This is a genomic window from Streptomyces sp. CB03238, assembly GCF_002099185.1.
Classification (GTDB): Bacteria; Actinomycetota; Actinomycetes; order Streptomycetales; family Streptomycetaceae; genus Streptomyces.
Window position 1 is genome coordinate 1 of record NZ_NBCN01000003.1, and the last position, 57,671, is coordinate 57,671.

41 protein-coding genes, 3 pseudogenes and 1 riboswitch (1 of these 45 running past the window's edge) are annotated in these 57,671 nt (G+C 72.8%); of the genes and pseudogenes, 35 read left to right on the forward strand and 9 right to left on the reverse strand.

The window, feature by feature from the left end:
- Positions 1 to 1,439, reverse strand: a pseudogene (locus BKD26_RS40105) (GGDEF domain-containing protein); the annotation flags it as partial.
- Positions 1,440 to 1,647: 208 nt separating this feature from the next.
- Between BKD26_RS40105 and BKD26_RS05115 the strand changes: the two are divergent.
- The 5 genes from BKD26_RS05115 (at position 1,648) to BKD26_RS05135 (ending at position 6,167) form a co-directional block, all read left to right on the forward strand.
- Positions 1,648 to 2,358: a TetR/AcrR family transcriptional regulator gene (locus BKD26_RS05115; protein WP_084896255.1), complete on the forward strand. Its 711-nt coding sequence runs from the start codon at positions 1,648 to 1,650 to the stop codon at positions 2,356 to 2,358.
- A 28-nt stretch (positions 2,359 to 2,386) separates the two neighbouring features.
- On the forward strand, positions 2,387 to 3,712 hold the full coding sequence (locus BKD26_RS05120) for an MFS transporter (RefSeq protein ID WP_084896257.1): 1,326 nt from the start codon (positions 2,387 to 2,389) through the stop codon (positions 3,710 to 3,712).
- Positions 3,713 to 3,724: 12 nt separating this feature from the next.
- Positions 3,725 to 4,897: an anhydro-N-acetylmuramic acid kinase gene (locus BKD26_RS05125; RefSeq protein ID WP_084896259.1), complete on the forward strand. Its 1,173-nt coding sequence runs from the start codon at positions 3,725 to 3,727 to the stop codon at positions 4,895 to 4,897.
- 84 nt (positions 4,898 to 4,981) lie between these two features.
- Positions 4,982 to 5,242, forward strand: coding sequence for a WhiB family transcriptional regulator (locus BKD26_RS05130; RefSeq protein ID WP_084896261.1), 261 nt, complete (start codon positions 4,982 to 4,984; stop codon positions 5,240 to 5,242).
- Between the two features lie 163 nt (positions 5,243 to 5,405).
- A complete protein-coding gene (locus BKD26_RS05135) occupies positions 5,406 to 6,167 on the forward strand; it encodes a class E sortase (protein WP_084896263.1) in 762 nt (253 codons plus the stop codon).
- On the opposite strand, the pseudogene BKD26_RS05140 reads toward BKD26_RS05135, so the two are convergent.
- Positions 6,141 to 6,386: pseudogene (locus BKD26_RS05140) on the reverse strand (cytochrome P450); the annotation flags it as partial. The gene BKD26_RS05135 and the pseudogene BKD26_RS05140 overlap by 27 nt on opposite strands.
- Positions 6,387 to 6,733: pseudogene (locus tag BKD26_RS41075) on the reverse strand (hypothetical protein); the annotation flags it as partial. It lies immediately after the preceding pseudogene.
- 231 nt (positions 6,734 to 6,964) lie between these two features.
- Here BKD26_RS41075 and hpnR point away from each other — a divergent pair.
- Both hpnR and BKD26_RS05150 read left to right on the forward strand, forming a co-directional pair.
- Positions 6,965 to 8,476: a hopanoid C-3 methylase HpnR gene (hpnR, locus tag BKD26_RS05145; protein ID WP_084896265.1), complete on the forward strand. Its 1,512-nt coding sequence runs from the start codon at positions 6,965 to 6,967 to the stop codon at positions 8,474 to 8,476.
- A 103-nt stretch (positions 8,477 to 8,579) separates the two neighbouring features.
- Positions 8,580 to 10,817, forward strand: a complete 2,238-nt coding sequence (locus tag BKD26_RS05150; protein ID WP_084896267.1) for an MMPL family transporter — start codon at positions 8,580 to 8,582, stop codon at positions 10,815 to 10,817.
- Here the strand turns inward: BKD26_RS05150 and BKD26_RS05155 are convergent.
- Positions 10,790 to 11,515, reverse strand: coding sequence for a class I SAM-dependent methyltransferase (locus tag BKD26_RS05155; protein WP_084896269.1), 726 nt, complete (start codon positions 11,513 to 11,515; stop codon positions 10,790 to 10,792). The two genes, BKD26_RS05150 and BKD26_RS05155, sit on opposite strands and share 28 nt — an antisense overlap.
- Before the next feature lie 10 nt (positions 11,516 to 11,525).
- Entirely contained in the window at positions 11,526 to 12,782 is a 1,257-nt protein-coding gene (locus BKD26_RS05160; protein ID WP_084896981.1) for a BtaA family protein, read from the reverse strand.
- A gap of 190 nt (positions 12,783 to 12,972) precedes the next feature.
- Here BKD26_RS05160 and BKD26_RS39685 point away from each other — a divergent pair, with 190 nt between their 5' ends.
- A complete protein-coding gene (locus BKD26_RS39685; RefSeq protein ID WP_143662610.1) occupies positions 12,973 to 13,152 on the forward strand; it encodes a hypothetical protein in 180 nt (59 codons plus the stop codon).
- Between the two features lie 544 nt (positions 13,153 to 13,696).
- On the opposite strand, the gene BKD26_RS05170 is transcribed toward BKD26_RS39685, so the two are convergent.
- On the reverse strand, positions 13,697 to 14,809 hold the full coding sequence (locus BKD26_RS05170; RefSeq protein ID WP_084896274.1) for a S1 family peptidase: 1,113 nt from the start codon (positions 14,807 to 14,809) through the stop codon (positions 13,697 to 13,699).
- A 167-nt stretch (positions 14,810 to 14,976) separates the two neighbouring features.
- Here BKD26_RS05170 and BKD26_RS05175 point away from each other — a divergent pair, with 167 nt between their 5' ends.
- The 5 genes from BKD26_RS05175 (at position 14,977) to BKD26_RS05195 (ending at position 21,738) form a co-directional block, all read left to right on the forward strand.
- Positions 14,977 to 15,408, forward strand: coding sequence for a hypothetical protein (locus tag BKD26_RS05175; protein ID WP_084896276.1), 432 nt, complete (start codon positions 14,977 to 14,979; stop codon positions 15,406 to 15,408).
- A gap of 2 nt (positions 15,409 to 15,410) precedes the next feature.
- On the forward strand, positions 15,411 to 16,106 hold the full coding sequence (locus BKD26_RS05180; protein WP_084896278.1) for a caspase family protein: 696 nt from the start codon (positions 15,411 to 15,413) through the stop codon (positions 16,104 to 16,106).
- Positions 16,107 to 16,125: 19 nt separating this feature from the next.
- Positions 16,126 to 18,573: a WD40 repeat domain-containing protein gene (locus BKD26_RS05185; RefSeq protein WP_347104408.1), complete on the forward strand. Its 2,448-nt coding sequence runs from the start codon at positions 16,126 to 16,128 to the stop codon at positions 18,571 to 18,573.
- On the forward strand, positions 18,521 to 18,886 hold the full coding sequence (locus BKD26_RS05190) for a hypothetical protein (protein ID WP_084896282.1): 366 nt from the start codon (positions 18,521 to 18,523) through the stop codon (positions 18,884 to 18,886). Before BKD26_RS05185 ends, BKD26_RS05190 begins: the two co-directional genes overlap by 53 nt.
- A gap of 176 nt (positions 18,887 to 19,062) precedes the next feature.
- Positions 19,063 to 21,738 carry a SpoIIE family protein phosphatase/ATP-binding protein gene (locus BKD26_RS05195; protein WP_241518544.1) on the forward strand — a complete coding sequence of 892 codons (2,676 nt, stop codon included), beginning with the start codon at positions 19,063 to 19,065 and terminating at the stop codon, positions 21,736 to 21,738.
- A 4-nt stretch (positions 21,739 to 21,742) separates the two neighbouring features.
- Here the strand turns inward: BKD26_RS05195 and BKD26_RS05200 are convergent, their stop codons facing one another.
- On the reverse strand, positions 21,743 to 22,681 hold the full coding sequence (locus BKD26_RS05200; protein ID WP_084896286.1) for an NAD(P)/FAD-dependent oxidoreductase: 939 nt from the start codon (positions 22,679 to 22,681) through the stop codon (positions 21,743 to 21,745).
- A 112-nt stretch (positions 22,682 to 22,793) separates the two neighbouring features.
- Between BKD26_RS05200 and BKD26_RS05205 the strand changes: the two genes are divergently transcribed.
- Positions 22,794 to 23,417, forward strand: coding sequence for an XRE family transcriptional regulator (locus BKD26_RS05205; protein WP_084896288.1), 624 nt, complete (start codon positions 22,794 to 22,796; stop codon positions 23,415 to 23,417).
- On the opposite strand, the gene BKD26_RS05210 is transcribed toward BKD26_RS05205, so the two are convergent.
- A complete protein-coding gene (locus BKD26_RS05210) occupies positions 23,338 to 24,642 on the reverse strand; it encodes a Tm-1-like ATP-binding domain-containing protein (protein WP_084896290.1) in 1,305 nt (434 codons plus the stop codon). The genes BKD26_RS05205 and BKD26_RS05210 overlap by 80 nt on opposite strands.
- A gap of 356 nt (positions 24,643 to 24,998) precedes the next feature.
- Here BKD26_RS05210 and BKD26_RS05215 point away from each other — a divergent pair, with 356 nt between their 5' ends.
- Positions 24,999 to 25,670 carry a transcriptional regulator gene (locus BKD26_RS05215; RefSeq protein ID WP_241518545.1) on the forward strand — a complete coding sequence of 224 codons (672 nt, stop codon included), beginning with the start codon at positions 24,999 to 25,001 and terminating at the stop codon, positions 25,668 to 25,670.
- A 93-nt stretch (positions 25,671 to 25,763) separates the two neighbouring features.
- On the opposite strand, the gene BKD26_RS05220 is transcribed toward BKD26_RS05215, so the two are convergent.
- Positions 25,764 to 27,194: a nucleobase:cation symporter-2 family protein gene (locus BKD26_RS05220; RefSeq protein ID WP_084896294.1), complete on the reverse strand. Its 1,431-nt coding sequence runs from the start codon at positions 27,192 to 27,194 to the stop codon at positions 25,764 to 25,766.
- A 600-nt stretch (positions 27,195 to 27,794) separates the two neighbouring features.
- A riboswitch (cyclic di-AMP (ydaO/yuaA leader) is annotated at positions 27,795 to 27,960 on the forward strand.
- Between the two features lie 4 nt (positions 27,961 to 27,964).
- Between BKD26_RS05220 and BKD26_RS05225 the strand changes: the two genes are divergently transcribed.
- The 20 genes from BKD26_RS05225 to BKD26_RS05320 form a co-directional block, all read left to right on the forward strand.
- Entirely contained in the window at positions 27,965 to 28,717 is a 753-nt protein-coding gene (locus tag BKD26_RS05225) for a LysM peptidoglycan-binding domain-containing protein (protein ID WP_084896296.1), read from the forward strand.
- A gap of 488 nt (positions 28,718 to 29,205) precedes the next feature.
- Positions 29,206 to 31,062, forward strand: a complete 1,857-nt coding sequence (locus tag BKD26_RS05230; RefSeq protein ID WP_084896298.1) for a phage tail sheath C-terminal domain-containing protein — start codon at positions 29,206 to 29,208, stop codon at positions 31,060 to 31,062.
- A gap of 39 nt (positions 31,063 to 31,101) precedes the next feature.
- The gene (locus BKD26_RS05235) at positions 31,102 to 31,626 is read left to right on the forward strand and encodes a phage tail protein (protein WP_073755879.1); all 525 of its coding nucleotides are present in this window, start codon (positions 31,102 to 31,104) and stop codon (positions 31,624 to 31,626) included.
- A 29-nt stretch (positions 31,627 to 31,655) separates the two neighbouring features.
- A complete protein-coding gene (locus tag BKD26_RS05240; RefSeq protein WP_084896300.1) occupies positions 31,656 to 32,528 on the forward strand; it encodes a hypothetical protein in 873 nt (290 codons plus the stop codon).
- On the forward strand, positions 32,521 to 33,261 hold the full coding sequence (locus tag BKD26_RS05245) for a hypothetical protein (RefSeq protein ID WP_084896302.1): 741 nt from the start codon (positions 32,521 to 32,523) through the stop codon (positions 33,259 to 33,261). The genes BKD26_RS05240 and BKD26_RS05245 overlap by 8 nt, the downstream gene beginning before the upstream one ends.
- Before the next feature lie 4 nt (positions 33,262 to 33,265).
- On the forward strand, positions 33,266 to 34,081 hold the full coding sequence (locus tag BKD26_RS05250; RefSeq protein ID WP_084896304.1) for a DUF4255 domain-containing protein: 816 nt from the start codon (positions 33,266 to 33,268) through the stop codon (positions 34,079 to 34,081).
- 33 nt (positions 34,082 to 34,114) lie between these two features.
- On the forward strand, positions 34,115 to 36,304 hold the full coding sequence (locus BKD26_RS05255; protein ID WP_084896982.1) for an AAA family ATPase: 2,190 nt from the start codon (positions 34,115 to 34,117) through the stop codon (positions 36,302 to 36,304).
- Positions 36,295 to 36,579: a hypothetical protein gene (locus tag BKD26_RS05260; RefSeq protein WP_084896306.1), complete on the forward strand. Its 285-nt coding sequence runs from the start codon at positions 36,295 to 36,297 to the stop codon at positions 36,577 to 36,579. The genes BKD26_RS05255 and BKD26_RS05260 overlap by 10 nt, the downstream gene beginning before the upstream one ends.
- Entirely contained in the window at positions 36,576 to 42,962 is a 6,387-nt protein-coding gene (locus BKD26_RS41940) for a DUF4157 domain-containing protein (protein ID WP_084896308.1), read from the forward strand. The genes BKD26_RS05260 and BKD26_RS41940 overlap by 4 nt, the downstream gene beginning before the upstream one ends.
- On the forward strand, positions 42,940 to 44,163 hold the full coding sequence (locus BKD26_RS05270; RefSeq protein WP_084896310.1) for a hypothetical protein: 1,224 nt from the start codon (positions 42,940 to 42,942) through the stop codon (positions 44,161 to 44,163). The genes BKD26_RS41940 and BKD26_RS05270 overlap by 23 nt, the downstream gene beginning before the upstream one ends.
- A 19-nt stretch (positions 44,164 to 44,182) precedes the next feature.
- Positions 44,183 to 44,848 (forward strand): hypothetical protein, encoded by a 666-nt coding sequence (locus BKD26_RS05275; protein WP_084896311.1) that lies wholly within the window; start codon positions 44,183 to 44,185, stop codon positions 44,846 to 44,848.
- 3 nt (positions 44,849 to 44,851) lie between these two features.
- Positions 44,852 to 45,199, forward strand: a complete 348-nt coding sequence (locus BKD26_RS05280) for a hypothetical protein (RefSeq protein ID WP_084896313.1) — start codon at positions 44,852 to 44,854, stop codon at positions 45,197 to 45,199.
- Positions 45,192 to 46,334, forward strand: coding sequence for a hypothetical protein (locus BKD26_RS05285; RefSeq protein ID WP_084896315.1), 1,143 nt, complete (start codon positions 45,192 to 45,194; stop codon positions 46,332 to 46,334). The genes BKD26_RS05280 and BKD26_RS05285 overlap by 8 nt, the downstream gene beginning before the upstream one ends.
- 18 nt (positions 46,335 to 46,352) lie before the next feature.
- A complete protein-coding gene (locus BKD26_RS05290; protein ID WP_084896317.1) occupies positions 46,353 to 46,880 on the forward strand; it encodes a phage baseplate assembly protein V in 528 nt (175 codons plus the stop codon).
- 19 nt (positions 46,881 to 46,899) lie between these two features.
- Positions 46,900 to 47,244, forward strand: coding sequence for a hypothetical protein (locus BKD26_RS05295; RefSeq protein WP_347104279.1), 345 nt, complete (start codon positions 46,900 to 46,902; stop codon positions 47,242 to 47,244).
- Positions 47,241 to 47,636 (forward strand): GPW/gp25 family protein, encoded by a 396-nt coding sequence (locus BKD26_RS05300; RefSeq protein WP_084896321.1) that lies wholly within the window; start codon positions 47,241 to 47,243, stop codon positions 47,634 to 47,636. Before BKD26_RS05295 ends, BKD26_RS05300 begins: the two co-directional genes overlap by 4 nt.
- The gene (locus tag BKD26_RS41095) at positions 47,633 to 50,992 is read left to right on the forward strand and encodes a putative baseplate assembly protein (RefSeq protein ID WP_241518546.1); all 3,360 of its coding nucleotides are present in this window, start codon (positions 47,633 to 47,635) and stop codon (positions 50,990 to 50,992) included. Before BKD26_RS05300 ends, BKD26_RS41095 begins: the two co-directional genes overlap by 4 nt.
- On the forward strand, positions 50,989 to 54,723 hold the full coding sequence (locus BKD26_RS05310) for a putative baseplate assembly protein (RefSeq protein ID WP_084896323.1): 3,735 nt from the start codon (positions 50,989 to 50,991) through the stop codon (positions 54,721 to 54,723). Before BKD26_RS41095 ends, BKD26_RS05310 begins: the two co-directional genes overlap by 4 nt.
- Positions 54,720 to 56,885 (forward strand): hypothetical protein, encoded by a 2,166-nt coding sequence (locus BKD26_RS05315; protein WP_084896325.1) that lies wholly within the window; start codon positions 54,720 to 54,722, stop codon positions 56,883 to 56,885. Before BKD26_RS05310 ends, BKD26_RS05315 begins: the two co-directional genes overlap by 4 nt.
- Positions 56,886 to 56,957: 72 nt before the next feature.
- Positions 56,958 to 57,671: the start of a DUF6519 domain-containing protein gene (locus tag BKD26_RS05320; RefSeq protein ID WP_084896327.1), read on the forward strand. The gene runs 816 nt beyond the window's last position; the window shows 714 of its 1,530 coding nt (coding positions 1-714); the start codon lies at positions 56,958 to 56,960; the stop codon falls past the right edge of the window.

Sequence of the window (57,671 nt, forward strand, 5' to 3'; positions counted from 1 at the left end):
GGGGGGCCGGGGCCGCGGCCGGCGCGGGGGGCTTCTCCGGCGCGGCCCGGGGCTCCGGCGGGGGCCGGCCGGTCCGCCGGGGCCGGGGCGCCCGCGCCGAGGGGGGCGCCCGCCGGGCGCGGGGCGCCGGGGGCCGGGGCGCGCCCGCCCGGGGGGCCCGCGCCCACGAGTGGGGCAGCCGGGCGCGGGGCACCGGGCCCCAGTGTCGTGTCGGGCGGCGGCGTGACCGCCGGGGGCGGGGGTTCCGCGTCGGGGGACGTGCCGGTGGGGGGCGGGGCGGGCGTGCAGACGGTGCCGAGCGCGTCGGCGGGGAGGTCCAGGTGCCGGGTCCAGGCCCGGCCGGACGAGGTGACCGGCCGCAGCCGCCGGTCGGCGTCCACCGCGAGCAGCACCGCCTCGTGCTGGACGCCCGGGCCGAACAGGGTGGTGGCGGCCTCCTCGACGCAGCGCGCGACGTCCCGGGGCGTGACCGCGCCGACGAGCGACGCGGCGGCCACGCGGAGGCTCCGTTCGCGGGTGACGGCCCTGCGGTGTTGGGAGACCAGCTCCCACAGCCGGGCCATCACCAGCAGGAACATGACGGCGGAGAACACGGCGATGACGGCGGCGTCCCGCACCGTGCCGAGCAGGGCCTCGGAGAGCAGGATGGCGGGCGCGATGAGCGACGCGCCGGCGAGGACGGCGAGGCGGCGCTTGGCGAGGCCGGGCCCGGGCTGGGGCGCCCGTTCGGTGAGCCGCACCATGGACGGGTGCAGGGCGGCCAGGCCCCAGGCGGTGAAGAACACCACCCAGCCCAGGTCCATGTAGGTGCCGACCTGCCAGGTGCCCTGGAGTTGCAGCAGCCCGTACAGGACGTCCGAGGTGAGGATGCCGAACGTGCCGATGGCGAGCAGCTGGAGGGACCGCTCGCGCGTGCCGCCGAGGGTGAGCAGCCGGACCAGCATGGCCAGGATCAGTACGTCGCCGAGCGGGTAGGCGAGCGCGGCCGCCTGCTGGATCCAGGTCTCGCCGCCGGCCATGGTGAGCGGGTTGATCAGGTGCGCCCAGGACAGCAGGGCCAGCCCGGAGGTGAGGATGAGCGCGTCGAGCAGGCTGGCGAGGTCGCGGGATTCGGTGCGGTAGCGGATGAACCCGAAGAGCCCGGCGGCGAACAGCGGATAGGTGGAGAGGTAGAAGACGTCCGCGAGCGACGGGAACGGGTTGGTCTGGCCGAAGGCCGCTTCGAGGATGTTGTAGGTGGTGTCCCCGGCCGTAAAGGTGAGGTTCGCGGCGGCGAGCATCAGCCATGGCCAGCGTCTCGCGGGCCGGTGGAGGCGGATGCCGACGAGCATCGCCACGACGCCGGCCAGCCCGATGACGGCCCACATGCTCGTGTGCCGTTCCGGAACCGTCAGGTACACGACGGTGAAGGGGATTACGAAAAGGACGTACGCCACCATCAGGCGGTGTGCGGAGACCGGTGGCTTCCTCCGGCCGGTGACCGGGCCGGGCCCTCGGTCCGGCACCCGTCTGCCGTTCGGCCGGAGCCAGTGTTCCAGACGTGTGTTCGGCTCCACGGGGACCTGCCGGTGGGTCTAGATTCGTCCGAACGGGTATATTTACGACGTATATGTACACCCTGCTCCGATACGTGACGAGGGTCAAGGGATGCCCGAGCAGGCAGCTTCCGGGCGGCGACATCGTCGGCGTGGCCGGCTGAGCCGGGACCTGGTGCTGGCCACGGCGCTCGCGCTGGTCGACCGGGAGGGCCTGTCGGCGTTGAGCATGCGGCGGCTGGCGGCGGAGCTGGGCGTGGAGGCGATGGCCCTGTACCGGTACGCGGCGGGGAAGGACGCGCTGCTGGACGGGCTGGTCGAGGCGGTGTTCACCGAGCTCCTGGACACCTTGGACGAGGCCGCGGGGGAGACCGGCTGGCGCGGCGAGCTCCACCGCACGGTCCGCGGGATCCACCGCGTCTCGCTGCGCCACCCGCACGTGGTCCCGCTGCTCGCAACCCGGATGCTCGCCGTGCCGCTGTCCCGCCGCCCCCAGGCGGTGCTGCGCGCGCAGGAACGCCTCCTGGCGCTGCTGGCCCGCGCCGGGCTCGACGACCACCGTACGCAGCTGGCCTACCGGGCCGTGATCGCCTGGGCCCTCGGCTACGTCTTCGTGGAGCTGACCGCCGTGGTGGACGACCCCGATGAGCCGGAACCGGCCATCCGGCTGGGCCTGCACCGTATGCCCGTGCACGAGCTGCCCCATCTGCGCGCCACCGTGCCCGCCCTCGCGGAGCGCGCGGGTGAGGAAGTCCTCGCCGTGGGCCTCGACGCACTGCTGGACCGTTTCCTCACCGGGCCGGGAAGGGAACCGATGACGTAGTCGGTCGACACCGCCGGAAGGGCACCGTATGACGACCTCCGTGCACGGTCCCGCAGAGGAGGCCGCGGGCCCCTCGGGAGCGTCCACCGGGCCGCCCCGCTCGCGCAGAGCGCTGGTGGCGGGCTCGGTGGGCAACTTCATCGAGTGGTACGAGTTCGGCGTCTACGGCTTCTTCGCCACGATCATCGCCGCCAACTTCTTCACCCCCGAGGGCGGCAGCGACGCCGAGGCGCTCATCAGGACCTACGCGTCGTTCGCGCTGGCCTTCTTCTTCCGGCCGGTGGGCGCGGCGCTCTTCGGCCGCGTCGGCGACCGGATCGGGCGGCGCCCGACGCTGATCCTGGTGGTGCTGCTGATGACGGCCGCCACCACGCTGATCGGTCTGCTGCCGACGTACGCCACGATCGGCGCCTCCGCGCCCTGGCTGCTGACGCTGCTGCGGATCGTCCAGGGACTGTCGGCCGGCGGGGAGTTCGGCGGCGCCGTGTCGCTGATGACGGAGTTCGCCCCGCCGGGCAGGCGTGGCCTGTACGGGGCGTGGCAGTCGTTCACCGTGGCGCTGGGCCTGCTCGGCGGCGCCGGGGTGGCGGCCGTCCTCGCCACCGTGCTGTCCGAGGCGGAGCTCGGGTCGTGGGGCTGGCGGCTGCCGTTCCTGCTGACGCTGCCCATGGGGCTGGCCGCCCTGTGGCTGCGGCTCAGGCTGGAGGAGACGCCGTCGTTCCGGCGGCGGCACGGTGAAGCGGCCGCTGCTCCGGTACGGGAGACGGTCAGGGCCATCGTGCGGGGCGTGGGCCGGCTGATGGGCTGGTCGGCGGCCGGGTACACCTTCCTGGTCGTCATGCCGTCGTACCTCCAGAGCGTCCTGGACGCGACGTTCCAGCAGGCGCTGGTCGCCACCGTGCTGGCCAACGCGGGCTTCGCGGCGGCGATCCTGCCGGCGGGCGCGCTGAGCGACCGGGTGGGGCGGCGCGCGGTGATGGTGTCCGGTGCGGTGGTGGCCGCGCTGTCGGCGTTCCCGCTGCTGAACCTGTTGCAGGATCCCGCCGCCCCGACGGCCGCCAAGGGCCTCGCCGTGTGCGCGGCGGGTGCCGTCGTCGGGCTGATGGCGGGGCCGGGGCCCGCGATGCTCGCCGAGATGTTCCCCACCCGCGTCCGGTACACGGGCCTGGGGCTCGCGTACGCCCTGTCCAACGCGGTGTTCTCGGGCTGCGCGGGCCTCGTCATCACCGAGATGATCAAACGGACGGGCAGTATCGACATCCCCGCGTACTACGTGGCCGCCACGTGCGCGGTCAGCACCCTCGCCCTGGCCGCACTGCGGGGCGACGACCACCGCCGCGCGCTGCGCGACTGAGCCAGGAGGGTCATGCGGGTCATCGGGCTGATGTCGGGTACGTCGTACGACGCCGTCGACGCCGCGGCCGCCGAGCTGTCGCTGGACGCCGGCACTCTCGTACTGACGCCCCTGGGCATGGTGAGCGCCCCCTATCCCGGCGAGCTGCGTGCCGCCCTGGCCGCGGCCCTGCCCCCGGCGACCACCAGCATGAAGGAGGTGTGCCGGCTCGACACGCGTATCGGCCAGGTGTTCGCGTCGCTCGCCGTGTGGGTCGACGCGGAGCTGTGCGACGGGCGCGCCGACCTGATCGCCTCCCATGGGCAGACCGTCTACCACTGGTCCGAGGACGGCACCGTGTACGGCACCCTCCAGCTCGGTGAGCCGGCCTGGATCGCCGAGGCGACGGGCCGCCCGGTCGTGTCGGACCTCCGCGCCCGCGACGTCGCCGCCGGCGGCCAGGGCGCACCGCTCGTCAGCATCGTCGACGTCCTGTGGCTGCGCGGGCGCCCCGGCGTGCCCGTCGCCCTGAACCTCGGCGGCATCGCCAATATCACCGTGGCCGCCGGGACCGGGCCGCCGGCCGCGTTCGACACGGGGCCCGGCAACGCCCTGATCGACGCGGCCGTGCACCACGTCACCGGCGGCAGGCTCGGGTACGACGAGGACGGCGCCCTGGCCGCCCGGGGCCGGGTCGACGAGGCGCTGCTGCGGCGGCTGCTGGACGATCCGTACTACGCGCAGCCGCCTCCCAAGACGACGGGCAAGGAGCTGTTCCACCTCCCCTACCTGCGTGCCGCCCTGGCCGGGCACGACGCGCTGCCCGCCGAGGACGTCGTCGCCACGCTCACCCTGCTCACCGCCCGGACCGTGGCCGATGCCGTCCGCTCCGTACGGGCGAGCGAGGTCGTCGCCTCGGGCGGCGGCACCCGCAACCCGGTGCTGATGGCCATGCTGCGTACGGAACTGGGCGGCATCCCGCTGCGCGGCTCGGACGAGCTGGGGCTGCCGTCGGCCGCGAAGGAGGCGTACGCCTTCGCGGTGCTCGGGTTCCTGACGGTCCATGGGCTGGCCGGGACGGTTACGGCGTGCACCGGCGCGCGGCACCCGAGCGTGCTGGGCTCGCTCACGCCGGGCCGGCACGGGCTGCGGCTGCCGGAGCCGGCGGCCACCGCCCCCGTACGGCTTCGGGTGTACGGCAGTTGACATCATCCGGCGTCGATCTGTTTCAGCCCCTCTTCTCGCGGCGACCCGGAAGGGACGAACCAATCGACGGACTGGGAGAGTTCCATGAGTGACTGGCGCCAGCAGGCGGTGTGCCGCGACGAGGACCCCGACCTCTTCTTCCCCATCGGCAACACCGGCCCGGCCCTCCTCCAGGCGGAGGACGCGAAGACCGTCTGCCGCCGCTGCCCCGTGCGGGAGCCGTGCCTGGAGTGGGCGCTGGAGTCCGGCCAGGAGGCAGGCGTCTGGGGCGCCACGACCGAGGACGAGCGGCACGCCCTGAAGCGCCGCCGCGCCGCCCGCCGGGTTTCGCGGGGCACCGGCTGAGGTGCGGCCCAGGGGTGTCGTGACCGTGCGTTTCGACAACGCGACGGAGCGTTCGTGGGTCTGTTCAGGGAACACCTGACCGGTTTACGGTGGTGTGGCCGTATAGCGGCCGCCCATGTCCAGAGAGGTGGCCGACACCTCCCGGCTACCGATCCGGAATCTCATGCTCAAAGCCCGAACCGTTTCCGCCGCGCTCACGAGCGCGCTCGTCGTCGTGCTCGTCGGCTGTGCCGCCGGCGGCAGCGGCGCCGCCGAGCGCCTCACGGCACCCCCGGCCGCCCCTGCCCCGGGTACGCCCACCGCAGCGGCGGTCGCCGACCCAGCGCCCGCGGCGCCTGCGACACCCGTGGCACCCGCCGCCCCGGTCGCGCCCTCCCCCGAGCCGTCGCCGAGCGAGACGGCACGCACCCGGGCCGCCGTGGTGGCCATCCCGGCCATCGGTGTCGAGGATCTGCGGGTCGTGCCGTACGAGGGGACGACCGACGACTGGCCGGGCACGAGGATCCAGAACCGTGGCGCGGCCGCCAGCCCGTACGGGCCGGACGGCGGTGTGGGCCCCGGCGAGATCGGCAACTACCTCGTCACGGCCCATCGCCTCTCCGCCGGCGGCCCACTGCGCGACCTCCCGGCCCTCGACGAGGGCGACTCGGTCCTCGTCACGTCGGGCGGCACGGTGCACGAGTACCGGATCACCGAGACGCGCAAGACGTCCTTCCGCTCCGAGCGCTCCCTGGCCGAGCAGCGCGCCGCGGTCCCGGGCAAGCCGGGCGAGCGGCCCACCAAGGCGATGATCACCGTCTCCACGTGCGCGACGCCCGAGGACGACGCGGCCGGGAACTTCTGGCGGGACGCCAAGGGCAACCCGGAGCACCGTATCGACAAGGTGGGTGTGCTCGTCTCATCGAAGAAGGCGCAAGGGCAGTGACTTCAGGCCGCTGATGAAGCGGGAGACCAGCCGTCTCGGCGGCCCGGCCCGCTCGTACGGCGACAGCACGCGCAGCACCTCCTCGTGCAGGACCCGCAGCTGGAGCCGGGCGAAGTGCGCGCCGAGGCAGACGTGCGGGCCGTCACCGAACGACACGTGCGGGCCGTCACCGAACGACACGTGCGGGTTCGGCGAGCGGGCCAGGTCCAGGCGGTGCGGGTGGAAGTCCTCGTGCGCCCAGGAGTCGAGCCAGGCGCGGAAGGCCCTCGGATCGCTGCGTTCGAGGGAGCGGCGCACCATGCGGTCGAGCCAGGCGTCCCGGAGGGTCCCCCCTGCTCGAGCGCAGCCGAGCAGGTCTGCGGCGGCCTCGGTGGTGGTGTACGCGCCGGGGGCGTCCTTGGCCTCCCCGTATCCGCGCAGGTCCACGAGGGCGTAGCTGAACGCCGTGCGGTCGAGGTCGGGGAGGACGGGCCGTAGGCGGCCCGGTCGGCGAGCCGGCCGTGGACGGCGAGGACCCGGTGAGGGCCGTCGCCGATCCGCTGGTGGGGCGGGAGCAAAGGGGCCACGGTCGCTCCGATCGACAGCGGGAGTCAGCAGGCAGCAGGAGGGGACGGCCGGACGGCTTGCCTCGGCCCCTGCCCGGCGCCCCCACAAGACCGCCCTCCGGGGTGACGGGGCGCGCCGCCGGTTTCCTCGCACGAAGGTGCGGTCCCGGCGTGGCTCCAGCAAGAAATCTGGGCAAAGGGGCAGAAATGGTTCACGTAGCTGCCCTGTGCCGCCGTCGGCTGGAGACTGAGATGCGCGTGATGCTGGTTCACCCGAGTGCCCTGATGTACTCGGAGATCTTCCTGCGACTCGAGCCGCTGGGTCTGGAACGGGTGGCCGCGGCGGCGCGCGACGCCGGTCACGAGGTACGCGTGGTGGACCTCCAGGTCCTCACCCGCGACCTGCTCGACCGCGAGCTGGAGTCGTTCGCGCCCCAGGCGCTGGGCATCTCGCTGAACTACCTGGCCAACATCCCCGAGGCGATCGAGATCGCCCACCACGCCAAGGCCGCCTCCCCGGGGTGCTTCGTCTTCCTCGGCGGCCACAGCGTGTCGTTCATCGCCGAGCACGTGCTGGAGCAGGCCGAGGGCGCGGTCGACGCGATCGTACGCGGCGAGGGCGAGCCGGCCGTCGAGCCGCTGCTGGCGGCGGCGCGCGACGGCGGGCTGAAGGACGTCCCGGGTGTGGTGTGCGCGGAGGGCCGCGGACCGGCCCCGAAACTGCTGGACAGCCTGGACAGTCCCCGGCCCGCCCGCGACCTGATGCGCAAGCGCAACCGCTACTTCATCGGGGAGCTGGACCCCTGCGCCTCGATCGAGTTCACCCGGGGCTGCCCCTGGGACTGCTCCTTCTGCTCCGCGTGGACCTTCTACGGGCGCAGCTACCGCAAGGCGTCCCCCGAGGCGGCGGCGGAGGAGATGGCGTCGATCCGGGAGCCGAACGTCTTCATCGTCGACGACGTGGCGTTCATCCGGCCGGAGCACGGCGACGGTATCGCCGCCGAACTGGAGCGCCGGCGCATCCGCAAGCAGTACTACCTGGAGACCCGCAGCGACGTCCTGCTGCGCAACGAGGAGGTCTTCGCCCGCTGGACCCGGCTCGGCCTGCGCTACATGTTCCTCGGCATGGAGGCGCTCGACGCCGAGGGGCTGGACCTCTACCGCAAGCGGGTGAGCCCGGACGACAACTTCAAGGCCCTGGAGACGGCCCGCCGACTGGGCATCATGGTGGCCATCAACCTGATCGTCGACCCCGCCTGGGACGCGGAACGCTTCCGCCTCGTACGGGAGTTCGCCCTGTCCGTACCGGAGATCGTGCACCTGACGGTGATGACGCCGTACCCGGGCACGGAGATCTGGCACACCGAGGCCCGTCAGCTGACGACCCGTGACTACCGGCTCTTCGACATCCAGCACGCCGTCGTGCCCACCACGCTCCCCCTGGAGGAGTTCTACCGGGAGCTGGTGCGCACCCAGGCCGTGCTCAACCGCAAGCACCTCGGGCTGCGCAACGCCATCGGCGCCATGAGCGTGCTGGGCCGCAACCTCGCCCGGGGCCAGACGAACTTCGCGCGCATGCTGTGGAAGTTCGGCAGCGTCTACAACGTGCAGCGCCAGCTGGCGGACCACCGCAAGCATGTGCGGTACGAGCTGCCGCTGCCCAAGCACCGTGCCACGCCGCCCGGCCGGCAGGATCTGTTCATCCATACGAGGGCCGCCTCCCATGCCCGCCCGCAGGCCGACCCGGAGCCCGACGGCGTCTGACCCCGTGCCTTCCTCCGTCCGAGTACACCCGCCGGGTCGCACGGTCCGTACCGGTGGCCGGTGTGGAAGGTTGAGGAGTCCCAGTCCAGGCGAGGAGACACGTGTGCGGTCCGGGTTCGTGAAACGGCGCCTGAGCCTGCTGCCCACCGACCCGCTGGGCTCCCTCGCCGAGCTGGTGCTGCGCTTCCCCGTCCGTACGCTGCTGCTCACCGGCTGCGCGCTGCTGGTCGCCGCGGTGGCGGCCGTGGGCGTGAACGAGAACCTCTACCACGGCGGTACGACGGCGCCGGGCGCCGAGTCGGCGCGCGCCGAGCACACGCTCTCCACGGCGTTCCGCGGCGGCAGCCCGACGGTGACCCTGGTGGCGACGGCCCAAGGCTCGGTGGACGATCCGGCGGCGGTGCGCGCCGGGACGCTGCTCGCCGAGCGGGCGCGCACGCTGCCGAAGGTGGTCGGGGTGCGCGCGTACTGGCCGCAGCGCCCCGCCTCGCTGCGCGGGCGTGACGGGCGGGCGGCACTGGTGCTGCTGCGGGTCGCGAGCAGTGAGGCGACCGCCCACAAGGACGTCGAGCCGCTGCTGAAGGAGCTGACGGGTCGCCACGGTCCGCTGACCGTCGCCGCGACGGGGCCGACGCCGGTGGGGCTGGCCATCGAGCGGCAGAGCCGGCTGGACCTGCACCGTACGGAGCTGCTGGCGGCGCCGCTGACGGCGGCCGTCCTCGTCGTGGTCTTCGGGGGTGTCGTCGCGGCGGGCCTGGCGCTGCTGGTCGGGCTGTGCGCGGTGGTGGGGGCCGCCGCCTTCCTGAGCGGGCTGTCGGGTCTGACGACGGTGTCGGTGATCGCGCTGAACCTGACCACGGCGCTGGGGTTCGCGCTGGCGGTCGACTTCAGCCTGTTCATGCTGGCCCGCTACCGGGAGGAGCGGGCGCGGTACCGCGAGGAGCGGGACCCGGGCGAGGCCGTGCACCGGGCGCTGGTGGCGACGGTGTGCAGCACGGGCCGTACGGTGGTGTGTTCGGCGCTGACGGTGATGGGGAGCCTGGCGGCGCTGCTGGTGTTCCCACTGGACATGCTGCGTTCCGTGGCGTACGGCGGTATCGCCGTGGTGGCGTTGAGCGCGCTGCTCGCACTCACCGCGCTGCCGGCCGCGCTGCTCCTGCTGGGCCCGCGGATCGACGCGCTGTCGGTGCGCCGACGCCGGCCCTGGGCCGCCCCGGACGGCGGCCGCTGGTACCGCGTCGCGTACGCGGTGATGCGCCGGCCCGTGCCGGTGGTCCTGGTGCTGGGTGCCGTGCTGACCGCGCTGGTGCTGCCGTTCGCGGGTGCCCGGTTCGGTACGTTCGACGACCGGGCGCTGCCCGCCGGTTCGGCGACGCGGCAGGCGACGGACACGCTGCGCCGGGACTTCGACCACCACGCGCTCCACCCCGTGCAGGTGGCGCTGCCCGGGCTGGACGCCCGGGCCGGTGCCTTCGCGCTGGACGGCTACGCCCGGCGGCTGGCCCGGCTGGAGCATGTGGCGCGGGTGGAGACGGCGACGGGGACGTACCGGGAGGGCGGGCGCGTGGGAGCCCCGGAGGCGGGGCACGGCTACGCCTCGCCGGCCGGTGTGTGGGCGGCCGTCGTGACCGACGTCGGTCCGGAGACGGCGGAGGGCGCGGAGGTGGTACGGGCGGTGCGGGCCGTCTCCTCCCCGGTGCCGGCGCTGGTGGGCGGCACACAGGCGTGGCTGGCGGACCTGGGGGACACCATCCGGGCCGGGGTGGTGCCGGCGCTGTCGCTGATCGCCGTGGTGACGCTGCTGTTGCTGGGGTGGTGCACGCGCAGTGTGGTGCTGCCGTTGAAGGCGCTGGTCCTCAATGTGCTGAGCCTGAGCGCCACGTTCGGGGTGATGGTGTGGGTGTTCCAGGAGGGGCACCTGAGCGGGTGGCTGGGCGGTTTCACGGTGACGGGGGTGACCGACACCGTCGTACCCGTGCTGGTGCTGTGCGTGGCGTTCGGGCTGTCGATGGACTACGAGGTGCTGCTGCTGTCGCGGACCGTGGAGGAGCACGAGGCGGGTGCGTCGACGCGGCAGGCGGTGGCGCGTGCCGTGCAGCGTACGGCCGGTCTGTTCACGGCGTCCGCGCTGGTCGTCATCGTCGTCATGGCCGCGCTGGCGGCGTCCGGTCTGCTGCTGCTGAAGGTGGTGGGGGTGGGTCTGGCCGTGGCGGTCCTCGTCGACGCCACGGTGATCCGGCTGCTGCTGGCGCCCGCCCTGATGGCGCTGCTCGGCCGGGCCAACTGGTGGCTGCCGGCCCTCCGCCCCGCCCTTCAGTCCTTGGTGCCGATGAAGAGGTAGTAGGGCACGCGGGCCGGCAGGTACGGCACCGGGGCGAGCCTCTCCCGCACCTGGACGGTGCTGAACCGGGCGCGGAGGTAGGGGAGGTGGTCCGGGGAGAGGAAGACGTTGTTGTGGCTGAACCAGGCGGGCCACAGGTGCCGCCGCCACGCGGCGTGCCGGACGCCGTCGGCGGGGTGCTTGCGCGAGACGTAGAAGTCGCAGACGGCGATGGTTCCGCCGGGCCGGAGGATGGCGTGGGCGTGGTCCACGGCCGCGAACCAGTCGGGCATCATCGTCAGCGCGTAGGAGAACATGACGATGTCGGCCTGCTCGTGCGGACGGTAGTCGGTGGCGCTCGCCAGGACGGTCTCCACGTTGTCCCAGCCGGACCGCTCGACGCGCCGGCGTGCCACGTCCAGCATGGAGGCCGAGACGTCGACGAGGGTGATCCGCCGGCACTCCCCGCGGCGCCGCTCGCCGAGGTACTCGATGTTGTTGCCGGTGCCCGCGCCCATGTCGACGAGGTGGCTTCCCGGTGCGGTGGGGAGCATGCCCACCAGGTCGCGGCGGCCGTGCAGCAGGCGGTGCTCGCGGAAGGCGTCGTAGACGTGGGCCGTGGGGCGGTAGAGGGACTCCATGCGTTCGGCCTGCGTCGCGCCCGTGACGCGGGGGAAGGCCATGTGGCGGACGACCCGCAGCTCGGAGTGGATTCCCATGAGCGCCCCCTCAGTTCGGCAGGTCGGCGATGTGGAAGCTGCCGTAGGTGTGCACCCGGTCCTGTTCGTGCAGCCGGGCGGCCAGCTCCGGGTGGCGGTGGAGCAGGTCCGTCAGCCGTCGCGTACGGCCCTCGTGGACGACGCGTACGGGATCGAGGTAGCGGGTGCGCAGCCCGGCGCTGCGGTAGATGACGCGGGCGCCGGGCCGTGCCGCGTCGATGATGGCCTGCCACTCCTCGGCCAGGGCCGGCTGGTCGCGCCAGCCCATCCAGTCCATGTGGTCCAGCAGCACGAACTTGGAGACGTCCGGCCGGGGCCGCGCCTCGGTGAGGAACCCGGTGACGGTCGTGGTCCGCAGGTCCAGGCGCGGCAGGGCGTCGCGGAGGCGGGGGAAGTTGGCGGCCTTCAGGTACTCGGGGCAGCAGGTCGCCGTGTACGAGCCGGTGATGTAGGCGCGCCAGAAGTAGTTGTCGGCGATGGGCAGCCGGCCGAAGATCGCGTCGAACCCGTCGTGGACGAGCTGGGCCGTCCCGCCCGCGTACTCCTCGGCGATCTCGCGGCGCTGCTCGGGCGGCACCCCGGCGAGGTTCAGGGCGAGCGGCTGGGCGGCGAGCCGGGCCGCCGACCAGAGCTTGTCGCGCAGCCGGGACTCGTAGATGTGCCGCTGCTGCGCGAGCGTGGGGGCGGCCAGCAGCTCCTCCAGGTGCGGGCCCAGGCCCTGGAAGCGTCGCAGGAAGAGCATGAGGCCCTTCGCGAGGAAGCCGGAGGTGCCCCGGTAGTAGAAGGAGTTGCGCCAGCCCCGGCCGGCGAAGGCGTCGATGTAGCCGTCCCAGTACCGCTGCGCGAAGGGAGACAGGTCGGGGCGCAGCGCGTCCCGGTACATCTCGCGGGCCCGTACGGAGCGACCGGCGCCGAACAGTTCGAAGAACTCGGCGTGGGACAGCCGCCGGATGCCGGCCGCCTTCAACTCCAGCAGGGCGTTCTGGCGGGGGTTGACGTCGACGGCGGTGACCCGGCCGGCTCCGGCGAGCAGGTAGTCCAGGGCGTTGCAGCCGCCGCTGGTGATGACCAGGACGTGGTCGTCGGGGCCCAGGCCGAGGGCCTCGCGGTCGAGCGCCGGGTCCTCCCAGCACGCGTTGTAGACCAGTTTCCGGTCGTGCAGGGCGGCGAACATCCGCCCTGCCAACGGGGTGCCCGCGCGGGGGCCCGGCAGCGCCGGGGAGTGGGCGGCGACCGGCGTCACGTCGGCGGAGGGGTACGAGGGCATGACCCTCACCATGCTGGATCCAGCCCCCCGGCCCGTGCGGAGACACCCGGATTCCCCCGGCCGGCCGAACCCGGCCGGTGACGCACTAGGCCGGGCGAGCGGCTTCCGGCGCCGGTCCGGGCCCGTGCGGCTGCCGCACGGGCCGTGGCGGGGGACGCTGGCCGGTGGACCGACCGAGGGAGGAACCACGATGGGACGACCACGACGACCGGCCGTGACGCCCATGGGTCTGGCCGGCACCGCCGTCACCCTGGCCGCGCTCACCCTGGCGGTACGTGGCCGGCAGCGCCCACCCCGCCGCCCGGCGCCCCACCAGGACACGCCCGAGCGCCGCCGCTGGATGCCACTCCTCCTGATCCCCGGCGCCTAGCGCCGCAGTACGCCTCGCGCGCCGAGCGGCCGCGGGGCGCCGTGCCGCGCGGGGGTGGCGGCGCGGGCCCGGGGGGAACACCCCCGGGCGCCGGGGCGCCGTGGAGTCCCGGAGCGAAGCCGGCCGCGCCGGCGCGGGCGCGAGCGGGTGACCGCAACGACCCGTCGCCGTCACCGCCGCGCCGACGCTGACCGTCGTGGCGGAGTGAGGCGCCGCCACGACGGCGACGGCGGGAACCCGCCCGCCCGGCTCGGTGGGCGCCGTGCCGCTCGAGCCGTTGTCGACGCGGTGTGCCGGCCCGCACCCTGTGGGCCGTCGGGGCGGCGCCCGGGACGCCGCCGAGGGCGCACCGCGCCGAGGGCCGGGGGCCGGGGGCGGGGGTGCACCCGCCATCCAGCGGTGCGGGACTGGTGGCACCCGTACGCCGCCGGGGGGTGCGCCGCGCGGAAGGCCGGGGGCGGGGGCCCGCCACCCAGCGGTGCGGGACGCGGGGCGCACCCGGTCGCCGGGGCATGGACCCGCCCCCCGGCGGCACACTGCGGCGTCAGCCGCCGATGCGGGCGCCGACCGCGGCGAGTGCGGTCGTGACGGGCTGGAAGAACGTCTCGCCGCCCGCGTCGCAGTTGCCGCTGCCGCCCGACGTGAGGCCGATGGCGTCCCCCTCCCGGGTGAACAGGGAGCCGCCGCTGTCGCCGGGCTCGGCGCACACGTTGGTCTGGATGAGCCCGGTGACGGTGCCCTCCGGGTAGTTCACGGTGGCGTTCAGGCCGGTGACCTGTCCGTCCCGCAGCCCGGTGGTGCTGCCCATCCGGAACACCTGCTGCCCGACCGCCGCCTCGGCCGCCTGCCCGATCGGCAGCTTCTGCCCGCCGCCCACGTCGACGACGCTCGGGGCCTCGGCGTTCGGATCGTCGTACGTGACGAGGCCGAAGTCGCCCTCGCCGGGGAAGACGCTCTGCTGCACCGAACCGAGCGGCGCGCCGTTCTGGTCCGTCCACTCCTGTGACGAGGCCGTGCAGTGCCCGGCCGTGAGGAACCCGCTCCGCCCGTCCTGGGTGGTGACGTTGAAGCCGAGCGAGCAGCGCGAGCCGCCGCCGAAGATGGCGTCCCCGCCGTCGACGAACGGCTTGAACTCGCCCTTCGACTTCTGGATCCGGGCCATGCCCGAGCCCAAGGACTCGACCGCCGACTCCAGCGTGTCCCACCGCTCGCCGGTGACCGTGCGGTCGGCGGTGACCAGGACCTGGTTGGTTCTGGGGTCGACGGCCCACGCCGTCCCGGGAATCCCCGCCTTCCGCGACAGCGTCCGCGTGGCCGAGGTCAGCTCGCCGGTGCTGTTGCGTACGGAGCGGGCGACCGCGCCGGCCTGTTCGACGCGGGCGTTCATGGTGTCGTCGCCGTCCGCCACGTTGACGACGAGCTGCCGCTTGGCCGCGTCGTAGTACGCCCCTCCGTAGGAGTCGCCGAGGGACTCGCCGAGCTGCCTGGCCACCTGTGCGGCCGACGCGGCGCTCAGGGTCCTGGCGGTGACCTGCCCCGGTTCGGGTCCGGACTGGGAAGCATTGGCGTTGGGCAGCAGGATCGCCGCCGCGGCAATGCCGACCGCCCCGGCTCCTGCGAGGACGGCTGTTCGCTTGGGTATGCGCCTGTGACTCAACTCCGCTGCTCCTGCTGATGGTTCGGACTCCGGCTGCCGACGGCAACCGGGGGACGCGTCCACCCCTGGGTACGGACGGTGCGGCGGATGTGTTCAGCTCTGGTGGGGACGATCGGGCGCGGTTGGTCTCGGCATGCCCTGTGCGTGGCTCCCTACTCGGAGGGCCCGTGAGTATCACTCTGGACGCCGGCGGACCGGTCGAGACGGACGATCTGTGGCGGTGGCTGCGGCGTGATCCGGGGCTGCGCGGCCACATCGGCCGGGTGCCGCCCGGGTTACCGGAGGCCGGCACCATGAGCGGGGGTGCTCCGGAGCTCATCACCCTCCTGCTGGCACCGGGCGGGCTGACGGCTGCCGTGGCGGCCGCGATCGTCGCGTGGCTGCAGAGCCGTAGGGTCAACCAGACCGTGACGATCACCCGGCCCGACGGCACACAGGTCACCGTCACGTCGGAGCGGATCAACGGACGGACCGCGGAGAGCACGGGGGACCTGGCGCGGCGGGTCGCCGACGCACTCCAGCCCCAGCCCCAGCCGGTGTCGCCGCCGCTGAACCGTACCGATGGAACGAGCCCGGCGGGCCCGGCGGAGAGCGCCTGACCATGACGGAACGGCGGGGGGACCTGACCGGGGCCGACTGTCACGCGGTGGTGGTGGGGACGGGGCGGTACGGCGGGGGCGGCAGAGTACCCCTCACCGCTCTGCCCAGCGCCGCCCACTCGGCGCGGGACCTCGCGCGGGCGTTGCGCGAGAGGTGCGGCATGGACGGCCGTGTCACCGAGATCATCGATCCGGAGGGTCCGACCGAGGTGCTGGCGGCCGTACAGGCCGCCATCGACGCCTCGGAAGGCGGCGTGGTGCTCTTCTGCTTCGTCGGGCACGGACTGCTGGGCCCGGGACGGCAGTTGTACCTCGCCACCTCGGGCACCGACTCGGCCGACGACACCGTCCGCGCGGTGCCGTACGACCAGATCAGCAAACGTCTCGGGGACGCCGCGGCGAGCCCGGTGGTCGTCCTCGACTGCTGCTTCTCCGGCCTCGCGGAGGCCGCGCCGCAGGAGTCGTACCGCGAACTGCTCATCTACGCCCGCCCCGAGGGCAGTTTCCTGCTGACCTCGGCGACGCACTACGCGGCGTCGTTCCCGCCCGCCGGCGAGCGGCACACCCTGTTCAGCGGCGAACTGCTGCGGCTGCTGAACGAGGGCGACGCGGGAGGGCCCGCGTGGTTCACCCTCCTCGACCTGTACCGGATCCTCGACCACCGCTTCCAGGGCGGCCCGGCGCGCCCCCACCGGTGATCTGGCTGGTGCCGCGGAGCTGCTCGACCGGCTCGTCGAGGCTCGGCTCGTGATCGTCGACCGGGGTGAGGCCCAGCTCTGTCACGACTCGCTGCTGTACGCCTGGCCCAGGCTGCGTGAGTGGATCAGCGACGACCGGGTCGGTCTGCTCGTACGCCGCCGGCTGGGCGACGCGGCCGACGGGTGGCACGAGGCGGGACGGCCGGCCAGCGGCCTGTACAGCGGGGACCAGCTGGCCGCGGCCCGTGCCCAGCTCGCGCCGGGAGGCCGCGTCCTGCCGATCCGGCCCGTGGAGCGGGACTTCCTCGACGCCGGTGGCCGGGCCGAGCGCCGCACCAGGAACGTGCGCCGGGCCGCGGTGTCCGTCGTCACCGCGCTGGCCGTCCTCGCGAGCGTGCTCGCCGTGCTGGCCCGTGGCGCCCAACGCGACGCGGAGGGGCGGGAGACGGTCCTGACCGCCAACCAGATGGCGGCCCAGGCGGACTCCACGCGCGAGGAGGATCCGCAGACCGCCCTGCGCCTGAGCCTGGCCGCCTACCGCGCGGCAGAGACACCCCAGACCCGGACCAGTCTCTATGCGGCGTACCTCGCGCAGACCCCGGTGGAGCTGGCGGGAGCCGTCCGGGAACCCGTCCTGGGCATCGCGTACAGCGCTGACGGTGACGTGCTGGCCACCAGCCAGCGCCGGGGACGTGTGCAGCTGTGGGACATCTCCCGGCGGAACGCGCCGGTCAGGGCGGCTCATCTGGCTCTGAAGGGCAGCGCTGCGATCGCGTTCCATCCGCGCACCCGGCTGCTGGCCGCGCAGACGGCCACGGAACTCGCCCTGTGGGATGTCGCGGACCCGGCGGACCCCAAGCGGCTCGCCGTACACGCCATCTCGGCGGGGACGACCTTCACACTCGCTTTCAGCCCCGACGGCCGGACGCTGGCCTCGGGAAGCACCAAGGGCAGGCTGCGGCTGTGGGACGTGTCGGAGCCGTCGGCCCCGCGACTGCGCTCCGAGCGGACCGTCGCGGCGGTGGAGCTGATCTCGCTGGCGTTCGGGCGTCATGGTCTGCTCGTCACGGGCAACGGCAGGAGCGGGGCGAAGGGGCAGGGAGCCGCTCAGGTGCGCCTGTGGCGCGTCGACGATCCGGCGCGGCCCCAGCTGCTGGACACCGCGACCACGCCGTCCGTGATGGCGGTCGCGTTCCATCCCCGGCGGGACCTGGTGGTCGCGACGGGCGGGGAAGGGAGCATGGGGTGGTGGACGGTCGAGGGGCGGCGGCTCGTGGCCGTCGAACCGGAGGACGAGTTCGACAGGCAATGGGGATACGGCAGCGCTCTGCCGTCACTGAGCTTCCGCCCGGACGGTGGACGGCTCGCCGCCCCGGACAACGGCACGGAGGGCGGGGGGAAGCTCCGGGACGCCACGTTGACGGGCCCGGAGCTGTTGAACAGCCCCGCCGAGGAGGGAACCGTCCGGAGCGCGGAACCGGCTCAGTCGGTGGCGTACAGCCCGGACGGAACCCATCTCGCGGTGGGTGACGTCGGAGGCAACGTACGGGCGTGGCCGGACCGGGCCCCGGCACCGCGGCTGGCCGGAAGCCTGCCCCACCCCATCCCGGGCACCAGTCCGGTGAGCGACGACGGCCGCTTCGTGATCACCGGGACGTCGGAAGGCACCCATGTCTGGGACGTGAGCGCGGCCGACACGGCCGAGGGGGCCGATCCCCGGCTGCACTTCACCCTGCCCGGGGGGTGGGAGGCCCGGTTCTTCCTGCCGGGCCGGGACGGCCCCCTGCTGTTGGGGCACCGGTGGGAGGAAGGAACCACGAACCACGCCTTCCGGATGTGGACCTCGGCGGATCCGGCCCGCCCGCCCCAGGGGCCGCCATGGCTGTCCAGGGCTCCGACATGCGCACCGCGGTGTCCGCAGACGGACGGCTGCTGGTGGTGGCCGGTTCGGCGGGCACGCAGGCGGACGTGTGGGACCTGTCGAACGCCTCCAGGCCGGTCCGTCGTGCCAGGATCCCGGTCACACCGGTCGCCGAGCCGGAGAGCCTCTTCTTCGTGGGCGATCACGCGCTGGGGATCGTGGAAGGGGACGAGGACACGGTGGGCCGGCCGGTGGACCTGCCGTATCTGGGACCTGGCGGACCCGGGGAAACCCGTCAGGGGCGGCAGACTCGAGGGCGTGGCCGAGCAGCAGGCGGCCTACATCCCTTCGACGCAGGTGCTGATCACCGACGGCAGTGCCCAGCGGGCCCAGTTGTGGGACATGAGAGCCATCCGAACCCCCCGCAAGGCCGCGCGGCTGCCCGCCGCGTCCGGGGGGTACCAGCCGGTGGGCAAGGGGCTGCTGGCGACCGCGCTTCTCGACGGAACGGTGCGGTTCTGGGACGTGAAGGACCCGTACAAGCCCCGGGGAGATGCCCGAGATGCGGTTCGACCGGGCCATCGAAGACATCACTCCCACGCCTGACGGCACCCGGGTGGTGACCAGCGAGCCGTACCGCATCTGGGAGGCGGACAAGGACGGCAGATGGCGCACCCCGGCCGTCGCCACGCTGGAGGACGTGAAATCGCTGCGGCTGCTGCCGCGGAAGAGCCCGTTCATGGCCGTCCTCCCGTACGGGGAGGATGTGAAGCCCCACGGCCCGGAGAGCACCTACCTGGTCGACAACGACACCGACAGGATCTACCGGCGGCTGTGCCACACCAATCCGCTGAGCGTAGACGAGACGCGGTGGAAGGTGCTGCTCCCCCACCTGGCCCACCGGCGTTCCTGTGACTGAGTGTGCTCCAGGGCTGCCGTGGGTCGCTCCGGTACAGGATGCAATGTTAGAAATGGGGCATGAGCGGACGTCTCGGACGGACCAGGCGGGCGTCGGGCCGCCCGGCCCCGGGACGCGTGCCGAGCGCTCCGCACCGGCCCCGTCCCGGGGAGGGGCGGCGCCCGCCGGGTGAAGGAATGCGGTCCCTGCTGGGCGTACGCACCGTAGCCGGTCAGGTGCTGCTGCTGCAGATCGTGGTCGCGGTGCTGCTGATCGCCGCCGCGGTGATCGGGCTGGCGTTCCAGGCGCGGTACGACAGCGAGCAAGACGCCCAGAACCGGTCACTCGCCGCCGCCGAGTCCTTCGCGGACGCCCCGGGCACCGTGCAGGCGCTGAGGGCGCCCGATCCCACCGCCGCGCTCCAGGCCTCGGTGGTGAAGGCCAAGGACGGCTCCGGGCTGGACTTCATCGCCGTGATGACGCCGGACGGGACCCGTGTCGCCGACAACGACTCGTCACTGATCGGCAGCCGCGCCGTAGGCGTGGAGCGCGCCACGGCGGGGACGGCGATCACGGAGATCTTCGAAGGGGCACCGAACGACGCGGCCCGGGCCGTCGTCCCCGTCACCGACACCGACGGTTCGGTGGTCGGCCTGGTCAGCGCCGGTGTCTCGATCGAGAACGTCGGCGACGCGGTCAACCGCCACCTTCCGGTCCTCCTCGGCTCCGCGGGCGGCGCGCTGGCGCTGGCGGTCGGCAGCTCGGCGCTGGTGAGCAGGCGGCTGCGCCGCCAGACGCACGGCCTCGGCCCCACCGAGATGACCCGGATGTACGAACACCACGACGCCGTTCTGCACGCGGCTCGCGAAGGGGTGCTCATCATCGGGGACGACGGGCGGCTGACGCTCGCCAACGACGAGGCCCGCAGGCTGCTGGGGCTGCCGCCGGACGCGGAGGGGCGCCCGGTCACGGGCCTGGGACTGGACGAGGACACCGCCGAGCTGCTGGCGTCGGGCCGTACCGTGACCGACGAGGTGCACCTGGCCGGGGACCGCCTGCTGGCCGTCAACACCCGGCCCACCGCTCCCTACGGCGGGGCGTCCGGCACGGTCGCGACGCTCCGGGACACCACCGAGCTGCGCGCCGTGTCCGGGATGGCGGAGGTGGCCCGGGAGCGGCTGAAGCTGCTGTACGAGGCGGGCGTGCGGATCGGCACGACGCTGGACGTGGTGCGCACGGCCGAGGAGCTGTCGGAGGTGACGGTCCCCGGGTTCGCGGACTTCGTCACGGTGGAGCTGCTGGACCCCGTCCTGCGCGGTGAGGAGCCGACGGGCACGCACACCGAGATGCGGCGTACGGCGGTGAGCGGCATCCATGACGACCATCCGCTCCAGCCGGTGGGCGACCTCATCAGGTTCGCCGTTCCGACCACGCCGATGGCGGCGGCCCTGGCGAGCGGGCACGCGGTGCTGGAGCCGGATCTGAACCTCGCCCACGGGTGGCGGGCGCAGGACCCCACCGGGGCCGACCAGGCCCTCGCGTACGGCATCCATTCGCTGGTCACGGTGCCGTTGCAGGCGCGCGGGGTGGTGCTGGGCATGGCGAACTTCTGGCGCTCGGAGCGGGCCGAGCGCTTCGAGGAGGAGGACCTCGCCTTCGCGAAGGAGGTGGCCGCGCGGGCGGCCGTCGCCATCGACAACGCCCGCCGCTTCACCCGCGAGCACGCCATGGCCGTCACCCTCCAGCGCAGCCTGCTGCCGCGCGTCCTGCCCGAGCAGGGCGCGCTGGACATCGCGTACCGCTATCTGCCGGCGCAGGCCGGGGTGGGCGGCGACTGGTTCGACGTCATCCCGCTGCCCGGGGCGCGCGTCGCCCTGGTCGTGGGGGATGTGGTGGGGCACGGGCTGCACGCCGCCGCCACGATGGGCCGGCTGCGGACGGCGGTCCACAACTTCTCCGCGCTGGACCTGCCGCCGGACGAGCTGCTGGGCCACCTGGACGAGCTGGTGTCCCGGATCGACCAGGAGGAGGGCGGCGACGGCGACGGGGAGGGCATCACGGGCGCCACCTGCCTGTACGCGATCTACGACCCGGTGTCCGGCCGGTGCAGTGTGGCGACCGCCGGACACTTCGCCCCGGTGCTCGTCCTCCCCGACGGCACCGTGGACTGTCCCGAGGTGCCGGTCTTCCCGCCGCTGGGCCTGGGCGGCCTGCCGTTCGAGACCGCCGAACTGGAGCTGGCCGAGGGCACCCGGCTGGTCCTCTACACGGACGGGCTGATCGAGCACCGCGACCGTGACGTCGACACCGGTCTGCGCGTGCTGCGCGACACGCTGTCGGGCCACCCGGACCGGACGCCGGAGGAGACCTGCCAGGCCGTGTTCAGCGCTATGCTGCCGCCGCACCGCCGGGACGACATCGCGCTGCTGGTGGCCCGTACCAACCTGCTGGACCGCAGCCGGGTCGCCGACTGGGACGTGCCCCGCGACCCCTCGGCGGTCGCGCGTGTCCGCGCCGAGTGCGGACGCCGGCTGGAGCAGTGGGGGCTGGAGGACATCGGGTTCACCACCGAGCTGATGCTCAGTGAGCTGATCACGAACGCCATCCGCTACGGCTCCGAGCCGATCCATGTGCGGATGCTGTACGAGCGCTGCCTGGTCTGCGAGGTGTCCGACGGCAGCAGCACCTCCCCGCACCTGCGGCGGGCGGCCACCACCGACGAGGGCGGGCGCGGGCTGTTCCTGGTCTCGCAGTTCGCCGAGCGGTGGGGCACCCGGTACACGCCGACCGGGAAGGTGATGTGGACCGAGCAGTCCCCGGCCGCCGGGCCCCGGCAGCCGGTGGAACTGATGCTCGACGACGTGTCCTGGTGACCGGTCAGGCGGCCCCGGCCACCGTGCGGTGCCGTTCGACGGCCCGCTCGACGTCCTCCCGCAGGAGGTCGTGGTCGAGGGCGATCGCGGCCGCCGAGCTCGTACCGGCCGCCGTGACGACCTGGGCGCGGGGGTGGGCGACATTCCCGGCCGCCCACACCCCGGGCACGCTGGTACGGCCCGTGGCGTCGGTACGTACCGCGCCGGTGTCGTCCCGCTCGCACCCCAGGGCCGTCAGCGGCCCGTCGTGGGGAACCGTGCGCGGGAGGACGAACACGGCGCGGCGGGGCACCACCCGGCCGTCGGCGAGTTCGACCCCGTACAGCCGGTCCTCCTCCACCACCAGTCGCTTCACCACGCCGCCGGCGACGCGGACCCCGCGGCCCGCCAGCCCTTCGCGTTCCTCGTCCGTCAGGTCGTGGGTGTGGGCGAAGAACGTGACGTCGTGGGACCACTGGCGCAGCAGCAGGGCGTGCCGCACCGCGCCGGGGTGGGTGCCGAGGATCCCCAGCGGCTCGTCCCGCATCTCGTAGCCGTGGCAGTACGGGCAGTGCAGCACGTCCCTGCCCCACCGCTCGCGCAGTCCGGGGATGCCGGGCAGCTCGTCGCGCGCCCCGGTGGCCACCAGCACGCGCCGGGCCCTGAGCAGGGCTCCGCCGGCCAGGCGGACGAGGAAGCCGGGCTCTCCGGGCACGATGGCGTCCACGTGGCCCGTCAGCAACTCCACTCCGTACCCGGCCACTTCCTCCCGGCCCACCGCGAGCAGGGCCGCCGGGGGCATCCCGTCCCGGGACAGGAAGCCCCGCATGTGCGCGGCCGGGGCGTTGCGCGGGGCCCCGCCGTCCACCACCGCCACCCTGCGGCGGGCCCGGCCCAGCACCAGGGCGGCGTTCAGCCCGGCGGCGCCTCCGCCGACCACCACCACGTCGTATTCCGCTGCCATGCCGTTCGTTGTGTCGCTCACCGCGATCACCTCCGCGCACAGGCTGCGCCTCCCGGCCCTCGAGCGGCAATCTTTGTTGCCGTTTCCGGGACGGGCGCGGTCCAATGGGGGCATGGAAGAAGACTCCGGCGCCCTCGCCTCCGACGCCCTCGCGCGGACCCTCGCCGAGGTCGGCCCGCGCCTCAAGCGCCTCCGTACGGAGCGCGGTGTCACCCTGGCCGCCCTGGCCTCGGCCACCGGTATCTCCAAGAGCACCCTGTCCCGGCTGGAGTCCGGTCAGCGCCGCCCCAGCCTGGAGCTGCTGCTGCCCATCGCCCAGGCGCACCAGGTGCCCCTCGACGAACTCGTGGGCGCGCCCGAGGTGGGCGACCCGCGTGTCCGCCTCACGCCCAGGACCGTGCACGGCAACACCACCGTCCTGCCGCTGACCCGGCAGCCCGGCCCGCAGCAGGCCTTCAAGATGGTCCTCCCGGCCGACCGGAGCACCCCGCGGCCCGTCACCCACGAGGGCTATGAATGGCTGTACGTACTGTCCGGGCGGCTGCGCCTGGTCCTGGCCGATCACGACCTGGTGCTGGGCGCGGGCGAGGCGGCCGAGTTCGACACGCGGCTGCCGCACTGGTTCGGCACCACGGGGGAAGGCCCCGTCGAGGTCCTCAGCCTCTTCGGCCGGCAGGGCGAGCGGATGCACGTACGGGCGCGGCCTCGTCGCGGCCGGGAGCCCGCGTCCGCGTGACCATCCGGTGCAGGAGGTCGGAGGCGGCACGGCCGAAGGCCGGGTCGTTGATGTGCGTGTCGACCTCGACCACGTCGACGGCACTGTCCCGCAGCCCGTCGCGCAGCGCGCCGAACAGCGCCTCGTCCGTGGCCGGGTCGTGGTACGGCCCGCCCGGTGCGCCCAGCGTGGACAGCCCGCGCAGCGGCAGGCACACGGCGGTCGGCCCGGTGGCGGCGCGCAGTTTCGCCGCGACCCGGCGGCCCAGCTCGGCGCACTCCTGTGCCGTCGTACGGACGACCGTGATGGACGGGTTGTGCACGCGAACGTTCCGGTCGCGCACCCGCGCGGGCACGGTGTCGGCGGGGCCGAACTTCACCATGTCCAGCGCACCGGGGCACACCACCTGGGGGATGCCGCTGCGGCCGGCGGCGGAGAGCCGGTCCGGGCCGGCCGTCAGGATGCCCCCGCAGAGGTCGTCGGCCAGCTCGCAGAGGGTCAGGTCCAGGACCCCGGCGAACAGCCCCTGCCCGGCCAGCGATTCAAGGGTGCGGCCGCCGGCCCCGCTGGCGTGGAACACCAGCACCTCGTAGCCGAGTCCGGTCATCCGCTCCCGGGCCGCGTCCACGCCGGGGGTCGTCACCCCCGCCATGCTCGCCGCTATCAGCGGCCTGTCGCCCGCGCCGAGGCCGGCCACCGGCGTGCGGGACGCGGAGGCGAAGCCCTTCGCCATGCCGGCGACGGCGTCGGCGGCGTTCGCCAGGATCGGGGCCGACACGCTGTTGATCCCGGCGATGTCGACGACGCTGTACATCATGGTGATGTCGCTGGAGCCGACGTACGGCGAGACGTCGCCGGCGGCCATCGAGGACACCATCACCTTCGGCACCCCGAGCGGCAGGGCGCGCATGGCGCGGGTCGCGATGGACGTTCCTCCACTGCCCCCGAGGGCGAGCACGCCGTGCAGGCGGCCTTCCTGGTGCAGCCGCAGCACGCTCTCGGCGGCGCCCCGGGCCATCGTCGTCACGGCGGCGCCCCGGTCCCCCTCGGCCCGCAGCCGCTCCAGGTCCGCGCCCGCCGCCCGTGCCACGTCGGCGCGCGGGACGTCGGCGGGTATTCGCGGTGCTCCGACCACGCCCGCGTCGACCACGACGACGCCGGCTCCCTGCCGCAGCAGCCGCTCCCGCAGCCAGCCGTACTCCAGGCCTTTGGTGTCGAGGGTTCCCAGCAGCACAACGATCGCCATGCACGTACTGTCCAGGGGAATCGACACATCGACAAGAGCGTCTTCATGGGCAGAAAAGCCATCCGAGTCCGACTACCGGGCGGGAGCTTCCGGCTAACGGACAGGTTCCTTGGATCGGGGAGGGAATCCGGACACCCATCCAGCCCTTGCGGGCCGTAGGGGCAGCTACACCTTGATATCGAAGGAAAAGGTGGCCGTTCGCACTAGTGGGCCATCTGTTAATCTGCCCGCTCCTGGATGTTCATCCACCGGTTCCTCTCCCCCAAGCGCCCTACGCTCGCCGGGTGCAGCGAGGTGTTTCATTCGTGTACAGCACTCCGTTTTCCCCTACAGAGGCCCGAGCGGCGCGGGCCCGCATGGGCCTGACCACCGCTCAGGTCGCCCACTCCATGGCCGCGTGCGGTGTCCCGGTCCACCCCGATCTGGTCACCGCCTGGGAGCACGGCTCCCATGTCCCGTCCGAGTCCCAGCTCTTCGCGCTCGCCAATGTGCTGTGGTGCTCGTCCACCACGCTGATGGGTGTCGACCCCCGCACGCTCGCCGAGCACCGGCTGGCCCGCCAGTTGAGCGTGGAGCGGCTGGCGTACCGGATCGGAATGGATCCGGCCGAGTACCGGGCGGCGGAGGCGGCGCACCACTGGGACGGCGATCTGCGGCAGACCAGGGCCCTGGTGGACGCCCTCGGCCTGTCGCTGCGGAAGCTGGTCGGCATCATGGGCCGGGGCGAGGAACTGGCCGGGCACCTCCGCTCGGCCATCGACGGCCGCTGGAAGGCGCATGTGGCGCCGGTCGCCGAGATCGTCGTGGTCAACGAGACGCTGGTCGGCGACGCGCTGCGCACGATGCACACGGAGTTCGCGGAGTTCTCCGAGCGGTACATGGGTCATCTGGTCGCCCGCAACGACGACTCCCGCCTCAAGGAGGTCGCCGCCGAGCGGTCCGCCTACCTCCACCGGCTGGTCGACCACTTCTGGGAACTGATCGGTGACGTGGGCGAGGAGTCCCCGTTCGACTCGATGAGCCACTGAGCCGGGCCGGACCGGACCGGCCGGGGGCGGGGTGCCGTCGCTGCAGATCCGCACCCCGGCCCCGCCCCCGGCCCCGCCCCCGGCCCCGCCGGGTCAGTGGGTGGCGGCGCCGACCGGTGGGGGTGGGGTGCCGTCGCTTTCGTAGTCGTCCCAGTCGATCTCCATCGCCTTGCGGCGGCTGAACGCGTTGAAGAACAGGTTCAGCACGATCGCCGTGAGGCCGCCCAGCGTGATGCCGCTGTCGAGGACCGCCCGGACGTCGTCCGGCATGCGGTCGAAGAAGGGCGTGACCGTGGTGGGGAGCAGCGCCGCACCGAGGCTGACGGCCAGGATCAGGGCGTTGCGCTCCTCGCGCAGGTCGACCTTGCCCAGGATCTGGATGCCGACCGTCGCGACCATGCCGAACATCGCGATCGCCGCACCGCCGAGCACCGGGTGCGGCACGGCGGCGACCAGGCTTCCGGCCTTCGGCAGCAGGCCGAGCACGATCATGAAGACACCGGCCGCCACCACCACGAAACGGCTCATCACCCTAGACATACGGACAAGTCCGATGTTCTCGGCGAATGCCACGTAAGGGAAGGAATTCAGCACGCCGCCGAGAACGGTCGCGACTCCGTCGGCGCGCAGCGCCCGCGTGACGGTGTCGCTGTCGACCTTCTTGCGCGTGATCTCGCCGATGGCGTACACATCGCCGGTCGTCTCGACCATGGTGATCAGCATGACGACGGCCATCGCGATGATCGGAAGCAGTTCGAACTTCGGCATGCCGTAGTGGAACGGCGTGCTGACGCCGAACCAGTCGGCGTCGTTCACCGCCCCGAAGTGGGCGTCGCCGAAGAGCCAGGCGACGGCCGTGCCGACGACGAGCGCGATGAGTACGGCGAGGCTGCTGAGGAACGGCCTGCCGACGCGGACCACGGCCAGGACGAGCAGCAGGGTGCCGAGGGCGTACGCGAGGTTCTTGCCGGAGCCGTACTCGGGCTGGCCCATGAGGTGCGCGCCGCCGGCCGCGTCCTGGAGGCCCACCGGGATCAAGGTCATGCCGATGATCGTGAGGATCGTGCCGATGACGACCGGCGGGAAATACTTCACCAACTTCCCGAAAAAGGGCGCGAAAAGAAAGGTTGCTATTCCGGCCGTGATCACCGCGCCGTAGACGACCAGCAGCCCGGCCGTACCCCCGCCCGCGCCGATTCCGATGGCGACCATCGGGGAGACGGCGGTGAAGGTGACGCCCTGGACCAGAGGGAGTCTCGCGCCGACCTTCCAGACGCCGAGCGCCTGGATGATCGAGGCGATACCGCAGGTCAGCAGGTCCGCATTGATCAGGTAGACCAGCTCTTCCCGGGACAGTCCCAACGCGTTTCCGAGGAGTACGGGGACGATGACCGCCGCCGCGTAGAACGCGAGAATGTGCTGAAAACCGTAGAGAGTGAGCTTGGGGAGGGGAAGAAGCTCATCGACGGGATGCGTCTGCTTCCCGGAGTGCTGTCGGGAGTGCTGTCGGGAGACTCGTGCCATCTCTGCCTTGCCTTCGCGAGGTAGGTGAATGAGAGAGGGGGCCAACGCCTCGGGTCCCGGGTGACAGGACGAGGGCTCGTCGGCCCGTACGGAGCCGACGCCTGGCGGAGTTGCCGACATCACGTCGCCCTGCACTGCAATGTGCGTCCTGGTTGGCAGGACATCCTTCGATCGGGTTGACCAAGACCGTTTTGTCCTGGGATCCACAGGGGGAGCCGATCGGGGCGCTCACCCTAGTTCACGTGTGACGTTCCTCGCGAGTAACCGGCGATCCGGTCCGTGGGCACACACCGCCACATCACACCTTCCGCCCCATTTTCCCCGTTATACGGGTTTCGCACGTAAGGCCTTTACCGCCCATGTTCTGGTGAACATAAGCGACTTGTCGGGCTGCCCCGGCGCGCGTGACAAGAATCACCGCCCGGCTCCGGCGCACAGGTGTCCGCCAGGCCGTATTCCGGCTTTTCCGCAGCAAAGTTGACGGTCCGCCATACTCGTGGAGGCAGATCTGTCGGTGGAATTCAAGGCTTGTTCCGGTCGGCCCATTTCGCTTACGGTCCCCTCAATCCGGATGGACCGCCGAATCCTGCCGCCGTCCGGAAACCGCACCCACCCACTCACGTTCGTACGGCAGGAGCGGGGGACCCAGGTAAGCCGCCGATCCGGAGCACACCGGAACGGCTCGGGGTGAAGCCGCGCTGACACCGCGGCCGGGCATCTCCAGCCCGAACCCGACAGCTCACCTCGCAGGCGACGGAGAGGAATTCGCCATGCCCGCAAAGGGTAAGCACCGTCGTCCCAAGAACAGTCCGCTCACCCGCCGTTTCGTCGCCGCGGGCACGGGTGGCGCCGCACTGGCGCTCCCCATGCTCGGTGCCACCGGCGCCGAGGCGGCGACACCGAGCGCGGCGCACGCGCTCACCGCCGCCGCGCCGGCCGCCGTCACACCGGCCGCCGCCACGCACACGGTCGCCGCGGGCGAATCCCTCTCCAAGATCGCGAGGGAGCACGGGGTCAGCGGTGGCTGGAAGAAGCTGTACGAGGACAACCGGAAGGCCGTCGGTGCCGACCCGTCCCTGATCCGCCCCGGCCTGAAGCTGACGATCGGCGCCAAGGCGAAGGCCCCGGCCGCGCGCTCGGCGTCCGAGCGGGCCGACCGTTCCGCCGAGCGGAGCGCCCCGGCCGCGAAGGCCGCGACGTACCCCGACAACCTCGACGGCTGGATCCGCGAGGCGCTGGACGTCATGGGCCGGCACGGCATCCCCGGTTCCTACGAGGGGATCCACCGCAACATCATGCGGGAGTCCTCGGGCAACCCGTTCGCCATCAACAACTGGGACATCAACGCGGTGAACGGAACGCCCTCCAAGGGGCTCCTCCAGGTCATCGCGCCGACCTTCGAGGCGTACCACGTGCCGGGCACGGCGAACGACGCCTACGACCCGGTCGCCAACATCGTCGCCGCCTGCAACTACGCGGCCGACCGGTACGGCTCGATCGACAACGTCAACGGACCGTACTGATCCACACGCACCCCTCCGCCGGGGCCGGCCGCACACACGCGGCCGGCCCCGGCGGCGTTCTGAAAGCACCGCATTTCCGCGCCAACCGGACACAAGGCGGCGCGCCGGGCCGGTTGCCATTCGGCTTGATTCTCATCCGGGAGAGAATCTTCCTGTGAAGCGTTGGTGAATTGGGTCTTCATAACCTTCCTGTGGTATCCCGCTGACCTCGCGGAACGGCCTCCAGGAAAGGCCACCCGGAATGATCACCGGTTGACCGAAAGGGTCCCTTGACCGTGAGGTCCGCCCCCGACCACACTCCCCACAGGCACTCATGCATCAGGAGCCACAGGCAGACGCGCATGCCCATGGCCCTGCGAGACCGATATCGCACGGGGTGTGTGACGGGGGAAAGACCGAAGAGCAGAGCGCACACGTATTCATGACCCGTGTGCGCTGTGCTCTCCTCCCCTCCTCATCTCTTGGTGCGCGAAGGGAATGGAGGGGGAATGCCGACGCATATGGGCTATCCCGGCGTATACATCGAAGAACTTCCCAGCAGCGTCCGTACCATCGCCTCGGTGACCACCTCGGTGACCGCTTTCGTGGGGCACACCCGCCGGGGTCCGCTCAACCAGCCGGTGCGGATCACCAGTTTCGCCGACTTCGAGCGCCGCTTCGGCGGGCTCACCTCGCGCAGCGCCGTCAGTTACGCCGTACACCAGTTCTTCGGCAACGGCGGCTCGGTCGCGGTGATCGTCCGGGTGGCCAAGGGCGGCACCGGTGAGGAGGCCCGCGTCACGCTCAACTCCACCGAGGGGCACAGCGATTGCCCCGTCCTGGAGGTCCACGCCAAGGAGCCCGGCGTCTGGGGATCGGGCCTGCGGGTCGCCGTCGACCACGACACCCCCACCCCCGACAGGACGTTCAACCTCCACGTCCTCGACGCGCGCGGCGGCGCCCGCGAGTCCTTCATCGGGCTGTCGATGAGCTCCGGTCACGGCCGCTTCGTGGAGACGGTGGTCAACGCCGGCTCCGCGCTCGTCCGCGTCAAGGCGCTGGACGAGGACAGGCCCGACCCCTCCGGTACGGTGTCCAAGCCCTTCGCGGCCGAACTCCCGAACCTCGCGGTGGAGTTGAAGGTCAAGATCGGCGACGTGGAGCGGGAGTTCACGCTGTACGAGCCGGACCACGACGGCGAGCCGCCGGCCGACGTCACCGAGCTCGCCCTGCTGCTGGAGCGCAAGCTGCGCGCCCTGCCCGACGCCCCGGGCAAGCACTCCTTCGCCGGCGCCGAGGTCACCGCCTTCGGGCGGCGCCTCCAGGTCGTGGCCGGGTCCCTCGACCCCGACGACGTGGTCCGCTTCGTCGGCGAGTGCGCCAACGACCTCGGCCTGGAGGCCTCGGTCAACCCGCCCGTCTTCCCGCTGGCGGGCGGCAAGGACGGCGACCCGCCCGGGCCGCGCGACCTCATCGGCAGCGAGGCCCGCAAGACCGGCCTTCAGGCGCTGCGCGACGTCGACGACGTCAACCTGCTGTCCCTGCCGGAACTCGCGGCGTACGACTCCACCGAGGACATGGTCACCGTGCTGTCGGCGGCCGAGCAACTCTGCCGGGAGCGGCGGATCTTCCTGCTGGTGGACGCGCCGTCGACCTGGGGCAGCGTGGACGCCGCCCGCGCCGGGATCGGCGCCTTCGACCCCGTACGCAGCGACCACGCGGCCCTGTACTTCCCGCACGCGCAGCTCACCGACCCGCTGACGGGCCGGCTGCGGGCCTTCCCGCCCTCGGGCGCGATCGCCGGTGTCATCGCCCGTACGGACGGTGAGCGCGGCGTGTGGAAGGCCCCGGCCGGAACCGAGGCGCGGCTGGCCGGTGTGCGGTCGCTGACCGTCAAGCTCACCGACCGGGAGAACGGGCTGCTGAACCCGCTGGGGATCAACTGCCTGCGCACCTTCCCGGTCGTCGGCCCACTGGTGTGGGGCGCGCGCACGCTGGACGGCGCCGACGCGCAGAGCGGCGAGTGGAAGTACGTACCGGTGCGCCGGCTCGCGCTCCATGTCGAGGAGAGCCTGTACCGGGGGCTGCAGTGGGTGGTCTTCGAGCCCAACGACGAGCAGTTGTGGCAGCAGATCCGGCTGAACGCCTCGGCGTACCTCAACGACCTTTTCCGCCAGGGCGCCTTCAAGGGCGGCACGCCACGTGAGGCGTACTTCGTGAAGTGCGACAAGGACACCACCACCGAGGCCGATGTCGCACGGGGCGTGGTCAATGTCATGGTCGGCATCGCGCCGGTCAAGCCCGCCGAGTTCGTCATCGTGAAGATCCAGCAGGTCGCCGGGCAGTTCGACCTCGCCCTCTCGTAACCCCCTCGTCGGCACGGAAAAGGAACACGAAGGAATCCGATGGCTGAGTTCCGGATAAACGCCCATCGCTTCGACCCGTACAAGAATTTCAAGTTCCTGGTCCTCTGGGACGGTCGGACGGTCGCGGGCATCAGCAAGATCAGTCCTCTCAAGCGCACCACCGAAGTGGTCAAGCACCGCCACGGCGGTGACCCCAGCTCGCCGCGCAAGTCGCCGGGCCGCTCCGAATTCGAGGGCGTGACCCTCGAACGCGGTGTCACCCACGACCCCGAGTTCGACCGCTGGGCCAACAAGGTCTGGCAGGTCGGCGCGGGTCTCGGCTCGGAGGTGTCGCTGCGGGACTTCCGCAAGGACATCATCATCCAGGTCCTCAACGAGGCCGGGCAGGTGGCCGTCTCGCACAAGCTGTACCGGGCGTGGGTGAGCGAGTACCAGGTGCTCGGCGAGCTGGACGCCAACGCGAACGCCGTCGCGATCCAGAGCGTCAAGCTGGAATGCGAGGGCTGGGAGCGCGACTACGAGGTGGCGGAACCGGTCGAGCCCTCGTTCACCCATCCGGCCTGAACCGGCTTCGTACCGGGGGGAGTTGAGGGATGACGCGCGCCGCTTCGCCGACGGGACCGGCCGAACTGCTCGCCACCTGGGAGGCCGGGCTGGCGCAGCACGACTGGGAACGTTCCCTGCTGCTGCACCGGGCGGCCCGCCCGGGGGCCGGCACCGACGAGTTGCTGTCGATGCCGGTCGGCGGCCGGGAGGCCGACCTGTACGCGCTGCGCCGGGCCCTGTTCGGCGAGCGCATGCAGGTGCGCGTCGAATGCGCGTCGTGCGGCGAGGCGATGGAGTTCGAGCTCGACGCGTCGGCGCTGGGCGCGCGGGCGGCTCGGGCGGCGGGTGCGGAGGGTGCTTCGGGTGCCGGGGCGTTGGGCGCGGAGGCGTTGGGTGCCCGGGCGGCGGGCGCGGAGGCGCCTGGCGCGGGGGTTCGCACCGCGTCGGGCGGGGCGTTGCGAGTGGAGGAGGGCGAGTGGGTGGTCGAGTTCCGGCTGCCGACCGTCGCCGACCTCGCGGCGGCCGCTGCGGTGGCGGACCCGGCGGATCCGGCCCGGGCGCGCCGTGCGCTGCTGGCCAGGTGCACGGTCTCGGCGGTACGGGGCGGCCAGGCCGTCGCCCCGGAGCGGCTCGGCGAGCTGCTGCCCCGGCAGGTGGAGCAGCGGCTCGCCGAGGCGGCCGAGGAAGCCGACCCGGTGGCCGACGTGACGCTCGACGTGGCGTGCCCCGAGTGCGGTGAGGCCACCCCGGCCGAGCTGGACATCACCTCGTACCTGTGGGCCGAACTCGACAACTGGGCGCGGGACCTGCTGCTCGACGTCCATCTGCTCGCCACCGCCTACGGGTGGAGCGAGCCGGAGATCCTGGCGCTCAGCCCGCTGCGGCGCCGTTACTACCTGGAGCTGTGCGCGGATGCCTGACTACTTCGACCGGCTGCTCGCCCGGCACACGCCGCTACGCGCGGCAGGGCCGTCCGGCGGCGGCGTGGCGCGGGTACGGCCACGGCTTCCCGGCCCGTTCGAGCGGTTGGAGGCGCTGCGTACGGCTCCGCCCGAACCCGACGAGCCCGCGTCCCTGGTCCCGTCGGCGCCGGGGCCCGCGTTCGGGCCGGCGGAACTGATCCGGCACGAGCGGGAGGTGCTGCGGGACCGGCACACGGTGGTACGGACGGAGACGGCTCCGCCGGGTGACGAGCCGGAGCGGTACGCGAGGGCCGTCGCGCCCGGGCCTGGTCCGCTGCTGCGGGCGGCGGCGCAGGCGGGGCCTGTTGCCCGGCCGGGGGCCGCCGAGCCGCCGCGTGCGCCCCGTCGTGCGGGGGCGTCGCGCGGGCCGGACGGCGCGCCACCGGCGGCGGGCCCCGGTGCGGCGGGCCCGGCCGTGGCGCCCGTACCCCCGGCCGGGGCGGCGGCGGCCGCGCGGCCGCGTGAGGCCGACACGGCGGCGGCCCGTGGCGCGGGCCCGGGCGGGCTCGGGCGGCGCGGGTCCCGGCCGGCCGAGCGCGTCGTCCACGTACAGATCGGCCGGCTCGAGGTGAGCGCGGCCCCGCCTCCCGGCGCGCCCCGCCCCGGCACGGGCCGCCCCGACCCCACCGGGCGGCGCGGACCCGCGCTGACCCTGGACGACTACCTGGCGCGCGGCGAGAAGAGGAACTGAGGTCATGAGCAACGCACTTGCCGTCGCGACGGTCACCCAGGCCCTGGCGCTGCTGATCGGGAACAACCTGTCGCCCGAGATGGACATCGCGGTGAAGGTGGAGACCCGTAAGCCGCCGGCCGAGCCTCCCGTCGAGCCGACCATCAACGTCTTCCTCTACCAGGTCACGCCCAACTCCTCGATGCGCCACTACGACCTGCCCACGCGTTCCTCGGACGGCACGCTGGTAAAGCGCCCGGCGGCAGCCCTTGACCTGCACTATCTGATCAGCGCGTACGGGGAGGAGGCCGAGCTGGTCGGCCAGCGGCTGATCGGCTGCGTGGTGCGGACCCTGCACGAGATACCGGTGCTGCCGAACGAGCTGATCGAGCTCGCGGCGCAGCGCCCGTACCTGGCGGGCAGCGATCTGGCGGAGTCGCCGCAGAAGGTGCGGTTCACGCCCACGGTGATGGACATCGACGAGACGTCCAAGCTGTGGGGGATGCTGCACCAGACGCCGTACACCCTGTCGGTGGCGTACCAGGCGTCGCTGGTTCTGATCGAGGGCCGCGAGATCCCGGTCCCGGCGAAGCCGGTGGAGCGGAGGACGGTACGGGTCCTGCCGTTCGGCGCCCCGGGTGCGCCGGTGCCCCCAGGTACGCCGGTACCCCCGGGTACGCCGGTACCCCCGGGTACGCCGGTACCGGCGAGCGCAGCGGAGGCACCGGAGGCCGCTGAGGAGGAAGCCGCCGCTCCCGCGAAGAAGGCCCCCGCCAAGCGGGCCCCCGCCAAGCGTTCCGCTCCCGCCCGTTCACGCAAAGCCCCGAACAAGGAGGGCTGAGGAACGGTGCGCGACACGGGGGCGGGTGAGGACATGGGCACGTACGACGACGGCACCGGCACCAAGGCGCGGGCGCTGGCGGCCGCCATCAGCGCGGTCCTGGCCCGCGTGGACGCCCACGCGGCGCGGGCACGGCACGCCGGCCATCCGGCGGGCGCCACGCCCGGTCGCGCCCCGGCGGACACGCCGGGCCACGAACCCCGCGACTTCGCGGTCGGCAACGGGACCGCGGCCGACGCCGCGACCGGCCCGGAAGACCGGCCCACCGGTGCGGGGTACACCGCCGGGCACCCGAGCGGGGGCGCCGGGAACCGCCCGGCACGGCGGAAGCCGGCCGGGCAACCGCCCGCCACCGGACGGGCGAACGCCCCTGCCGCCGTCCCCGCTTCCGGGCCCGCCACCCCGGCGCCCGCCGCGCCCGACGCGCCCGCCTCCCTCGACGCGCTCGTCGCCTGCTTCGGGCTCACGCCGTTCGAGCGGGACGTCGTCCTCCTGACCGCCGCCGCCGAGCTGGACCCGACCACCGGGAGCCGGTGCGCCGCCGCGAGCGGGGATCCGGAGCGGGCGTACCCGACGTTCTCGCTCGCCCTCGCCGCGCTGGCCGAGCCGCACTGGAGCGCGCTGACGCCCGTCGGTCCCCTGCGGCGCTGGCGGCTCGTCGAGCTGGACGACGAGACCCGGCTGACCACGTCCCGGCTGCGGCTCGACGAGCGGATCCTGCACTTCCTGGCCGGGGCGCCCTATCTGGACGCCCGGCTGCACGGCCTGTTGCGCCGTACGGCCGTGCCGGACTCGCTGCCCGCCTCGTACGACGTGGCGGCGGGCCGGGTCGCGGCCGCCTGGACGGCGGCCACCGGGCAGGCGCCGCTCCGCGTCGAGCTGGTGGGCGGCGACCTGCCGTCACGCGCCGACATCGCCACCGCGGCCGCCCGGCGTTCGGGGCTCGGCCTGTACGCGATGGCCGCCGACGACGTCCCTACCGACCCCGCCGAGCGGGACCGGCTGGCCCGGCTCTGGCAGCGGGAGGCGATCCTGCTGCCGGCCGCGCTGCTGGTGGAGGTCGGGGACCTGGAGCGGGACCAGGCCGCCGCCACGGAGGCGTTCATCGAGAGCGCCGCCGTACCCCTCGTCGTGTCGAGTACCGATCCGCGGCAGACCGCGCGGCAGCGCGGTGAGCGGGTCACCGTGCCGGCGCTCGACACCGACGAGCAGCTGCGGGTGTGGGCGGACGCCCTGGCGGACGTACCCGAGGTGTCGGATGAGGACCTGAAGGATCTCGTCGCGCAGTTCTCGCTGCCGCCGCACCTGATCCGCTCGGCGGGCGCGGCCGTCGTACGGGACCTGCCCGGCGCGGACGAGCCGGCCGCGCGGGAGCTGGCCTGGCGGGCCGGGCTCACCGAGGCGCGGATGGGCATGGACGAGCTGGGCCGGCGGATCGAGCCGCAGGCGGGCTGGGGCGACCTGGTGCTGGCGGAGCGTCAGCTGAAGGTCCTGCACGAGATCGTCGCGCATGTACGGCAGCGCTCCACCGTCTACGAGGAGTGGGGCTTCGCGGCCACGCTGCGCCGCGGACTCGGCGTCACGGCGCTCTTCGCGGGCGGGTCCGGCACGGGCAAGACCCTGGCGGCCGAGGTGATGGCGAGGGAGCTGGGGCTGGACCTGTTCGTCATCGATCTGTCCCAGGTGGTCAGCAAGTACATCGGCGAGACCGAGAAGAACCTGCGCAGGGTCTTCGACGCCGCCGAACGCGGCGGCGCGCTCCTGCTGTTCGACGAGGCGGACGCGCTCTTCGGCAAGCGCAGCGAGGTCAAGGACAGCCACGACCGGTACGCGAACCTCGAAGTCAGCTACCTGCTGATGCGGATGGAGGCGTACCGGGGCCTCGCGATCCTCACCACCAACATGAAGCAGGCGCTGGACACGGCGTTCATGCGCCGTATCCGCTTCGTCGTCGACTTCCCCTTCCCCGGCGAGAACGAGCGCGCCGAGATCTGGCGGCGGGTGCTGCCGGCGCGGGCTCCGATGAAGGGCGTCGACCCGGCGCTGCTGGCCCGGCTGACCGTGGCGGGCGGCTCGATCCGCAACATCGCGCTGTCGGGCGCGTTCCTCGCCGCCGAGGAGGGTGAGCGTCTCCAGATGCGGCACATGCTGGAGGCGGCGCGTACCGAATATCTCAAGCTGGACCGCTCCTTGACGCCGTCGGAGGTCCACGGATGGGTCTGAACGAGGCACCTCGTACCGTACGCGTCGACATCGGCGAGCTGGTGCTCGACGGCTTCGACCGGGTCGACCCGGACCGGGTGTCGGCCGCGTTCCAGGCGGAGCTGGCCCGGCTCGTACGGGAGCGGGGCGTGCCGCTGGCGGCCGACGGCGGCCGGGCGCTGGACGCCCTGTCCGGGCTGCCGCCGCTGCCCGCGACGACGTCGCCCGGGCGGCTGGGCGAGGCGCTGGCCCGTGCGGTGCACGCGGGGCTGTCGGGGCGGGGTGAGCCACGATGACCACGTCTCGCGCGGAGGATACCCAGGCGGTACGGAAGGACCGGCGCCGCAAGCGCAAGGAGCGGGCCGTCTCCCGTACGCCGGAGCCGAAGGACATCGTCAGCGGGGCCGGTCAGCCGCTGGACCTCGGCGTGCGGCGGGAGCTGGAGGAGCGTCTCGGGTACGACTTCGGTCAGGTCCGGCTGCACACCGACCGGGACGCGGACGCGCTGACGGACATGCTGGGTGCCGACGCGGTGGCGGTCGGCCGGGACATCTTCTTCCGGGAGGGCGCCTACCTGCCGGGGACGGCGGACGGGCAGCGGCTGCTCGCGCACGAGCTGCTGCACACGGTGCAGAACCCGCACGGGCTGGGCGCTCTGCGGGCGGGCCGCGACCTGGGCGCGGTGAGCCTGCCGCAGCAGGCGGTGGAGCGCGAGGCGGAGTCGGCGGCGCGGGACCTCGTACGAGAAGGCCACGCGCCGGACGTCGAGCCGGGCCAGGAGACCCCCGGCTGGCTCCGCTACGCCACCGTGGACGCCGACCGCCGGCGCCTGGAGGACCTGGACCCGGCGACCCTGGTGGACCGGCTGGCCAACGGCGTGCTGCGCTCGCTGCGCGGCGACCCGGAGGACCTGTCGGGACGGGTGCGGCTGCAACTGGCGCGGATGTCGGAGCAGTTGCAGGACTCGGTGCTCGACCGGCTGGAGGTGCGGCTGCTGTCGAACGAGTACGACCGGCTGCTGGACCTCGCCGAGGAGTCGGATGATGGGCCGGTCGAGCTGGGCCCGGCGGAGGTGCCCGGCCCCGAGGTCGACCTGTTCGAGGAGCTGGGTGTCGAGCGGACCCGGTGGAAGCGCGAGGAGGAGGCCGACCGGTCGTCCGGTGACAAGCGGGCCGACGACGCCCGCGAGGAGCGGCGGGACGCCAGGGCCAGGGACGAGAAGCAGGGCGGTGAACGCAGCAGGGCGCGCGCCGACGCGGCGGCCGAGGACCAGGAGGCGGCCCGGCGCAAGGAGCAGGAGGACGAGCGCGCCCAGTCCCGGGAGCAGGCGGAGCAGGAGCAGCACCAGGAGGAGGAGAAGCAGGCCGCGGAGCGCGGGCGTGTCGACGAGGCCGCCGACGAACGGGCGGCGGAGCGGCAGGAGGGCACCGAGCAGGCCAAGGAGGAACGCAAGGCCCAACGGGACCGCGAGGAGCAGGATCCGGAACAGGCCAACGCCCCCGGCGCGGACAAGCGCAAGCGCAAGGACGACGCGAAGAAGCCGGCTGCCGGATCGAAGCAGGAGAACCTCGACCCGAAGGCGAAGGCCCAGCCCGGTGCCGTACGCCCGGAAAAGGTCGACGAGCGGGCGGAGCAGCGCGACAGCGCTCTGTCCGAGCACGGCCTGCACGAGAAGGACGAGGACGAGGGCGAGCCGCTGGAGGCCGAGAAGCCGCTCGGGCTCGAGGCGGGCGCGGACCGGGAGATCGGCGGCGAGGACGCGGCCCGTACGCCTGGGGGCGGCGGGGCCGAGGCCGAGCTGAAACCTGAGGACTACCTGCCGGCCACCGACCTCGATGTGTCGTCCGTGCCGACCGCCGACAACCCGGACGCGACCGTCCCCACGTTCCCCGCGCCGCCGCCGACGAAGGCCGAACAGGTCCAGCAGCAGCGGGAGATCGACGCGGAGGAGGAAGAGGACGAGGACGCCCCGGAGGCGGAGGCCAAGCCTCCGGGCGCGGAGATGGGGCCGGTGGAGGGCGAGGCGCCGCAGCCGGAGGGGGGGCCGGCGGCGGAGGCCGGGGACCGCGCCGAGAAGGACCTCCAGCCGGAGAAGCCGGTAGACCAGGAGGTGGGGCCCGATCCGGAGACGGATGCGCGGCAGCAGCCGGAGCCGGAGGCGGAGGAGCGGGACCCGGAGCAGGAGCAGGAAGCGGCGCAGCGCGACGCGGAAGACGGCCGGGAGGGTGCCAACGAGGACGCGCCGGACGCGCGGGAGGCCGCGGACCAGGAGCAGGAGCGCAAGGAGCAGGAGGAGCGCCGGGAGCAGCAGGGCGCGAAGGGGCTGCCGCAAGGGGCGGCGGCGGACAAACCGTCCGGTGCGGCGGGCTCGGACCTCGGTTCGGCGCCGGTCGCGCCGCCGGCAGGTGCGCACCCCGAGCGCAGCTCCGTCGAGGACGGCCGCCCCTCCCCCGCCACGCGCCGGGTCGCGGACTCGGCGCGTGGCGACCACGAGGGGTCCGCGCCCAGGAGCCAGATCCCGAAGGAGAGCGGGCCGGGCGCCACACCGAGCGGTGTGGTCGGCGGCAGCGGTACGTCGGGTCCGAGGGCCGCCACCGGTCCGGGTGGGGCGCCGTCGGTGGCGCACGCCGCGGTGAGCCCGGCGGCCGAACAGGCGCCCGCCCCGGGGCGGTTGGGCGCTCCGGCGCCGGAGGGGGCGAAGGCGCAGCCGGAGGCGTCGCTGGAGAAGGACGGCGGCGGGTGCGCCCCGCCCGAGCCGGCGGCGGAGAAGGAGGAGGGCGGCGGGAGCTGCGGCGGCGGAGGTGGCGCGGCCGCTCCCGAGGAGAAGCAGCAGGAGCCGCCGGACGTCTCGGGCCAGGACCCGAAGGCCGCGATCGGCACGGTAAGCAAACTGGCACCGGACCAGGCGCTGGCCGCCATGCCTGGCGTGGACGCCTCGGCGGACAAGAAGGTCGGCGAGGAGCAGCGTCGGCTGGACGCCAACCCGCCCGAGCGGGAACGGCCCTCGGGCGCGCCGCGCACCATGTCCGGTCCGCCCGAGGCGGCGGCGCCGGCGGCACAGGTGACAGGCAAGGTAGAGCGGATCGGGCCCGAGGACCAGGGCGAGAAGCAGCGGGCGAAGGGCAGCGACAAGGCGCAGGGCCAGAAGCCGACCGACAGCACTCCGCCGCCTCCGGTGCCGGCGGTGGGCAAGGAGCTGAGCGCCGAGGACGCGAAGAGCGTCGACGCGGCCGCCGACGCGGTACCGACGGTCGACCCGGAGCTGCGGAACAAGACGGTCGGCCCGGCGCCCAAGATCAGGCTGGAGGGCGCGAGTGATCCGAAGCGTACGGACGACCAGGCGAGGGCGCTGAAGGAGAAGCAGACCGAGATCCAGGACACGGGGCGGCAGGACGCCGCGAAGCCGATGGGCGAGGACCAGATCTTCCCCGACGCGCCGCGCGAGCAGCTCGTCGGCGAGGCGGCGGGCCGCGCGGGCGGCAAGGGTGGTGGCCTGGCGAAGTTGTCGGTGCCCAAGCCCGGCGTCGGGGCGGTCGCCAAACAGGAGCGCGGCAGCGAGATCCAGGGTGCGGCAGGCCAGGCGCAGGGCGATCTGGCCGCCAAGGAGAAGGAACACCAGCAGGGCGAGCAACAGGCCAAGCAGGAGAAGCAGACCGAGATCGACCGCGAGGTCGCCCAGAACGCGGCGAAGCAGACCTCGGAACGGGGCCGAGCCGCCGACGAGGCGCAGCGCGAGCGCGAGAACTGGCGCACCGAGCAGGACAAGAAGGTCGAAGAGGCGGACAGGAACTCCGAGAAGGAGCACACCGCCAAGAACAAGGAGATCGTCAAGGCCCGCGACGACAAGGACAAGGAGGTCGAGGACCGCAAGAACAAGGACAACGAGCGGATCGATTCCGAGCGGGAGAAGGCGGAGAAGGAAGCCGAGAAAAAGAAGGAGGAGAACAAGCCGTCGGGCGGCTTCCTCGGCTGGGTTGCCGACAAGGTGAAGAGCGCCTTCAACGCGATCCTCGACGCGGTCACCGCGGTCTTCGACGCGGCGCGCAAGGCCGTCAACTCGATCATCGACACGTTCAAGGACTGGGCCAACAAGGCCATCGACTTCGTACGTGACCTCGCCATCAAGGCGATCAACGTCCTCGCGGACGCGCTGATCGCGATCGGTGACGTACTGCTGGCGGCCTTCCCGGAGCTCCGGGACAAGTTCCGCAGGGCGATCGAGGGGCTGCGGGACAAGGCGATCGCCGCGGTCAACAAGCTGGCGGACGGCCTGAAGAAGGCCGTGAACGCGCTGCTCGACGCGCTGGCGGCCGGGCTGAACAAACTGCTCGACGTCCTGGAAGCGGGTCTGAAGGCCGTCATCAAGGCCTATCAGGCCGTGATCCTCGGCGCGATCAAGTTCGCGCAGGCGGCGATCGAGGCACTGGGCAAGTTCGCGGCGCTGGTCGCGGACATCGCGCCGGACCCGGGTGGCTGGTTGGCCAAGGCGGGCAGTTCGGCGAAGTCCGGCATCCAGGACCACTTGTGGGGCGCGATCAAGACGGGCGTCAAGCGGTGGTTCGACACGAAGGTCGAGGGCATCCTCGGTCTCGGCAAGGCCGTGATCGACGTCCTGGTGAAGGGCTGCGTCTCGATCAAGCAGATCGGGAAGATGGCGTGGGACGCGATCATCGCGTCGCTGCCGATGATGATCGCGTCGATCGTGATCGAGAAGGTCGTCTCGATGCTGGTGCCGGCGGCGGGCGCGATCCTGACGATCGTTCAGGGCCTGATGGCGGCGTGGCAGAGCCTCAGCTCGATCCTTTCAGCGTTCGGCAAGTTCTGGGCCTACCTGAAGGCGGTCAAGGCGGGCCCGGCGGCCTGCCTGTTCGCCGAGGCGGTCGCGGCGGGGATCGTGGCGCTGCTGGACTTCATCACCAACTTCCTGATGCTGCGCCTCACCGCTGCGACGAAGGGCGTGGGCAAGCGCCTCAAGGCGATGGCCGAGAAGATCATGAAGGGCCTGAAGAAGACGGGCAAGGGCGCGAAGGAGGCGGCGGGCGACGCGGTCAACAAGGCGCGCGGTGCGGTACGCAGCGCCCAGGACGCCCTGCGCCGGCCCGCGACCCCGGCGAAGCCGAAGGGCCCCCGGGTCCCGAAGAACCGCTCCGCCTCCACGGACCGCGGCCCCTCCTCGAACCGGCCCCCGAAGGACACCACCACCGACCGCCCGACGAGCCGCACCCCGGACCGGGAACGCGACCGCCGCCGCGAGGAATCGGAGGTTCAGCGCGACCGCCAACGCCCGGACTCCCGCCCGGACCGCACCCCCGACCAGCGCCCCGACACCGGGAGGGACAAGTCCCCCGACCCCGCCCCCAAGAAGAAGAAAGAGGTCGAGGCCCCCAAACGCCAGAAGCCGCGCAAGCCCAAGTCTCCGCTGGGCAAGGCCCTCGACAAGATCAAGGGCAGGGTCAAGTCGGCCTTGAAGAAGATCCGCAACGCCGGCAGGACGCTCGGGAAGAAGCTGCGGAAGAGCAAGGTCGGGCAGGCGCTGAAGAACAGCGGCAAGAGGATCCGCGACCTCTTGAAGAAGAAGCGCGATCGTATGCGTGACGAGAAGCGGCGGCGTACGGACCAGAGGACGAAGCGAAAGGACGATCAGAAGCGAAAGGAGAAGTCCAAGGAGTCGAAGGAGGCACGCCTCACCAAGATCGTCGCCCGTATTCGCCCGGCGCTCCAAAATCTCCTCAACAGGGGCGTCCTCCGCACCGTCATGCAGGTGACGCTGACCGCGATGCGGCTCTGGTACAAGCTGACGGGGCTGACCCTGCGCGGTGGGGAGCAGGGCGACATTCTCGCGCGCCTCAATCCGGAGCAGTCCACCAACTCGTTCGAAGAGTCGATGGACGTTTCCGAGGAGTTGTCGCCCGAATCACGAAGGCCGACGGCACAGCAGCAGGACGAACAGCGGGACCAACGCGACAACGGCGCGGAACAGCGGCCCGAACCGGGGCAGCCGGCCTCTCTCAAGCCGGAACTCCTTGCAATCCTTCGAGGCGCTCCCAGGATCCGGAAGGGCAAGTACGTACAGAAAGGCGAAACCCTCACCTACAAGGAGGGGGAGAAGCGTGCAGAAACGGGCGACAGACTCACCCCCGACCATATCCCGTCAGGCGAGGCCATCGTCGAAGCGGCAAGGAACAAGGCGGTGGCCCGCGCGGAGAAGCGCCTCGGACGCGAGCTGGATGCCGAGGAGCGCGAACAGCTTCTTCGTAGCAAGAAGATGCTCCACGTGAAGAACTCCAGAGGGAAGAAGAAGCGCGACACCGTGGCCCAGAAGATTTATGAGAATGCGCTGACCGTCGTGGTCGATGAGGATCTCCACGAACCGCGGCGCAGAGGGCCCAGGTTCGGCTCCCGCACGTGGGGGTCGAGGAACAGCGCCCGCCGGGGCGGTCCGGATACCTTGTACGAGGAGGATGCAAAAGATCTCACCAGGGCGACCGAGAAGGACTTCAGATTCTACTTAGAGTTCCTCGAGAACAAAGACAAACTCCTCAAGAGCCAAGTGCTGGCCTTCATCCGCCACTACAAGAAGCTGACAGACCGGAAGGTGATCAGCTACTCTCGCGCCATCGACGACATGCTGCTGGACTACTGGAAAAAGGCGAAAGATGAGCCACAGGCAAACAGTTGAGGAAATCGTATTCGACCCCCAGCTCTCGGTTCCCGAAAAGAGCGAGCGCATCATCGCCTACCTGTCACAGCAGCCGGGAAGGGGCGTAGCCGCCGCAGTCGACTGTCTCATGGAGACGAACGACGACCGGGTGTCATCGTTCGCCGCCACATATCTCCAGATGGTTCCCGGTGCACAAGAGGAGAAGACGCTCGCCGCCGAACGCCTCCGCGCGGCCGGCCCTCCACTCGTCAGGGCCGCCGCACGGCTCGTCCCATGGCTGCCGGGCGAGCTTCTCGACGGGTTCATCGCTGACTACTTGGCCGACCCCGAACCGAACTCGCCGCGCTCCAGTGTGCTGTTCAGCATCGCCATCTACACGCCGGAGCGGCTTCGCCCCTACGCCGACCGTATCGAGAGCGACTCGATTCAGCGCAGTCTCCTGTCGGGCGCCCCGGACGCGCTCGTCGACGCGTTCTTGGAGAGCTGGCGCGAGGACCGGGACCTCGACACCCTCCACGCCCTCGCTCTCATCCGTACACCGCACGCTGCTGACGTCATTCAGTCCCTGCGCGACGAACTCGATGAGCCGGAGGACTGGGAGGCCCTGATGGAGCTGGCCGGCCGACTCCCCGAGACCGGCGAGAGTTCGGGCTTCCGCCCCTCTTACATGGGCTTCGTCGTGGACCGAGGTGAGAGCGACCACGTCATGGGGGGGACGTATCACGCAGACGTGCCGCTGTGCCCGCGCTGCGAGGCACCCGCCGAACGAGTGCTGACCATTGCCGCCGGCTCCGTGCCGTTCGGCCTGAGCCAGGACCCATCCTTCTTCTGGTACTCGTGCGACTGCCGTGCTCTGGATTCCACAACGGTACGGATCGGCGGGGAAGGGCGGACCGTCTACTTCGGCCCTCAGGGCCCACCTCGCTCCGAATCAACGCTGGTACCCGGCGAGAGGTCCCTGGCTCTGGAACCGCATCCGAACCAGACGGGAGTCAGCCTGGAAGCCATTCCCGGCCAGTTCCTGCACCAGGTGGGCGGACTACCCCGCTGGTCGGAAGCAGACCTGCACCCCGTCTGTCCTGAATGCGGAAAGTCCATGCCGTTCCTGGCATCCATCGACAGTGGTCACACGCCGTTCGGGCCCATGGGGTTCGGCGGGGCCCTCTTCGGGTTCTGGTGCGACAGCTGCAGCGTATCGAGCACGCTCTTCCAGACCTGACCGCGCAGAAAGGCAACCCATGACCCGCTACGCCGACATACCCAAACCCATCCGCTCCGGCATCGTCGTCGTCGACCCCGAGCGCGGGACGCCGCAGCGGATCATCGTGCTGCAGTTCAACCCCGACACCCTGGAGCGGTCCCTCGCGCCCCAGGCCGCCGGGGGGAGCGGCGATGCCGGGGGTGGCGGGAGTGGAGGGGACCGGAACGAGGCCCTGCGGCTCAAGGGGCCGGCCGAGGAGACGTGGAAGTTCACGGCTGAGATCGACGCGACCGATCAGTTCGAGGTGGCCGCGCCCGAGGGGATCCATCCGCAGTTGGCGACGCTGGAGATGCTGGTGCATCCCACCACCGCGCAGTTGCGGGAGGCGTCCCGGCTGACGAAGAAGGGGGCCATCGAGATCAGTCCGATCGAGGTGCCGCTGACGCTGTTCACGTGGGGCAGCAAGCGCGTCATGCCGGTACGGCTCACCGAGCTGTCGATCAACGAGTCGGCGTTCGACGTCCATCTCAACCCGATCAGGGCGAGCCTCGGCATCGGGATGAAGGTGCTCAGCGTCAGTGATCTGCCGGCCGGGCACCGGGGGGCCGATCTGTATCTGGCGCATCTGGCACAGAAGGAGCGGCTCGCCGCGTCCGCGCGCGGCGGGCGGCTGGCGGAGCTGGGGCTGGGACGGGGGTTGTAGGACGTGATCGAACCGTACGAGAGCGCGCTCGACGCGATTCCGGGGTCGCACCCGTATCCCCGCACCAGCCGGTACCACGACGCGGAGATCGGGGTGCACCGTATGGCCGACGGGACCGAAGTGCGGTACACCAAGCGGCGGTTACTGCCGCCGCTGCCGGCCGACGAGGACACCGCGCCGCACACCGTCAGCAGCGGCGAGCGCCCGGACCACCTCGGGCAGCGGTACGTCGGCGACCCGGGGCAGTGGTGGCAGATCGCCGACGCCAATCCGGTCCTGGATCCGCACGAGTTGACCGGGGAGCCCGGACAGGAGATCCGGATACCCCAGGCGGGCGGATTCCATGGCTGAGGAAACGCCCGTCGGGGGCGGGCCCGTTCATCTCGCCCTGGAGATGGGGCCGAGGCTCACCCGTCCCGTCCCCGCCGAGGTCGCGGCGGCACTGCTGTCCGCGCAGATCACCCTGACCGCCGGGGAGCGGAGCGGGTTCCAGCTGGCGTTCGACCTCACCAAACGGGGGCTGATCACGGACCGGCTGCTGCCCGAGGGGTTCTTCGACCCCAGGACCCGGGTCATCGTCACCACCTCGGTCAAGGGGACATCGACGGTGGTCCTGGACGGTCTCATCGTCCGCCAGGAGGTGGGGGTGAGCAACGTTCCCGGCCAGACCACCCTCACCGTCACCGGCGAGGACCTGACCCTGCTCATGGACCTCGAGGAGCGGACCGATCGCTACCCGAATCTGCCCCCCTCCGAACGGGTGAAGAGGATCCTCGCGAGATACGCGGACTACGGCATCCGTCCGCGGGTCGTCCCGGAGCACGTGCATCAGCCGCCGCGTGAGCGGCTGCGCGTCGAGTACCAGTCCGGGACCGATCTGCAGTACGTGACGGAGCTCGCCCGGGCCAACGGCTACACCTTCTACCTGGAGCCCGGGCCCGGGCACCAGCAGTCCTTCGCCTACTGGGGGCCCGAGCGGCGGCTGGGCCGGCGGCAGCACGCGCTCAACGTCAACATGGACGTCAACTCCACCGTCGACCAGCTGACGTTCGCCTACGACGGGACGGCCCGCGAGGAACCACAGGCCCGCTGGCAGGACCCGAGGACGCGGGACTCCCAGCTGCTGCCGCAGCCCGACATCAACCCCCTGCGCCCCCCGCTCGGCAGGCGGCCCACGCCCGCCCTCAAGCGCAGGACCCTGTCCGGTACCGCGAAGAGGGCCCCGGAGCAGGCCCGGGCCGAGCTCCTGGCCAGAGCCGCGACGTCCGCCGACGCGGTCTCCGGCTCCGGGTCGCTGGACGTCAACCGGCACGGATACGTGCTCGAGCCGCGCGAGCTCGTCGGCGTGCGCGGCGCCGGCCGGGCGTACGACGGCGACTACTACGTCAAGTCCGTCACCCACAACATCAGGCCCGGCTCGTACCAGCAGAACTTCACGCTCTCACGTGAGGGACTGATCGCCCGCAGCGGCACCGTGCGACCGTGAGGACCAGGAGAACTTTGCATGGCTGCAGGACCGAACAACCGGTTTCTCGGCAAGTTCCGGGGCCAGGTGGTGAGCAACCGGGATCCGCTGAGGATCGGCCGGGTCACCGTCAAGGTGCCGGACGTGCTGGGTGATGAGCCGTCCACCTGGGCCCTGCCCTGCCTGCCGTTCACCGGGCGCCAGTCGGGGCAGTACGCGGTTCCGGCCGAAGGAGCCGGCGTGTGGGTGGAGTTCGAGCAGGGGGATCCCAGCTACCCCATCTGGACGGGGTGCTGGTACGGGCACGAGTCCGAGCTGCCGCCGGACGCGCTGGCGGGCCCACCGGCGCACCAGAACGTGGTGATCCAGACCTCCGACCAGCACAAATTGGTGATGGGAGACGTGCCGGGCGGCAACGGGATCCGCCTCCAGGCCGCCACGGGCGCGTACGTACAGATCGACGAGAAGGGCGTGACCATCGCCAACGGCCAGGGCGCGACGATCGTGCTGACCGGCAGTGAAGTCAACATCAACGAGGGCCGGTTGATCGTGCCCAAGAAGCCTTAGTCAGGAAACGGGGAGAATCGTGTTGTCCGGGAATCTCGTGAACGGCGGTACCTCGATCAGCTGCCCGCACGGCGGCCGGGTCGTGCCCGCGTCCGCACCGTCGTCGTCCGGAGTCCGGGCCGACGGGCATCCGGTGCCGACCGCGGCCGATGTCTTCACGGTCGTCGGCTGCCGGCACACGGTCGGCGGTGTGCGGCACCCATGCGCGACGGTGCGCTGGACGCCCGCCCGCGGCGGGGTGCTGATCGACGGCTCGCCGGTGCTGCTCGACACGACGCCCGCGCTCTGCTTCAGCGCCGCGCTCGTCCCGCAGGGCCCGCCCGTGGTGGCGGCCGGCGCGTCGCGGGGGGTGTCGTCGCGATGAGGAGCGTGAGGACGGTGCGGACGGTACGGACGGACATCGCCTTCCCGTTCCGGGTCGATGCCCGGGGCCGGACGGCGCACGCGGACGACGACGAGCATGTGCGGGACCTCGTCGAGCAGTTGCTGTTCACCAGCCCGGGCGAGCGCGTGATGCGGCCCGACTTCGGGTGCGGGCTGCTCGATCTGGTCTTCACGCCCAACAGCCCGGAGCTGGCCTCCGCCCTGGAGCTGTCGGTGCAGGCCTCGTTGCAGCGGTGGCTGGGCGAGCTGATCGAGGTGGAGGCGCTGGACGTGGTGAGCGAGGAGAACGTGGTCCGGGTGTATCTGCGCTATGTGGTGCGCTCCACCGGGAGCCGGCGCGACGAGGTGTTCGAGGGGAGGGGGGCCGCATGAGCGGTACGGTCACACACAGCAGGCGCGCGCGGGTACGCGCCGTACAGCTGGGCGGCGTGGACGCCGTCGAGGTCGGCGACGACGGGCTGACGCTCGAAGTCACGTTCCTCGGCAAGGCGCCCGAGGGGCTGTGCCCGCAGAACATACGCATCGACGGCGGCCGCCGGATCACCGGCATCGAGGCGGTCGAGGTGTCCGTCGAGCGGGAGGAGGACCCGGAGCTCGACGACCGGCTGTACGTCACGCTCGACCGCACCGGCGACATGTCCCGCTACCGCCTCTCGGTCGTGGACACCGATCCGTACGGACGCCCCGGCACCGAGCCGTTCCCCGGGTTCGACCAGCGGTACTTCTCCGCGGAGTTCGCGTTCCGTACCGACTGCCCCACGCCCTTCGACTGCAGGGACGAGCAGCCCGACTGCCCGCCCGGCTTCCCCGCCGCGCCCGTCATCGACTACACGGCGCGCGACTACGACACGATCCGCACACTCATCCTGGACCGGCTGGCGCTGACCGCGCCGGACTGGGTGGAGCGCAACGCCGCCGACCTCGGTACGACACTGGTCGAGCTGCTCGCCCACACCGCCGACCGGATCGGTTACCAGCAGGACGCGGTGGCGACGGAGGCGTACCTGGACACCGCCCGCCGCCGGGTGTCGTTACGCCGGCACGTACGGCTCATCGACTACCCGATGCACGACGGCGTCAACGCCCGCGCGTACGTCACCGTCGAGACGGTACGGGAACTGACGCTGCCGCCCGGCACGTTCCGGTTCGCCGCCGTGGACGTACGGAGGCTGGGGCCGCGCGACCGGCCGGAGATCGGCACCGTCATCGACGACCGGGACCTCGCCGTGCTGGAGGAGCGCGGGTCGGTGGAGGTGTTCGAGCCGGTCGTGGCGCACGAGCCGCTGGTGCTGCGCCCCGCGCACAACACGATCCGCTTCTGGACCTGGAGCGGCGAGGTGGGCGCGCTGCCCGAGGGGACCACGGCCGCGACGCTGCGGGACGCGTGGGCGGACGAGAAGTGCGAGGTGCGGGCCCTGGCGCTGGAGCCGGGCGACCTGCTGCTGATCGAGGAGGTGCGGGGGGTACGGTCCGGGACGCCCGGCGACGCCGATCCCGCGCACCGGCAGGCCGTACGCCTCACCTCCGTCACCCCGGCCGTGGACCGGCTGGCCGATCAGCCGGTGCTGGAGGTGACGTGGGCGGCCGAGGACGCCCTCACCTTCCCCGTCTGCCTCACCACCCGTGGCGGCCCGGACTGCGAGCCCGTCGAGGACGTGAGCGTGGCGCGCGGCAATGTCGTCCTGGTGGACCACGGCCGGTCGCTCACCTTCTGCGGCGGCAGCCCGGACACGGTCACCGTGCCGCCCGCGCCGGCCGTCCTCGGGTCGTGCGACCCGTCGGGCTTCGGCTGCTGGGACGCCGACCACGGCAACGCCACGGCCGATCTGATCACCACCCGGCTGCGGCAGACCCGAACGGGCCGGCTGCTGACGGCCGATCAGGTACGGGAGCTGTTCACCGTCGTCGGCGAGGACGCGACCGGCCGCGCCGGCATCGGCCTGGAGCTGGCGGGCCGGCGGCGCGCCAAGGTCGTCCCCGGCACGGCGTACGTGCAGGCCGAGGCCCTGGAGACGCTGCTGGCGCAGGTCGTGTACCCGGGCATCGCGCCCCGCTTCCGGCCCGTCCTGCCCCGCTCGCCCGTCGTCCAGGCGGTGCCGTTCCCCGAACCGCGCCATGTGTCGGCCGGGCAGGCCGGGCGGCTGGCCGCGATCCCGGGCCGGGTGCGGGCGCGGCTGGTGGAGCTGTGGCGCTCCGCCCGCGACTGCGACGGCCTGGCGGAGCCGGAGATCGCCGAGCTGACCGTGCTGTTCGGGCTGCGGGTGCTGGAGCGCCTGGAGCTGCGCCGGCACCCGGTGCGGGCACTGCGCGAGCTGCTGCACCGCAGCGAGCGGCTGCTCGCCGCCAAGCTGCGGCGGCTGGAGGTGCTGACCGCCCGGGCGCGGGCCGGTGCGGTGCTGGACGGGTCCATCGCCTGGGAGGTCGCCCACACCTGGGGTCCGGCGTACGCGGCCGGGCTGCACCCGGACGAGCCGGTGCTGCGGGGGCCTGCCGCCGCGCTCGTACAGGATCCTCGTGAGGCCCTTCCGGCGGTACGGCTGTACGAGCGGCTGCGGAAGTCGCCGGGGTGCGGTTCGGCGGTGACGGTGACTGGCGGGGCTGGCGGGGCTGGCGGGGCTGGCGGGGCTGGCGGGGCTGGCGGGGCATCATCCGCGCCCGGCGCGTCGGCGGCGGCCGGCGTCCCGGCGGTGACCTCCGGTCGCGGTGGCGTCGTCACTCCGAGCAGTGAGCGGTCCTCGGACGGCGGCCGCGACCGCCACCACGACCTCGCCGTCTGGACGCTCAGGCGGGACCTGTTGGGCAGCGGCCCGCGCGAGCGGCACTTCGTCGGGGAGCTGGAGGACGACGGGCGGATCGCCCTGCGCTTCGGCGACGGGCGGCACGGTGCCCGCCCCCGCCCCGGGGCGCGGCTGGAGCTGCGCTACCGGCTCGGTGGCGGCACGGCCGGCAACGTCGGCGCGGAGTCGATCAACCACCTCGTGCTGTGCCGCGACCCGGACGACTCCGACACCGGCGCGCCCATGCCGGTGGCGGGCGTGCGCAATCCGCTGCCCGCCGTCGGCGGTACCGGTCCCGAACCAGTGGAGCGGGTAAGGCAGTTGGCGCCGCTCGATCTGAAGCGCTCGCGGCTGCGTGCCGTCACCGCCGAGGACTACGCGGCGCTCGCCGCCCAGGTCCCCGGGGTGCAGCGGGCGGCGGCGGAGATCCGCTGGACCGGCAGTGTGCAGGAGGCTCATGTCGCCGTCGACGCGCTGGGGAGCGGCGACGCGTCCCCCGAGCTGCTCGACTCCGTGGCGTACGCCCTGGAGCGCTACCGCCGGATCGGTCACGACCTGGTGGTCGGCCCGGCCCGGCACGTACCGCTGGACGTCGCGCTCACGGTGTGCGCGGCGCCCGGCCACCAGCACGGGCAGATCCTGGCCGAGCTGTACCGGCTCCTCGGCAGCCGGCGCCTGCCCGGCGGGAGGCTCGGGTTCTTCCACCCCGACGCCCTGACCTTCGGCGAACCGGTGCGGCTGAGCCGGCTGGTGGCCGTGGCAGCGGCGGTGCCGGGCGTGCAGAGCGTACGGGTGACCCGGCTGGCCCGGCTTTTCCACGAACCGGACGACACGGCACTGGAGGCAGGCGTGCTGCGGCTCGGCCCGCTGGAGATCGCGCGGTGCGACAACGACCCCGACCGGCCCGAGCTGGGCCGGCTGTCGATCGACCTCGGCGGAGGTACCCGATGAGCGGCCCCCGGACCTGCGGCTGCGGCTGCGGCGGGCACGACGAGCGCCACGCGCCGCGTGCCCTGTACAACGCGCCGGGGCGTACGGCCCTGGACTACCGGGTCGGTGAGTACGGCTCGTTCCTGGCGGCCATGCTCGACCGGCTGGCCTCGCCCGCTTACCCGGCGCTGCGCGGGCTCACCGTCCGTACGCCGGACGATCCGGCGATCGCGCTGCTGGACGCCTGGGCGGTCGTGGGCGACCTGCTCACCTTCCACTCCGAGCGGATCGCCGACGAGGGATATCTGCGCACCGCGAACGAGCACCGGTCGCTGGCGCTGCTGGGGCGGCTGGTGGGGCACCGGCCACGGCCCGGCGTCGCGGCCGGCACGCAGCTGGCGTACACCCTGGACCGGGATCCGCGGGCCGAGGACCTGGAGGTGCCCATTCCGCGCGGGGCGCGCAGCACCAGCGTGCCGGGCTCCGTCGGCGAGGAGTCGCAGACCTTCGAGACGAGCGAGGACCTGACGGCCCGGTGGGCGTGGAACGAGCTGGCGGTACGGCGGCGCCGGCCGGGCCTGCTGACGCCGGACGGCCTGCGGAAACGGTCCGAGATCCACGTCCTGGGCACCGACACGTCGCTCCGGACCGGTGACCGGCTGCTGTTCGTCTTCGCCGACGCGAAGCGCCTGCTGCTGCCGGTGGCGCGCGTCCGGATCGACCGGGACGACGACGTCACGGCGATCGGGCTGCCGCAGTCGGCCCCGCCGTCGCTGAGCGAGCTGGTGGCCGAGCTGCGCCGGTGGATCACCGAGGACGCGTTCGACGTGGAGGACGGGGAGCCGACCCCGGACAATCCCAATCCGCGCCCCGTCAGCATGCTCATCGAGACGTTCGACGAGCAGGTGCTGGCGCCGCTGCGCGCCGACCTGGACGGGATCACCGGCCCCGCGCAGTTCGCCCGGCGCCTGGCGGACCCGCACGAGCGGCTGGCCGAGGCGCAGGCCGTCGCCGCTCCGTACGAGGAGGTCGCCGCCTGGTTCGAGCGGTTGGAGGCGGTGGTCGGCGACCTGCGGGAGCGGGCGGCGGATCTGGAGCCCTCGCAGCCGGTGCCCGCCCCGCAAGGCGCACCTGGTTCCGCGGCCATGCGCGCCCTCGGAGCCGTCCTGCCCGCGCTGCGCACCCGCGAGGTGGAACCGCCGGCGAGGGCCCTGGCGCCCACCGCGGAGCGGCTCTTCGCGCCCGGCTCCGACCTGGGTGCGCAGCTGCTGTCCGCGCTCGACCCGCGCGTGGCGGACGGGATGTACGCGGCGTGGCGCCATGCCGCTCCCGTCACCTCCCCCCTGCTGCGTGAGCTCCAGGTGTTGCGGGTGACGGCCGCGCCGTTCGGTGCGACCGCGCCACTGAAGCCGGTGCAGGACGAGCGCGGCACGGTGATCCGGCAGACGGACTGGCCGCTCGGCGGCTCGGCCCTGACCACCATGCGGGTGGTGTACGACACGGCGGGCCGGGTGCCGGTGCGTGCCGAGTTCCAGCACGTCGAGACGGGGGCCTCCGTACAGAGGTCGGAGAACCTGCCGGCCGAGAAGACGTTCCGGCTGGGCCCCGGGCAGGTGGAGTTGCGGACCCGGGTGGGCCAGGACCACGACCTGAGCTGGCTGACCCGCCGCCCCGCCGACTCGCAGGAGCCCGGCGTGACCGCGCAGTTCTCGGACGGGCTGCCGGAGCGGAAGCTGTTCGTGTCCCGCCCCGCCGAGGACGGGCGGGTCCATGTGGTCGTCCACAACGGCGAACCCCGCAGCTGGCTGCTGTCCCCCGGCCAGCACAAGCAGGTCACGCACGGCGGGCTGGAGGTGACCGTGCGGTACGCGGCCGGCAGCGAGCCCGCGAACGTCGAGATCGGCATCGCGACGGTGCCGGAGCGGGCCGACCGCCATGTCCTGCCGCTGGACTCGGTGCAGGACGGCATCACGGTCGGCAGCTGGGTCGCGATCGAGCGTCCTCGCAAGGGCGCCGAGAACGGCGTGCCGGGCGACCCGGCGCTCGCGTTCGTGACGACCCGGGTGACGGCCGTGCGCACCGCCGCGTACACCGACTTCGGGATCACCGGGCGCGGCACCGAACTCACCCTCGCCGACCCGTGGCTGGACGAGCACGACGTGCTGCTGTCCACGATCCGTGACGCCACCGTGCACGCGGGCGGCGAGGCACTGCGCCTGGCCGACGAGCCGCTGGGCGAGGACGTGCACGGCAACGAGATCGAACTGGCGGAGCTGTACGGCGGGTTGCGGCCGGGCCGCCGTCTGATCGTGTCGGGCGAGCGCACCGACGTCCCCGGCACGGCGGGGGTGCGCGGCACGGAACTCGCGGTGGTCGCGGCCGTGGAGCAGCACCGCGACCCGCACGTGCCCGGCGACCACGTCCACACGAGGCTGACGCTCACCGCCGACCTCGCGTACCGCTACCGGCGTGACACCGTGCGGATCCAGGGCAATGTCGTCCCGGCGACGCACGGCGAGAGCCGCGACGAGCCGATCGGCAGCGGCGACGCGAGCCGCACCCATCAGACGTTCACGCTCTGGCAGTCGCCGCTGACCTGGCTGCCCGCCGGCAACCCCCTGGGCGCGACGCCCACCCTGGAGGTGCGGGTCGACGGGCTGCTGTGGCACGAGGTGGACAGCCTGGCCGGGCGCGGCCCGACCGAGAGGGTCTACGTCACGGGGACGGCCGGGGACGGGCGTACGACCGTGACGTTCGGCGACGGGGTGCACGGCGCCCGGCTGCCCACCGGACACGAGAACGTGCGCGCCCGGTACCGCTTCGGCACCGGGCGGGCCGCCAACGTGGCGGCGGACCGGATCACCCAGGCGGTCACCCGGCCGCTGGGCGTCACCGCCGTCACCAACCCGCGGCCCGCGACGGGCGGCGCGGACGCCGACGGCCCGGGGCTGACCCGGCGCACCATCCCGCTGGCCGTGTCGGCGCTGGACCGGCTCGTGTCCGTCAAGGACTACGAGGACTTCGCCCGCTCACGGGCGGGCATCGGCCGGGCGGTGGCGCGCGAGGTGTTCGACGGGCGGCGCCGGGTACTGCACGTGACGGTCGCCGGGGTGGACGACATCGCGATCGGCCCCGACTCGGAGGTGCTGCGCGCGCTGCGTTCCTCGCTCGCCCGGTACGGCGACGCGCGGCTGCCGGTACGGGTGGACGTGCGGGAGCTGGTGCTGTTGCTGCTGTCGGCGCGGGTGAGGGTCGCGCCGGACCACACCTGGTCGGTCGTGGAGCCCCGGCTGCGGCAGGCGCTGCTGCGCCGCTTCGGCGCCGGGCAGCGGGAGTTGGGGGTGCCGGCCCGGCTCTCGGAGGTGCTCGCGGCGGCGCACCGGGTGCCGGGGGTGGACTACATCGACGTGGACGTGTTCACCGGGGTGCCCGCGTCCGTCACGCCCGACGGGCTCGTCGGCCTCGCCGGGTCGCTCACCGAGCCGCGCACCACGGTCCCGGCGAGCCTCGCGCGGTACGACGAGGACGTGCACCGCGTCTCCGCCGAGGACGGGGAGACCCTCACGGCCGTCGCCGCCCGCTACGGCCTGCCGCTGGCCGAACTGCTGCGGCTCAACCCGGACATCACCGACACCCGGCGGCTGGAGAAGGGCCGGTCGCTGTTCGTGTTCCGTGGCATCCGGCCGGCGCAGCTCGCCCTGTTGTCCCCGCACGTCGCGGACATGCTGATTCTGACGGAGGTCACCTCATGAGTCCCACCAACAGGGAACCCGACGGGCTCATGGAGCTGCTCCCGCAGTGGCACCGGCTGCGCGACGCCGAGGCCGGGGAGCCTCTGCGCGCGTTGCTCGCGGTGATCGCCGAGCAGGTCGACCTGGTCCGGGACGGGGTCGCGCAGGGTTACGAGGACTGGTTCGTGGAGACGGCGGCGCCCTGGGTGCTGCCGTATCTGGGCGATCTGGTCGGCTACACCCCGCTGCCCGGGTACGAGCGGGTCCAGGCGCAGGGGCTGGGGGGCGGGGACGGCGACTCACGGGTCCGGCTCGCCGAGGCCCTGGCCCCGCGCCGGGACGTGGCCGCCACGGTCGCCAACCGGCGGCGCAAGGGCAGCCTCGCGCTGCTGGAGGAGCTGGCCGGCTCGGTCGCCGGGTGGCCGTCGCGGGCGGTGGAGTTCTCCCGGCTGGTCGCGGGACACCAGCCGGTCACGCTGTACGGGTCGGGCACGGCGGCCGTGAACGCGCGGCGCCTTGAGCGCGGCCGGCTCGCCGACGTGCGGGAGGGCGCGGCGCTGGACCTGGTGGGCGGCCCGTTCGGGGCGGTCGCGCGGTCGGTGGACGTGCGGCGGGCCGGGTCCGCGCGTACGCAGGGGGGCCACTCCCCCGCCGGGGTGGGGCTGTTCGTGTGGCGGCTGAAGCCGTACCACGTGACCCGTGCGCCCGCGTACTGCGTCGACCGGGCCCGCAACCTCTACACGTTCTCGATCCTGGGCAACGACAGCCCGCTGGTGACCAAGCCGGTGCCCGAGCCGTCCGCCACGCACGTGGCGACGATCGACAACGTACCGGCGTACATCCGCCGCCGGCAGCTCGCCGACCGGCTCGCGGACTACTACGGGCCCGGCAAGTCGTTCACGATCTGGCGCGACGGCCAGGACGAGCCGGTGCCGATGTCGGACCTGGTGGTGGCGGACCTGTCGGGCTGGCGTTACCGCCCCAAGCGGGGGCAGGTCGCGGTCGATCCGGTGCTCGGCCGGCTCGCGTTCGGCTCGCGCTCCGCGCCCCGGCAGGGGGTGTGGGTCACGTACCACTACGCGTTCTCCGACGACATGGGCGGCGGCGAGTACCCGCGCGAGCGGGAGACGCCGGCGGGCGCGACGGTCTACCGGGTGGGCCCCGGGCAGCCGTACCGGCGGATCATGGACGCGTACGGGGACTGGCGCGGCGACCGGCGGGCGGGGCGCTGCGGACCGGAAGGCGTCATCGAGATCACCCACAGCGGCGCCTACCAGGAGCAGCTGGACTTCGACCTGGACCCGGGCGACCGGCTCCAGCTGCGGGCGGCGGAGGGTACGCGGCCGGTGATCCGGCTGCTCGACTGGTACAGCAACCGGCCGGACGCGCTCAACATCCGGGCGCTGGGAGACTGTTCCGGTGACGCGCCCCGGATCCTGCTCGACGGGCTGCTCATCACGGGGCGCGGCCTCAATGTCACCGGGCCGGTGGGCGCGGTCGTGCTGCGGCACTGCACGCTGGTGCCGGGCTGGTCGCTGGAGCCGGAGTGCGACCCGCACTCGCCGGAGGAGCCGAGCCTGGTCCTCGACCGGACCACGGCGTGCGTCGCCATCGAGCGCAGCGTCCTCGGCACGATCGAGGTGATCGGCGACGAGGTCGGCCACGACCCGCTGGACATCCACATCCGCGACAGCGTCCTGGACGCCACCGGCCACGACCGGGCGGCCCTGTCCGCCCCGGACTGCCGCCACGCGCACGCCGTCCTGCACGCCCACCGCACCACCGTCATCGGAGAGGTCCACACCCACGCGGTGGAGATCGCCGAGAACAGCGTCTTCACCGGGCGGCTCCATGTGGCCCGGCGGGGTATCGGCTGCCTGCGGTTCTCGTACGTGCCGCCCGGCTCGCGCACCCCGCGCCGGCACCGCTGCCAGCCGGACCTGGCGGGCCGCGAGAACGCGCCCCTGGTGCGCCCGCTGTTCACGAGCGAGCGGTACGGCACCCCGGCGTACGGGCAACTGGCCGCCGGCTGCCCGGAGGAGATCGGGCGGGGCGCGGAGGACGGCTCGGAGATGGGTGCCTTCCACGACCTGTACCAGCCGCAGCGGATGGACAGCCTGCGGGCGCGGCTGGCCGAGTACACACCGGCGGGGACGGACGCGGGGGTCATCACCGTGACGTGATTCCCGTCGTCCACCCACGAATCCTCGACCCTCAACTTCTGAACGACGGACTTCCTAGGGGGACCCCTTCCCATGCACGCAGACCTCTCCCGCGTCACCTTCCGGCCGGAGCGGCACTACTCGGCGGTGATCGCCCAGCAGGGCCGCGTCCAGCTCGACGCGGACGCCAATGAGCAGGCCGCGATCCAGCTGGCCCTGGCCCGCACCATCGCCGCCGACATCATCGGACAGCACGGCGGCCCGCGCGGCGCGACCGGTTTCGCGATCGACTTCAAGGGCCGTGGCCAGGAGCTGGACGAGCTGACCATCGGGCCCGGCCGTTACTACGTGGACGGCATCGCGCTGGACGCGACGCGGCCGCGCTCCGGTACGCCGGTCGACGACGACGGACAGGCGGCCGAGGACGAGACGGCTACGCCTCCGGCGTCACCCGACACCTGGACGTACTGGGACCAGCCCGACGGGTACCGGGACCCGGAGCGGCCCGGCGACCGGCTGCCCGCGCAGTTCCCGTACCTGGCGTATCTGAAGGTGTGGGAGCGTGTCGTGACCGCGGCCGAGGACCCGCTGCTGCGCGAGGTGGCGCTCGGGTCCGCGATGCCCGACACGGCGGCCCGGCTGAAGGTCGTCTGGCAGGTGCTGCCGCTGCCGGGCGACCGGCTGGAGGTGGCGGACCAGCGGGACAAGGACCAGATCCGTGCCGCCTTCGCCGCCTGGGCGGCCGCGCAGGCCCCCACCTCGCGGATGGCGGCCCGCAGCCGGCGCCCCGACCACGCGGACGAGGAC

What these genes read in the sequence shown, in the direction of transcription:
- BKD26_RS05115 (WP_084896255.1), top strand. Translation starts at nt 1,648, where the DNA reads ATGCCCGAGCAGGCAGCTTCCGGGCGGCGACATCGTCGGCGTGGCCGG.
- BKD26_RS05120 (WP_084896257.1), top strand. Translation starts at nt 2,387, where the DNA reads ATGACGACCTCCGTGCACGGTCCCGCAGAGGAGGCCGCGGGCCCCTCG.
- BKD26_RS05125 (WP_084896259.1), top strand. Translation starts at nt 3,725, where the DNA reads ATGCGGGTCATCGGGCTGATGTCGGGTACGTCGTACGACGCCGTCGAC.
- BKD26_RS05130 (WP_084896261.1), top strand. Translation starts at nt 4,982, where the DNA reads ATGAGTGACTGGCGCCAGCAGGCGGTGTGCCGCGACGAGGACCCCGAC.
- BKD26_RS05135 (WP_084896263.1), top strand. Translation starts at nt 5,406, where the DNA reads ATGCTCAAAGCCCGAACCGTTTCCGCCGCGCTCACGAGCGCGCTCGTC.
- hpnR (WP_084896265.1), top strand. Translation starts at nt 6,965, where the DNA reads ATGCGCGTGATGCTGGTTCACCCGAGTGCCCTGATGTACTCGGAGATC.
- BKD26_RS05155 (WP_084896269.1), bottom strand. Translation starts at nt 11,515, where the DNA reads ATGGGAATCCACTCCGAGCTGCGGGTCGTCCGCCACATGGCCTTCCCC.
- BKD26_RS05160 (WP_084896981.1), bottom strand. Translation starts at nt 12,782, where the DNA reads ATGCCCTCGTACCCCTCCGCCGACGTGACGCCGGTCGCCGCCCACTCC.
- BKD26_RS39685 (WP_143662610.1), top strand. Translation starts at nt 12,973, where the DNA reads ATGGGACGACCACGACGACCGGCCGTGACGCCCATGGGTCTGGCCGGC.
- BKD26_RS05180 (WP_084896278.1), top strand. Translation starts at nt 15,411, where the DNA reads ATGACGGAACGGCGGGGGGACCTGACCGGGGCCGACTGTCACGCGGTG.
- BKD26_RS05190 (WP_084896282.1), top strand. Translation starts at nt 18,521, where the DNA reads ATGCCCGAGATGCGGTTCGACCGGGCCATCGAAGACATCACTCCCACG.
- BKD26_RS05195 (WP_241518544.1), top strand. Translation starts at nt 19,063, where the DNA reads ATGCGGTCCCTGCTGGGCGTACGCACCGTAGCCGGTCAGGTGCTGCTG.
- BKD26_RS05200 (WP_084896286.1), bottom strand. Translation starts at nt 22,681, where the DNA reads ATGGCAGCGGAATACGACGTGGTGGTGGTCGGCGGAGGCGCCGCCGGG.
- BKD26_RS05205 (WP_084896288.1), top strand. Translation starts at nt 22,794, where the DNA reads ATGGAAGAAGACTCCGGCGCCCTCGCCTCCGACGCCCTCGCGCGGACC.
- BKD26_RS05210 (WP_084896290.1), bottom strand. Translation starts at nt 24,642, where the DNA reads ATGGCGATCGTTGTGCTGCTGGGAACCCTCGACACCAAAGGCCTGGAG.
- BKD26_RS05215 (WP_241518545.1), top strand. Translation starts at nt 24,999, where the DNA reads ATGGGCCTGACCACCGCTCAGGTCGCCCACTCCATGGCCGCGTGCGGT.
- BKD26_RS05220 (WP_084896294.1), bottom strand. Translation starts at nt 27,194, where the DNA reads ATGGCACGAGTCTCCCGACAGCACTCCCGACAGCACTCCGGGAAGCAG.
- BKD26_RS05225 (WP_084896296.1), top strand. Translation starts at nt 27,965, where the DNA reads ATGCCCGCAAAGGGTAAGCACCGTCGTCCCAAGAACAGTCCGCTCACC.
- BKD26_RS05230 (WP_084896298.1), top strand. Translation starts at nt 29,206, where the DNA reads ATGCCGACGCATATGGGCTATCCCGGCGTATACATCGAAGAACTTCCC.
- BKD26_RS05235 (WP_073755879.1), top strand. Translation starts at nt 31,102, where the DNA reads ATGGCTGAGTTCCGGATAAACGCCCATCGCTTCGACCCGTACAAGAAT.
- BKD26_RS05240 (WP_084896300.1), top strand. Translation starts at nt 31,656, where the DNA reads ATGACGCGCGCCGCTTCGCCGACGGGACCGGCCGAACTGCTCGCCACC.
- BKD26_RS05245 (WP_084896302.1), top strand. Translation starts at nt 32,521, where the DNA reads ATGCCTGACTACTTCGACCGGCTGCTCGCCCGGCACACGCCGCTACGC.
- BKD26_RS05250 (WP_084896304.1), top strand. Translation starts at nt 33,266, where the DNA reads ATGAGCAACGCACTTGCCGTCGCGACGGTCACCCAGGCCCTGGCGCTG.
- BKD26_RS05255 (WP_084896982.1), top strand. Translation starts at nt 34,115, where the DNA reads ATGGGCACGTACGACGACGGCACCGGCACCAAGGCGCGGGCGCTGGCG.
- BKD26_RS05260 (WP_084896306.1), top strand. Translation starts at nt 36,295, where the DNA reads ATGGGTCTGAACGAGGCACCTCGTACCGTACGCGTCGACATCGGCGAG.
- BKD26_RS41940 (WP_084896308.1), top strand. Translation starts at nt 36,576, where the DNA reads ATGACCACGTCTCGCGCGGAGGATACCCAGGCGGTACGGAAGGACCGG.
- BKD26_RS05270 (WP_084896310.1), top strand. Translation starts at nt 42,940, where the DNA reads ATGAGCCACAGGCAAACAGTTGAGGAAATCGTATTCGACCCCCAGCTC.
- BKD26_RS05275 (WP_084896311.1), top strand. Translation starts at nt 44,183, where the DNA reads ATGACCCGCTACGCCGACATACCCAAACCCATCCGCTCCGGCATCGTC.
- BKD26_RS05285 (WP_084896315.1), top strand. Translation starts at nt 45,192, where the DNA reads ATGGCTGAGGAAACGCCCGTCGGGGGCGGGCCCGTTCATCTCGCCCTG.
- BKD26_RS05290 (WP_084896317.1), top strand. Translation starts at nt 46,353, where the DNA reads ATGGCTGCAGGACCGAACAACCGGTTTCTCGGCAAGTTCCGGGGCCAG.
- BKD26_RS05300 (WP_084896321.1), top strand. Translation starts at nt 47,241, where the DNA reads ATGAGGAGCGTGAGGACGGTGCGGACGGTACGGACGGACATCGCCTTC.
- BKD26_RS41095 (WP_241518546.1), top strand. Translation starts at nt 47,633, where the DNA reads ATGAGCGGTACGGTCACACACAGCAGGCGCGCGCGGGTACGCGCCGTA.
- BKD26_RS05310 (WP_084896323.1), top strand. Translation starts at nt 50,989, where the DNA reads ATGAGCGGCCCCCGGACCTGCGGCTGCGGCTGCGGCGGGCACGACGAG.
- BKD26_RS05315 (WP_084896325.1), top strand. Translation starts at nt 54,720, where the DNA reads ATGAGTCCCACCAACAGGGAACCCGACGGGCTCATGGAGCTGCTCCCG.